Source organism: Nocardia fusca NBRC 14340, assembly GCF_001618425.1.
Lineage (GTDB): Bacteria > Actinomycetota > Actinomycetes > Mycobacteriales > Mycobacteriaceae > Nocardia > Nocardia fusca.
Genome location: NZ_BDCU01000030.1, coordinates 169385 through 225433, shown reverse-complemented (window position 1 = coordinate 225433; position 56049 = coordinate 169385). Strand labels below are relative to the sequence as shown.

Sequence of the window (56049 nt, the reverse complement as noted above, 5' to 3'; positions counted from 1 at the left end):
CGGCATCCCAGTCCGGCCGGGTGTATCTGCGGATCGGCTTCCGGCGCACCGCACTCATCGGCGGCGCCACGGCCACGGTCGGCGCCGTCGGCACTCTGTTCATCGGGCCCGCGACGTCCATCGCGCAGGTCGCGGCGACCTGTTTCGTCATCGGCCTCGGCATGGGCCTGGTGGCGAGTCCGACCTTGATCGCCGCCCAGACCAGCGCCACCTGGGGCGAACGTGGTGTGGTGACCTCGGCCAATATGTTCGCCCGGTCGATCGGCAGCGCCGTGGGTGTGGCCGTGTTCGGCGCACTGGTGAATTCGCGGGTGGGCGATACCGGCACCCCCTCGCCGGCGGCGCTGGCCGAGGGGGTGCATCTGGTGTTCGTGGCGGTGGCCGTGATGGCCGTGGCCATTGTGGTCGCCTCCGCGCTGATGCCCGGCCGCGCGGAGGCGGCCGAGCAGCAGCGAACCGTCACTCCCGGGCGGTGAGCACCTCCACCCGCTCCCCGGCGTCGAATTCGATCACCTGGTGGACCCGGGAATCGCCGACCCGCCCGAGATCGGCGACGACGACTTCGCCACGCTGAGCGATCGATTCGACCAGGGCCTCCTGGGGATTGCCGTCCGATCCGGCGATCAGTATCCGGTCCCCGACCGCGAGCGCGTCGGCGCGGACCCCGCTGTCGATCAGGCGCGGAGTGAAAACGCCGCAGTAGGTGCGGCCGGCGGAGTCGCCGAGTCCGCGCTGGGCGATCGTCCACCAGACGGGGGTGGTGCTGGCGCCCGCAGTCCGGCGATGCCAGCGCAGGACCCGATCCCGGCCCGCTTCGGCGGCGGCTCGGCTCTCGTGCACCGAGACGTGCCGCCGCACGGGCGCGCTGCGCGGTTTCACGGTGCCCGCGGCACCGTCGACCACCAGGATCCAGGTGGCGGACTGTTCCTGATCGCGTGCCGCGTTGACGCGTTTGGCCAGCGCCTGACCCGGGGTCGCGCCGAGCCGATCGGCGACCTCGGCCAGGTTCTCCGCGAGCCCGAGCGCGCGCAGGAAGGCGGCCACCTCGATTTCGGCGGTATCGAGCCGCTGGGCCAGGACCGGCATGGGTGTGCGGTCACGCCAGGCAGCGCGCGCGATGTGCTCGTGCTCGGTGAGCCAGAGCGCGGACGGGCCGTGCCGATGATGGTCCAGTACGACGGCCCACCAGTCCCATTGCGGATCGGCCGCCATCCGGTCCTGGATCCAGCCGGCCCGGTCGTTCGCGCGTACTTTCTCCTCCGGCGGAACGAAGTTGCGCAGTGCCGCCTGGACGGCCGACGGCGTCCGGCCGAGTTCCGCGGCGATCTCGGGCAACCCCTTACCCGCCCGCAGTTCCGCGGCGATGGCCCGGTATTCCGATTCGCGCCACGACGTCCCGTGCTGACGCGGCGGCAGCAATCGTTCCTGTCCGATTTCACTCATCACAGAACCCCCGGTTCCGAAGCGCCGGAGGGGTTTGCGGTGCGGCCGGTCCGCCGGCCGCATATCACCCCTCCGACTGTGTCCTACCTGCATGATTCTACGTGGGGGGTCCGACAGAAAACGGCCTCGCGGCACCTGTGCGAGCCGGGGCCGTACGGAGATTATTCGTTCCGGCGCAACGCTTTCGGCGCGCCGGAGCCGGGCGGCGAGCCGGGCACGGCCCACCGGTTCCGGTGGGCCGCAGCCGAGTTCGTCGATCAGGGTGTGGAGTAGCCGATCAGTGCGCCGACCCCCGCGCCGATCGGAATGGTGATCAGGGCGCCCACTCCGCCCAGGAAGAAGCCGAGTACGGCACCGATTCCGCCGCCGATCAGGGCACCGATCCCGGCATTGTGCAGTTTGCGCGACTCGGTGTCCGGGTCGGCCACGAGCTGGGCGACATGCTGCCCCGCCGGTGTGGACGCGTCCGGTGTCAGCGTGAGGGTCCGGCCGTCTGCCGAGATGGCCGACGCCAGCGGTGCGGTCTGCCCGGCGGCCGCGACGCCCAGCGGCAACGTGGTGAGCACGCGGCCCGCCGGATCCGACAGGGTGACGGCCGCGCCGTCGGCGGTGAGGGCGAAGCTGCCGGCGTCGAGAGTCGTGACGATCGCGGTGCCCGCCTCGTTCGGCGCCACGACATAGCCGATACCCTGCTCGGCGCCGCGTACGGCGACCTCGGTGGCCACGGGCTGCGCCTGCGCCGTACCCGCGGCGACGCCGAGGGCGCCGATCGAGATCAGCGCGGTGGCGGCGAGTTGCTTGATTCTCATGGTGTTCCCCACTTGTTCTGCCGGCGCCCCAGCGCCGACGGTCCCCAAGAAGCCGGATCTCGGCTCGGAACCCATTCTCATGGAACAAGATCGGGCCGACAATGCTTTCCGCGAATCGGCGGCGCGGTGAATTCGGCCGCGCCGCGCATTATCCGGCCGTTACCGCAGCGCGCCGTGCGAGTCCGGCGGCGGAGACGGCTTCGTTTTCCGGACGGCACGCGCGGGTGGCGCGCCGCCGCCGTGCCACCCGCGCGTCTCCCCACTACACGTCCAGGATGTGCGGGAGGCCGGCCCGGAACCGGTCCGCGTCGAGCTTTTTCGCCGCCGCGAACGCGGGCAGGGCGACCAGCGGGAACACCGGCGCGTGCGGCGCGGGATCGTCCGCGGCGTCGATGATCGCATTGGCCGCCGACCGGCCGGATTCGTTGGCGCTTTCCATGGTCGCCAGATCGATATTGCTGCGCACATGATCTCCGCCGAAGAACAGATTCGGAATGGCGCAGTGCGCGGTCGGCCGATGATCGTAGGAACCGACGGTATTGACCAGCAGCGGGGTTTCGTTATGGGTGGTGCCGTCGGACCAGCTGATCCCCGGATCGAGATGCCAGGAGTGGATATCCTCGTCGCGCAGCCAACCGGTGCTGTTGTTCAGCCACAACTTCAGCTGTGCCCAGACCTCGTTCGCGATTTCCGGCGCGCTGCACTGTTTCGCGGGCCGCTGATGGAGAATTCCCGGGGTATCCCAATCGGAGATATCCACCGAGAAGCATTCGACGACCGAACCGTCGCCGTATCGGTCGGCGAAATTCCCGACCCACATCGGCGCCTGCCGCAACGCGGTCAGGGCCCATGGCGATCCCAGTGCCGCGATATGGCCCTCGGGTATTTCGGTGGGGCGGCGCAGATAGAACTGGATACCGACCATCCAATCGGTGAGCAGTTCGCGCATACCGGCCAGCCGGGGATCGGCGGACAGAATCGGATCGTCGAGCAGCGGCACCGTCTTCTCGACCGGCATGGCACAGACGTAGTGATCGGCGACCACGGAATTCGCGATGCCACCGCCGTCGGTGACGGTGACCGACTCGATCCGGCCGTTCCCGTAGTTCAACCGGCTCGCACGCTGCCCCATGACGAACCGCACGCCACGGCTCCGCAGATAGGTCACCCACGGATCGATCCAGGCCGCATTGGTCGGGCGGTTCAGGATCCGGTCCACACCACCGGAGAATTCGGGGATCAGGCCGGTTCCCGCCAGCACCAAGGCTTCGCCGATGGTGCCGATGGTGCGCGCCGAACTGAGATGCGGTTTGGCCGCGACGGTGATCCGGGTGAGCGCGTTGACCAGATAGGAACGGTAGGCCGGGGATTTGCCGTCGGCGCGCATGATCTGTTCCCAGGTCAGATACTCCCACTGCCCGAACCGCCGTTCGGTGCTGGAGGTGAACCACATGAGCATCTGTTTGGCGAAGAAGGCCAATTCGTGTGGCGGCAGTTCCGGGATGAAGCTCAACGCGCCGATAATGCTGTTCTGCAGGCGTTCCGGGGTGAGCTGGTCGAGCGCACCGACTTCCACCGGGGCGAAGATCGGCGGTTTGTCGCGGAATCCCGCCACCGTCCCCTCGACGCGGATCAGATTGTCGAGCACACCGTTCGGATTTCCGGGGAACGGGATGCGTCGCATGGTGTCGGGAATGTTCTGGTAGCAGCCGGGAAAGAAGCGGAAGCCGTGTTCGCCGGGCAGGTCCGCCCGCCCGCCGGCTCCGGTGCCGGGGACCGGCATACTGCGTGCCTTGCCGCCGAGGAAGGCGGGTTCGTAGACGGTTACCCGGAACCCGCGCTCGGCGAGTTCGTGCGCGGCGGAGAGACCGGCCATCCCGCCGCCGAAGACGGCGACCTCTTTTCCGCCGGTGCGTAGGCCCGGGGTCCGGCGGCGGGGGGCGGCGGCGTGCGCGGTACCACTCGCCGCCGATCCCGCCGCGAGGATCGCGGCGCCGGCGAGGGCACCGCGCAGGGCGGTGCGGCGGTCGATCGAGGCTGACTTCTTCGGCAGCTGATCCGACATGGTGAACTCCTGGTCAAGCGGTGGCGGTACCGGGGGAGGACGAGGGCGCGGCGGGCGGTGCGCCGCGCAGGGTGGTGCACGAGGTGCGGAATTCCTCTGCGGCCCTGCGGAGCTCGTGTGCGATATCGGTCAGCACCGGCCTCGGGTCGCCGCGGTGGTGCCACAGCGCCCCGGCGGTGAGTCGCGCCGTGCGGGCCGGCGTGTAGAGCTCGGCGGGACGCCGGGTGCGGGAGAAGATGCCGGTGGTGATGGCTGCCAGGGCCCGGTCGCCGGTCGCGGTGCGGTACAGCTCGATTTCGAGGGGGCTCATCGCGGTGCCGCGGGCGAGCCGGTTGGTCCAGTGGTAGATCTCGCGGCATTCGCGTACCCGCCGCCGCTCCCACGCGGCGACGGCGCGGTCCAGCCGGACGGGGTCGCCGAGGACCGGTGCGACGGCTTCGGCCAGCAGGCGTCCGTAGTGCAGGGCATCGCGGATGCCCTGCGCCGTGACCGGATCCTTGAAATGACCGGAGTCACCGGGGAGCGCCCAGCCCGGACCGCTGGAGCGGCGGAAGTAGGAGGCGATATCGGTGGCCGACCGGACCCGCCCCACCTTCTCGCAGTCGCGCAGCCGCTCCCGTAGTGCCGGGATGCGGTCGAGCGCGGCGGCATAGCGTTGTTCGGCGTCGCCGGGGCGCCGGGGGCCTGCTTCGGCCGGCGGCTGGACCAGGCTCAGCAGCAGGCCGTCGTCGCAGGGGAAGGCGGTGCCGAGGTCGGCGCCCGCCCGCCACTGCGCGGCGATATCGCGCCGGTCGCCGGAAGGGTCGCGCCAGTAGGCGAAGTAGCAGTCGCGCCCGCTGGGTGTGGATTCGTAGGGGGTCAGGGCCCCGGCCAGTTTCGCCACGGTGCTGCGGCGGCCGTCGGCGCCCACCACCAGTGCGGCGCGGATCTCGACGAGCCGGCCGCCGGGATCGGTGTAGCGCACCCCGGTACACCGCCCGCCGTCCCAGACGAGGTCGGTCACCCGGCATTTCTCGCGGATCTCGGCCCCGGCCGCGCGGGCGGTACGCACCAGCGCGTGATCGAGGCCGGTGCGACGTACACACAGGGTGTAGTCGATCCCGTCGACCTGCGGGAACTCGCTGGCGACCGCATATCCCGCCGCGGCGGCGTAGGCCCGGGTGAGTCGCGGCGCGCCCAGTTCCTCGACGGCCTCGAGTGCGCCCAGCCGGGACAGTTCGGCGACTCCGGCCGGCCACAGCAGATGGGTGGACAGCGTGTCGGAGGGAAAGCGTGCGCGGTCCAGTACGACGACCCGGCGGCCGGCCCGGGCGAGGGTCGCCGCGGTGGCGGAACCCGCACATCGGGCGCCGACGACCACGGTATCGGCTTGCTCGACCGCACTGGGGGAGTCGGCCATGGGAACCGTCCTCGGTCATCGAGTCTCGGACACTATGTCCGATTGATGGTGCGGTGCGCCGTGGCGATTGTCAACCGTCCGAGCCGCACTGTCCCGCACAGTTTTCCGTTTACCGCGACGAAGCGCCTCGGCCGTCTCGGGAACCGTGTCGTGTCCCGAGGGTGCGACGGCGGGAACCGGCTCGCGGCTTCGACGGCGGGCACAATATCCCCATGGACCTTGCGAGCCGATATCCACTGCACCGCGCGATCGAGCCGGCGGGCGCCGGATGCCCTCGCTGACCCGCACCCCGCGGTCCGCTCGGAAACCGGACGAGGACCGCCGGGCCGAGTTCGAGCAGCGGGTGTTGCGGGCGGTCGAGGACCTGCTGGCCGACGGCACCCCGTTCACCGAGATCGCGGTACAGAAGATCGCCGCCACCGCGCAGATGGCGCGCTCCACCTTCTACCGGTATTTCCCCGACAAGAGCCGGCTGTTGATCCGGACCGCCGATCTGGCCACGGCCGATCTGTTCGAGGCCGCCGAGCGGTGGTGGGGCGCCGAGCACACCGACCGGGAAGCGGGGGTGCGGCGGGCGATGAGCGCGATGATCGCCGGATTCCGTCGCCACCGCTACCTGCTGTTGGCGCTGAGTGAGGTCGCGGCCTACGACCGGGATGTGGGCGCCTACTGGCGGGCCCGGGTGGCCACCTTCGTCGACCTGGTCCGCGTTCGGCTGGAAGCCGATCGTGCGGCCGGCCGGGTCGCGCCCGAACTGGAACCCGCGGCGACCGCGCTGGTGCTGGCCGCCATGGTGGAGCGCTCCATCACCACCGCGTTCGCGATGCGGACCGGGATCAGTGACACGGAGCTGGCGGCCGCGCTGGGCCGGTCCATCTGGCTGGTGGTCTACGGGGACGCTCCCGCCGGTGGTGGTCCTGCCGCGACGGTCTGATCGCGGTGGTCCGATAGTTCGGCCGGCACCCGCTCGACCAGGCGCCGTGCCGCGAGTACCACGGCCGAGCGCTGGGCGCCGATCCGCGCGGGCGGTCCGGCGTTCGCGTGCACGGCGGTGCTGCGGGCCAGTTCGGTGAGCATGCGCAGGAGCATGGGCGCCGCGATATCGGTGGTGACCAGGCCCTCCTGCTGGCCGCGGCGGATCTCGGCGAGTTTGGGATCGACGGTGCGGCGCAGCACCTGGTCGATCCGCTCGTCGGCCGGTTCCAGCTCGGCCCAGGCCTGGAGCCGGGCATTTTCCGGGTGGGCCAGGAAGTGGTCGAAGAGGCGTCCTACATAGCCGGGGAGATCGTCGGCGCGCAGCGCGGTCTCGGCCGTGGTCTGCCGGGTCCATTGTTCGGTGACCGCGGCGTAGAGCTCCGATTTGCCGGGGAAGTAGGCGTAGAGGCGGTCCTTGCTGGCGTGCGCGGCCGCGGCGATGCGATTGATCCGGGCGCCGGCCGTGCCGTATTCGGCGAATTCCGCTTTGGCGGCAGCGAGAATCCGGTCCCGGGTTGCCTGGCCTGCCGCGCGCACACCCCGAATCCTATCTTGCCGAACCAGATGGTTCGGAACTATCGTCGTTGCCGAACCGGATGGTTCGCCGAATCCAGTCGATGGGACAGATATGAGCGCGGAGAAACCACGGTGGCAGCAACTGCGGGAGCTGACCGAGGGCGTTTCGGTGGCGGAGCTCGACGATCTGTGGGGGCGGTTGCGGCCCGCCCGCGCCGAGGAGATCCTCGGCCAGTGGCGCGGTGACGCCTTCCAGACCGGTCATCCGCTGTGCCGGGCACTGCCCAAGAGCCGCTGGTACGGCAAAACCTTCCATTCGCTCGGCGACGCCAAACCGCTCATCTGCCGTGCCGAGGACGGCACTCTCTTCTCGAACGTCGAACTCGGCCAGGGCGAGGCGACGCTGTGGAACATCGAATTCCGCGGTGAGGTGACCGCCACCATGGTCTACGACGGCCGCGCCGTATTCGACCACTTCAAATGGCTCGACGACACCACGCTGATGGGCATCATGAACGGCCGCCCGGAGCTGGTGCTCGCCGACGGCCAGTTCTTCTACTTCCTGCTGGAACGGGCGTAGCGATGCGGACGACGGCGGTCCTGTCCCGCGATCCGGCGGCACCGTTCTCGGTGGAAACGGTGGATGTCGACGAGCCCCGTGACGACGAGATCCTGGTGCGTATCGTCGCCGCCGGTATCTGCCACACCGACCTGGTCAATCGGGCGCTGGGCAAACCGGACCGGCCGGTCCTGCTCGGCCACGAAGGCGCCGGGATCGTCGAATCGGTCGGGTCGTCGGTGACCTCGGTCGCGCCGGGCGACCGTGTGGTTCTCACCTTCCGGCACTGCGGCACCTGCCCGAACTGCGCGGCGGGGCGGCCGGCCTACTGCCGGGATTCCACCGCGCTCAACCATTTCGGCCGCCGGCCGGACCGCAGCCCGCGGATCACGGTCGCGGGTCTGCCGGTACGGGACGGTTTCTTCGGTCAATCCAGTTTCGCCGGGTACGCGCTGGCCACGGCGGACAATACGATTGTCGTCGACCCGGCGGTCGATCCGGCCGTCGCCGCCTCGTTCGGTTGCGGCTTCCAGACCGGCGCGGGCGCGGTGCTGAACGCGTTGCGGCCGGAGTCGGGGGCCTGGCTGGCGATCTACGGTGCCGGTGCGGTGGGATCGGCCGCGCTGCTGGCCGCCCGCACGGTGCCCGGGGTCCGGACGGTGGTGGTGGAGACGGCGGCGGCCCGCCGGGAGCTGGCCCGGGAACTGGGTGCCGACGAGGTACTGGATCCGGCCGCGGCCGATACGGTCGCCGCGATCGGGGAACTCACCGGCGGCGGTGCGACGCACGCCCTGGACACCACCGGGTCGCCGAAGGTGCTGGCCGACGCGTTCGCGGCGCTGGGCACCGGCGCCACCGTTGTCGCGGTCGGGCTGGGCGCGGGGGTCCCACAGATCGATGTGCGCGACCTGGTGTTGCGCGGCAAAACGGTTCGCGGTTGCCTCGAAGGCGACGCCGAGCCGGCCACCTTCATCCCGCATCTGCTCGATCTGCACACCCGCGGGTTGCTCCCGGTGGACCGGCTGGTGACCCGCTTCCCCTACACCGAGATCGACAGGGCCCTCGCCGCGCAGCATGCGGGGGCGGTGATCAAACCGGTGCTCACCTGGTAGTCGACGGTCCGTGTTCGGTGTCCGGACATCTCCACGACGAAACCCGTTCGGACACCGAACATCCCGATGTCGTATCCGGGGTCCATGCTGCGGAGGCCGGGCGGACGGCGCCGTTCGCCGGGCGTGCCGGTGGCGGACAGTGGAAAGGTCGATCGCGATGCCCGATACCGTGCCGATCCGGGACTATGTCGCGGAATTCCTGCACACCCATTGCGATCTGGACTTCGACGAGATCCCGCCCACGGCCACGCTGGACGATCTCGACGTGGATTCGCTGACGGTCCTGTCGATCATCGTGCTGGTCGAGAAGGAGTACGGGCTCGAGCTGCCCGAGCGGCAGGTCGCCGCCGCCCGCACCTTCGGCGATCTCATGGGATTGCTCGGCGTGCGGACGGCCGCCCCGTCCTGACCCCGATCCGGTCCGTCCGGTCGGCGCAGGACGATTCGGGCGGGCCGAAACGGTCGCGCTGCCGCTGGTGGCGGTCCTGCTGTACGTCATGCTCGGTCGCCGGCCCTGCGGAGCATTCCTGCGTCGGCGAGAGCACGCCGGACGGCGGGCGTGTCGAGGCCGTGTTGTGACAGTCCAGTGACCCGCGCGGAGCCGCCGGGTCGATCCGCGGAATCGGATGCCGATCGATTGCCGGAAACTCCAGTAGGCGCGTGTCGCGCATACGACACGCCGCCGCCTACCGGCCCGACCAGAAAAAATCGGTGAGTCTCACCCCATTGTGCTCCGATTTGCGCTTCAATAACCGTTCGGGTTCGGCTTTACGGAATCGGCATTCGCCGCCACCGCATCTACCGGCATCCGAGAGGGGCACGACCAGATGAGCACGATCCTCACCGCACTGCACGACGGCCTTCCGGTACTGCACGACCACTACGCCGTACTTGCCCAACTGGGCGATCCCAGCCCGGAAGCGCCCCCGCTGTCGGACAAGGTCGTCCAGATGACCAGGTACCTCACCTGGTTCGTCCTGTTGTCCGGGGTCACCTCGATAGTCTTCGGCGGCAGCAGGCTCGCCTGGGAGAAGTGGAACGGTGGCCCGCTGACGGCGCCCAAGCAGATCGCCGGTGCCATGGCCGGCGGTGCGGTGGCGACCAGCGCGGGGACGATCATGAACGCGATCATGGGCTAGCGCCCGCCGGGTTCCGCCGTCCGGGCGAGGGTTCGCGGGACGCATCGGCGACTCCGTCGAGTGGCGCGGTGCGGCCAGAGCGAGCGGTGGGGGCCCGCCCGGCGGCGCGGTGTTAGATTCGGGCTGTGTACTCCGGTCTCGCGGGCACGTTGGTGCGCTGGTTGCTGCCGGTCGTGCTGGCGGTGGCCGTTTCGGGTATGCACCACCTGCCTGCCCGAGCCGGCGGTGCGACGCACCATCCGATGGGCTCCCATGCGTTCGTCTCGGCATCGCCTGTCCCGGATCCGGGACAGGCGCACGTGGAGCCGGCGCGGTCCTGCTGTCCGGATCCGTCCGCCGTGCTCGCGCCGGCGCCGCGCGACAACGCCCCGGCCGGTCACGGCACGGGCCACGATCTGCTGCACCTGTGCCTGGCCGTCCTGGTGGCGGCGCTGGCCTCGGTACTGATCGTCGCCGCGCTGCGGAGGTACCTGTTCGTGAGGGGACCGATGCGCGCGGCCGCGCTCCGGCCGCGGGCGGTGGCCCGGCCGCCGCCTGTTCCGATCTCGCGGCGCCTGGCAGTCCTGGGCGTGCTGCGGCTGTGATCGACGCCCGCCGGACCCGGTTTCTCCGGGTCGCGGCGCTGCTTCGTCGCACGCAACACACCGAACTCTCAGGAGCAACAATGATCGGAAAACCACGCACCGGAATCGCGCTCGCCCTCCTCACCACCGCGGTCCTCCTGACCGGATGCGGCAACGGTGACGACAACACCGCCCCGGCGACCTCGTCGCCGGCCGTCACCGGTACGACGACCGAGCGGGTGGCCGGTGACCACAACCAGGCCGATATCCGTTTCGCCGAGGAGATGATCCCGCATCATCGCCAGGCCGTGGAGATGGCCGCGCTGGTGCCGTCCCGTTCGAGCGATCCGGCGGTGATCGATCTGGCCGCACGTATCCAGCAGGCGCAGGACCCGGAGATCACCACCATGACCGGGTGGCTGCGGGACTGGGGCGTCGCGGTACCCGAGGGCAGTGGGCACGGCGGAATGGACCACGGAAATATGCCGGGCATGATGACCCATGAGCAGATGGTGCAGCTCGAGGCGGCCCGGGGTCCGGAATTCGACCGGATGTGGCTCACCATGATGATCGCCCACCACGAGGGCGCGGTGCAGATGGCCGGTACCGAACTGGCCGAGGGTGCCGACTCCGACGCCAAGGCGCTGGCGCAGCAGATCATCGATGCCCAGCAGGCCGAGATCCAGCAGATGCAGGCACTGCTGAACGGCTGACCCCGGGCGGGTCCGGCGGGTGTGTCCACGCGCGCCGGACCCTCGGCCCCGAGGAGACCCACGGCGAGCACGCTGGGCAGGTGACCCGCGGGGTTGGTCGGGTGGTTGTTCCGGGACAGAGGCTGCCCGCGGATCAGCGGCAGGATTTCGGAGCGAGTCCGGTGAGCACGGCGATCGGCGCGGTGAGTGCGGCGGCATCCAGGGCCGCCTCGGCCGTCAGCGCGTGCAGCAGAGCACCGTCGAGGTAGATCGCGACCGCACGGGCGGCGACGGGGCCGGTATGCGGGGTGAGGATATCGACGAGGCCGTCGAACCAGACCCGCGCCAGTAGCGGTTGGCCAGCCCGGGCCAGGCGGCCGGGTGTCGCCGGTGGGGAGTTCACGCCCTCGCCCTGTCCGGACCGGAGCCGGCCGGACCACACCTATCGGCCCCGCGACCTCATGCGGGGCGGCGGCGCCGGACGAGCAGCAGGAGGAGGACCACCACCGCCGCGCCCAGGCCCAGCAGCAGTTGCCGCTCGGCGGTGACCCCGGCGGCGGCCATCAGATCGATGGGTTCGGCGGACGGGCGGGGACCGATGCGGGTGACCGGTGCGGGCCGCGGCTCCGGTGCGGCTTCTTCGGATGCCGCCGGACCGGATGCTGCGGCCCGCCCGTTGCCCGGCGCCGTGGCGGTGATCTCGGCGGCGAGATTGTCGGCGAAGGTACCGATGAGGCTGCCCGCCACATCGGCGAGGGCGCCGCGACCGAACTGGGCCGGTTTACCGGTGATCGCCAGATCGGTATCGACGAATACGTCGGTGGTCCCGTCCGATTCGACCAACCGGCAGGTGATCACGGCCTTGGCGGTGCCGTTGCCGCGGGTCTCGCGGCCACCGCCCTCGAGCACCGCGACCTTGGCGGACTCGTCCTGGGAGACCACCTTGATGATGCCGTTGTAGGTGAGCCCCACCGGACCCAGCTTGACCTTGATCTTGCCGTGGAAATCGTCGCCGTCGCGGGAGGTGAGTACGGCGCCGGGTACACAGGGTGCGATCCGCTCCAGATCCAGCAGTACGGGCCAGGCGTCCGCGGCGGGGACGGGGATCTGGAAGGTGTTCTCTAGTTTCATACGGGGTCCTTGGCGTCGGTGCCGGTTCTGGTCTGCGGGGTCGCGGGCGCTTCGGTACCGAGGGTGGTGGCGGCGTCGCGTACGGCGCGGATGATGCCCTGGTAGCCGGTGCAGCGACAGATGTTGCCGGACAGTGCTTCCCGGATCTCGTCGTCGCCGGGATCGGGTGTCTCCCGCAGGAATGCGGTCGCGGAGACGACGAAACCCGGTGTGCAGAAACCGCACTGGAGGCCGTGATGATCGCGGAAGGCCTGCTGGACGGGGGAGAGAGTGCCGTCGGGATCGGCCAGGCCCTCCACCGTGGTCACCTCGGCCCCGTCGGCCTGGACCGCGAAGACCAGGCACGCGCGCACCGCCGCCCCGTCGAGCAGTACCGAACAGGCGCCGCAGACACCGTGTTCGCAACCCAGGTGGGTGCCGGTGAGGCCGCAGGTCTCGCGGAGATAGTCGGCCAGGGTGCGGCGCGGGGGTATCCGGTCGCGGCGCTTCACCCCGTTCACGGCCACCGAGATCTCGATATCAGTCATTGCTCGCCTCCTCTACCGCGCGGTGCCAGGCCCGCGCGACCATGACCGCCCCGATCCGGCGCCGATAGTCGGCGCAGCCGTGGATATCGGCCGGTACCGAATTCAGGGCCGCGGTCACCGCGCGCCCGAGTTCGGCGGCGTCGACCGCGGCGGCGAGGCGGCCGATCAGCTCGGCCTCGGCCGCGGTGGCCCGCAGCGGGGTGGGTGCCAGGCCGATGAGTCCCAGGGCGACCTGTTCGATCCGGGAATCGGCGTCGAGCCGCACCGCGACCACCGCCCCCGCCATGGCGAAATCCCCCGCGCGGCGCGTGAACTCCTCGATCGCGAAACCGGTACGTCCCCGCCACACCGGGAAGGTGACCCCGGTGAGCAGTTCGTCGGCTTCCATGGCCGTGCTCCACATACCGGTGAAGTACTCCGCGGCCGGAATCGTGCGCTGCCCGCGCGGGGACAGGGTGTGCATCCGCGCGTCGAGAGTGAGCGCCACGGCCGGGTACTCGCCGGCGGCGTCGGCGTGCGCGATCGCCCCGCCGATAGTGCCGCGATTGCGGATCTGGAAGTGGCCGATGAGCGGAGTCGCCCGGTGCAGCAGTGGCACGTCGCGGCGGATCCCGGCGTCGCGGCCGACCGCGGCGTGGGTGGTACCCGCCCCGATCCACACCGTGTCACCGCGGGTTTCGACACCCCGTAACTGGTCCAGTTTCCGCAGGTCGACCAGATGGTCGAAGACGGCGAGCCGCAGCGCCAGCATCGGCACCAGGCTCTGGCCGCCCGCGATGATCTTGGCTTCGTCACCGAGATCGGCCAGCAGGGCCACGGCCTCGTCCGCGGTGGCGGGCGCGTGGTATTCGAAGGCGGCGGGTTTCATGCGGTGACCTCCGATGTGCCGCTCGCCTCGATCATCGAGACGATACGGGCGGGGGAGAGGGGAAGCCGGTCGATCTCGACACCGAACGGTGCCAGCGCGTCGGCAACGGCGTTGAGTACCGCGGGCGTCGAGCCGATGGCGCCACCCTCACCGACCCCCTTGAACCCGCCCGGCCCGCTGCTCGGGGTCTCGATGTGCCCGAGTTCGATCTCGGGCACATCGGTGGCGGTGGGCAGTAGGTAGTCCAGGAATGTGGTGGCCACGGGATTGCCGTCGTCGTCGTAGGCGAGGTGCTCGTAGAGTGCGCCGCCGATGCCCTGGACGGTACCGCCGTAGATCTGGCCCTCCACGACATTCGGGTTGATCATCGGCCCGACGTCCTCGCTGACCACAAAGCGCAGCAGGGTGACGTGCCCGGTCTCGATATCGACCTCGCAGGTGCACACATGGGTGGCGTTGGCCCAGATCATCAGCTGGTCGGCGCGGTGGCGGCCGGTGGCCTCCAGCCCCGGCGGTACGCCGGGCGGCAGCAATTCGGTCTGGTAGTAGGCGATCTGCGCGATTTCGGCCAGCGACAGGGACTTCTCCGTATCCGGCACACCGGCCCGGCCGTGGGCGAACTCCACCTCCTCGACGGCGACGCCGAGCTGTTTCGCCGCGATCGCGACGATCCGTTCACGCAGTACCTGCGCGGTCTGCCGGATGGCGCCCGCCGCCATCGAACCCGAGCGGCTGCCGTTGGTTCCGCCGCCCTGCGGGGCGACGGCGGTATCGCCCTGGATGGTCTGCACCTCGGCGATATCGATACCGAGCGCGTCCGCGGTGAGCTGGATCGCGGTGGTCTCCAGGCTGTTGCCGGCCGATCCGCCCGACAGGTAGACGTTCACCTTGCCGGTCGGCGCGATCCGGATGGTGGCGCCCTCGGTGCTCAGGAACGGCGGGGCACCCGTGGTGGGTTCCACATAGGTGCAGGTACCGACACCGAGGTAGCGGCCTTCGGCGCGGGCGGCGGCCTGTTCGGCCCGGAAGGCGTCGTAGTCGAGGATCTGCAGCGCCTGCTCGAAGGTCTCGCGCGGTGAGGCGTCGGAGTAGGGCATCCCGTTCGGGTTGGCCACCGGCATCTCGCTGTGGCCGAGCATGTTCCGGCGCCGCAACTCGACCGGATCCAGGCCGAGGCGGCGGGCGGCGGTGTCCAGCAGGAGTTCCCGGGAGACCGATTCGAACTGCCACGGACCGCGATAGGCCACCCGGCCCACCGTGTTCGAGTAGTAGGAGGCGGTGCTGAAACCGGCTTCCGGTACCCGGTAGGGCCCGGGGAAGAGCATGCCGACCGCGATCGAGGAGGTGAGCGGCGACGGAATCGGATAGGCCCCCACGTTCTGGACGTGTTCGATGGTGGCGGCGAGGATATGGCCCTCCTCGTCGAAGGCCATGGCGACCTCGCCGTGTTCGTGGCGGGCCATACCGGCCGCCATCAGGCTCTCCTGCCGGTCCTCGATCCATTTCACCGCGTGCCGGACGGTGCGGGCGGCCAGCATCACGCAGGTCTCCTCGCGCTGCGGCGCCACCTTCTGGCCGAAACCGCCACCGGTATCACGCACGATGACCCGGACCCGGTGCTCGTCGATCCCGAGTAGCCGGGAGCAGAAGCCGCGCACCTCGTGCGGTGACTGGGTGGAGATCCAGATCGTCATCTCCCCGGTGGGGGCGGTCCATTCCGCCACCACGCCGCGGGTTTCCAGCGGGACCGGCGCGTAGGCCTGCTGATGGATGGTCTGGCGGACCACGTGCGGGGCGGCGTCCATGACGGCGGCCAGATCGGCGGGGGCGCGCCCGGCCAGGCCCCCGGCCGAATTACCGGCATGTTCGGCGTGCACGAGTTCGCCTGCGGTGGCGGCGGTTTCGTAGTCGACCACGGGTTCGAGCGGGTCGTAGTCGACGATCACCAGTTCGGCGGCGTCCTCGGCGATGTACCGGTCGGTCGCCAGGACCAGCACCACCGGGTCGCCGACGAAGCGCACCTCGCCCTCGGCCAGCGGCGGGCGGGGCACCTCCGGGAAGCCGGGAGTGTCCAGGGCGTAGGAGATCTCGCTGACCCGCGGGTTGAGATCCGCCGCGGTGTAGACGGCGACGACCCCTTCGAGCGCGGCGGCTGCGGCGGTGTCGATCGCGGTGATCCGGGCCCGGGGCAGTGGGCTGCGGACGAAGCAGGCGTGCACCATGCCGGGACGGGTGATGTCGTCGACGAATGTTCCGGCGCCGGTCAGCAGCCGCAGGTCTTCGATCCGGGGTACCCGGGCGCCGACGGCCGTCGTTTTCTCGGTGGTGCTCATCGTCGGCTCCGTCGCGTCGGGATGTGGTGTGGGGCGCTGCGAGACAGCCTGATTCGACCCATCCGGCCGTTCCTCCGTTCGCGGGATGTCACGGGCACCGGCAACAGGGGCGCCCGGGTTTCGGCACGCCGATGCTGAGCACTTGTTTAGCATCGGCGCGCCGGCAGTGTCAATACAGGATATGCCGTCTTCAAGAATTGCAATGTCTATTTGCGGAAGTGGTATTCTCGCATGTTGTCCCTGGTTTACGGCAACGTTGCGGTGCGGAGGTGGAGCGATGCGCGACCTGGCCGCGGACCTGGTCCGATGGCACGCCGAGGGGGTCGCCTACGCGGTGGCGACCGTGGTGGCGGTCCGGGGGAGCGCGCCGCTGCCACTGGGGTCGGCGATGGCGGTCGACGGGGCGGGCGCGGTGCGCGGCAGTCTGTCGGGAGGCTGTGTCGAAGGCGCGGTGTACGAATTGTGCACGCAGGTCCTGGCCACGGGAGAGCCGGCGCGGCAGACCTTCGGCTACAGCGACTCCGACGCGTTCGCGGTCGGTCTGACCTGCGGGGGCGAACTCGATGTCTTCGTGCAGCGGATCACGCCCCCGCAGTATCCGGTCGTCGAGGCCGCGCTCGACCCGTCCCGGCCGGTGGCGCTTGTCCGCGACCTGACCACCGCGGCACTGGCGGCGGTGACCGCCGAGGCGGTGATCACCGATGGCGGGGTCTGGCCCGATCCGGTGGTGGAGCAGGCCCGCGCGCTACTCCGCAGGGGCACGAGCGACCTGCGGACGATCGGTTGCGGCCCGGCCGACCGGGAAATCTTCGTCGCCGTGTTCACCACGCCCCCGCGGATGATCATCTTCGGCGCGAATATCTTCGCGGCCGCGCTCTGCCGGGTCGGGAAACTGCTGGGCTATCACGTCACGGTCTGCGAGGGGCGGCCCGCCTTCGCTGATCGCGCCCGGCTACCGGAGGCCGACGAGGTGGTCACCGACTGGCCACACCGCTATCTTCGTGCCACCGCGGTGGATTCCCGGACCGTCCTGTGCGTGCTCACCCACGACCCGAAGTTCGATATTCCGGTGCTGGTCGAGGCGCTGGGGAACCCGGTCGCCTATATCGGCGCCATGGGCTCGCGCCGCGCCGACGCCGAACGGCGCGCCCATCTGCGCGCGGCCGGCGTCACCGAGGATCGGCTCGCACGGTTGCGGTCCCCGATCGGGCTGCACTTGGGCGGCCGGACCCCGGAGGAGACCGCCGTGGCCATCGGCGCGGAGATCGTCGCGCTACGCCACGGCGGGTCGGCGCGCTCGCTGTCGGGCACCCAGCGGCCGATCCACACCGTCCCACCGGGACCGCGGGAATCCGACTCGGTGCCCACCGACGATCACCGCGCCAGATCCTGCGGTGTGTCGACGTCGTCGGGCGAGCCGGTTCCGTCGCACGGCACCCGCTGAACCAGTTCGGAATTGGCGGCCAGGAATCTTCGCGCGCCGGTATCACCGACCGCTTCGGCCGCCACCGCCGCGAAATATTCGGCACCGAGCAGCACCGGATGTCCGGGACGACCGTCGTAGGTGGCGGTCGCCAGGCGGGCGCCGCAGGCGAGCAACCGGCGGACCGCTTCGGCGCCGAGCCACGGCATATCGACGGGGACGACCACGGCCGCCGTGTCGTGGACTGCCGCCAGGCCGGTGGTCAGCGAGGAGCCCATCCCGCTCGCCCACCGCGGATTATGCACCACCGTGGCTTCGCGCACCCGCAACTCCACCGCGCCGGACACCACGATCACCCGGGCGCAACCCCCGTCGCGCAACAGGCGCACGGCCCGGTCGACCAGCCGTTCGCCCTCGAAGAGCACCTCGGCCTTGGGCTTTCCGAAACGCCGGCCGGCGCCCGCGGCGAGTACCAGTCCCGCGGCGTCGATTCGAGCGGCTGCGTGATCCATGCCGTGATCCTCGCCGATGATCAGTTGCCGGGGGGATCGATACCCAGCAGGGCCGTCTGTACCTGGTGCAACCGGTCCACATCACCGCGCAGCCCGGTCACGTTGTCCTGGTAGAGGAATGCCTCGCCCAGGCGCACCAGCGAGTAGGCGAGCAGCGACCGTTCCAGCTGGGGTGTGTAGCCGTCCTGCTCCTCGGCCCGGGTGATGAGTTGTTCCACCGCGACGAGGATGCGCGGCTGGACCGGGCCGTCGCTCGAGGTGAGGATGCGCAGGCCCGCCAGCGGCTCGTTCTCGAAGTACTGGCGGAACGGTTCGTTGCCGGCCATCCAGCGGTTGACCCGGTCGAGCACGCTGAGGATGCGCCGGGCGCCCGATTCGCGCCGGCGGGCGTCCGCGCGTTCGATGAGGGATTCGAATTCCCCGGCCAGCACGGCGCCGAGCACGCCGTCGCGGGAACCGAACCAGCGGTAGATGGAGGCGCGGCTCAGTTTGAGCTGGGCGGCGATCGACTGGATATCGACCCGTTCCCCGGCGAGGAAAGCCTGCCGGGCCAGTGCTACTACTTCTTCGCGGGTGGCCGAGGCCGGGCGGCCGGGCGGTCTGGAAGTGCGGCTCGCGGTGGTCACCACGTTATGGTACACACATTGGTTCGTGTATCTAAAAACGGTGGACGACCTGGTCGTGGGGTTTCGAGTGTAGAGCGGGTCGGGCCGGCCGGGCCAGCGGGGACCGCGCCGACCACCGGCCGCCCTCCCGGGTGACCTGCACCGGATGATCGAACGCCACGGAAATGTTTGCGGTGGTGATGGTTTCGGCCGCCGGGCCCGCCGCGACCGTCCGCCCGTCCGCGATCAGCAGCGCATGGCCGGTCGTCGTCGGCAATTCCTCGAGATGGTGGGTCACCAGGACGGAGGCGAGTTCGGGGTAGGTCCGGTCCAGTGCGTCGATCGTGTGCAGCAACTGTTCCCGGGCGGCCACATCCAGTCCGGTGGTCGGTTCGTCGAGCAGCAGCAGGCGCGGTGCGGTGATCAGCGCGCGAGCGATGAGGGTCCGTCCACGTTCTCCTTGGGAGAGGGTGAACCAGGAACGTTCGGCTTTCGCGGCCATTCCCACCGCGTCGAGTGCCTCCGTCGCCGCCGCGATCTGGGTGGCGGTCGGTGTCCAGCGCAGCGGGGTGTCCACCGTCCCGGTGAGTCCGGTCAGCACCACATCGCGCACCGGCAGCGGTGAGCGCAGCGGATGCCGTGGGTCGACATGTCCGATCGAGCGCCGCAGCCGCTGCAGTTCTACCCGGCCGAGCTGCTCGCCGAGCACCCGGACGGCGCCGGTGGTCGGGTGGGTCACGGCGCCGCAGAAACCCAGCAGCGTGCTCTTGCCCGCACCGTTGGGGCCCAGCAGGGCCCAGTGCTCACCGGCGCGCACCGTCAGCGAGATGCCGTCGATGATCTGGTTGCCGTCGCGCCGGAAGGTGACGTCGGTCAGCTCCAGAACGGGTGTGGTCACGAGAAGGCCTCCTTGATGGCGCGCAGATGATCCCGGCTGAGTGCGGCCGCGGCGTCCGGGTCGCGGGCGGCGATGGCTGCGGCGAGCTGCTCGTGCGCCGCGTGGTCGGCGGGTGGGGAGGGCAGCGGGCGGATGTGCAGCATATCGATCATCGCGATCCGCAGCCGGGGCAGGAAGGTATCGAACAGCTGGATCAGTATGTCGTTGTGCGCGGCCACGATCACGGCGCGGTGGAAGGCCGTATCGGCATCGACGTACTCGGGGACCGAGAGGCCCGGTGCCGCGCGGCCGGTCAGGGTGCGGCGGATCGTCCGCAGATCGGCGGGGGTGCGCCGGTGGGCGGCCAGGGCGGCGGCCTCGGTCTCGATGGCCATCCGGGCTTCCACCACCGCGGCGATGGTCGCGCGCCGCACGACGATATCCCAGTCCTCGGCGATATCCAGGGCGGTGACGAAAACACCGGCGCCCTGCCGGCTGGCGAGCACCCCGCGTCCGGCGAGTTCGCGAATCGCCTCGCGCAGCGTCGAACGTCCCACTCCGAGCTGGGCCGCGAGGGTGGTCTCGCCGGGCAGCCGGTGGCCGAGCGGCCACTCGCCGGCCCGGATGCGCGCCAGCAGCAGATCGGCCGTCTGTTCGGCCAGCGGGTGCCGTCGTACCTGGGAAACCATATCGAACCTCGCTACTTGTCTGAGGAGTCGTGTACAGTCTGCCACATGTCGCACCCGGAGCTTCTCCTCGACCGCCACTGCGGGGCCTGAACGATCGGCCACCCCGCCGTGGGGTTGTCGTCGGCCGGTCACCGTCACGGAACGGCCGTACGCACAGGAAGACCGGGGAACCCCCATGACCACACAGACCCACCCCACCATCGACACCCCCGCCGGACCGGTTCCCGGCGACGCGCCGGAGTGGTACCGGCAGCGGCACTCCCAGCTGCCCTCGTATCGGTACCGCGACATCTACGACCGGGTGGACGTACCCGTCACCGAACGCCGCTGGCCGCAGGCCCGGATCGAGCGCGCGCCGCTGTGGGTCCCGGTGGACCTGCGCGACGGTAATCAGGCCTTGGCCGAGCCGATGGACCCGGAACGCAAGATGCGGTTCTTCACGATGCTCGTCGCCATGGGCTACAAGGAGATCGAGGTCGGCTATCCATCGGCCTCCAAGGCCGATTTCGATTTCGTTCGGATGCTCGCCGATACCGGCGCGGTCCCGCCGGATGTGACCCCGGTGGTGTTCACTCCCGCCCGGCGCGATCTCATCGCGCGCACCGTCGACTCGGTACGCGGGATGGACAACGAGGTGGTGATCCACCTGTACACCGCCACCGCGCCGATGTGGCGCGACACCGTGCTCGGCAAGGACGCTCGTGCCGTCCGCGAGCTGATCCTGGCCGGGGCCCGGGACGTGCTCGAATTCGCCGCCGACCTGCCCCGCGCGCGATTCCAGTTCTCCCCGGAGGTGTTCAACCAGACCGAACCCGGATATGTGCTCGAGATCTGCGACAGCGTCACCGACCTGTGGCAGGCCACCCCGCAGCGGCCGGTGACCCTGAATCTGCCGGCCACCGTGGAGATCGCGACACCCAATGTGTACGCCGACCAGATCGAGTACATGCACCGCTCGCTCGCCCGCCGCGACAGCGTGATCCTGTCGGTGCACCCGCACAACGATCGCGGTACCGGCGTCGCCTGTGCCGAACTGGCGGTGCTGGCCGGCGCGCAGCGGGTGGAAGGGTGTGTGTTCGGCAACGGTGAGCGCACCGGCAATGTCGATATCGCCACGCTCGCGTTGAATCTGCATGCCCAGGGCGTGGACCCCATGATCGATTTCTCCGATATCGACGAGATCCGCCGGACGGTCGAGTACTGCACCCGGCTGCCGGTCCACCCGCGCCACCCCTATGTGGGCGATCTGGTGCACACCGCGTTCTCCGGTACGCACCAGGACGCCATCAAGAAGGGTTTCGCCGAGCACCGGGCCCGGGCGGCCGCTACCGGACGCCCCGAACGCGAGATCGAATGGCGGGTACCGTATCTGCCCATCGATCCGGCCGATATCGGTCGCAATTACGACGCCGTGGTCCGGGTCAACTCGCAGTCCGGTAAAGGCGGTATCGCCTATCTGCTCGCCACCGAACACGGGCTGGACCTGCCGCGCCGGCTGCAGATCGATTTCGCCGGCCGGGTACAGGGCCATGCCGACGGCACCGGGGGCGAGGTGAGCGCCGCCGAGCTGCGCGCCCTGTTCGACCAGGCTTATATCGATGCCGCCGAGCCTCCGGATGTGCAACTGAAGGATCTGCGCGTGGCGGGTGCGGACGGTGCGCAGACCGTCGCGGTCGGTCTGGTGGTCGGCGGGCGGGCCCACGACAGCGAGCACGTGGGTGCCGACCGGTTGGCCGCGGTGGTCGCGGCCCTCGCGGCGGCCGGGCGGGAGGTCGAAGTATTGAGCCTGACCGGGCACCCCGTCGCCGGTCATGCGATCGCCTACCTCGAGTACCGGCGCGGCGGGCAGACCGGATGGTCCTGTGCGCACGGCGATTCGGTGGAATCGGCCGGGGTGGCGGCGGTGCTGCGCGCGGCCGGAAGCCCCGCCTGATACCGGCGCGGCTCAGTCCCCGGTACGCCCGTCGATCCGTTCGCGGAGCAGGTCCGCGCGTCCGTTGTGGCGGGCAAATTCCTCGATGAGATGCAGATACACCCAGCACAGGCTGTATTCGGTGCCGCCTGGATGGGACAGCGGTGGTCGAGCCCGAGCTCGGCCACCGCCGCGTCCGCCAGCCGTATCTCGCGCCGGTACACGGCGGCCCGTCAGAACCAGTTCTCGCGCATCTCGAGGGTGGTGGTGTCGAGGTCGGCGAGGAGGTCCAGTTGCGGGCCGGTGCGGGGCAGTTCGTGGCGGAAGAAGTAGCGGGCGGCGTGCCGTTTACCGTCGTAGAAGTCGCCGTCGCGGCCGTGCGCGGCGACCGTCTGCGCCAGCCAGATCCAGGCCACCACGTGATGGCCGAACGCCTCCAGATAGACCGAGCTGTTGGCCAGCGCGACCTCGACATCGCCGGACACGAACAGACCGCCGGTGACCGTGACCAGCCGGCTCCAGGATTTGTCGAGCCGGTCGGCGAGGTCGGCGGTCTCGCCGCCGTGTGCCCGGGCGGCCGCGAGGGTTTCCCGGATCCTGGTGTCGAGTTCGCGCAGGCTCGCGCCCGACTGCTGGGTCACCTTGCGGCCCAGCAGGTCCAGGCCCTGGATGCCGTGGGTGCCCTCGTGGATCGGGTTGAGCCGGTTGTCGCGGTAGTGCTGTTCGACGTTGTACTCGCGGGTGTAGCCGTAACCACCGAGGACCTGGATGGCGAGGTCGTTGGCGGTCAGGCACCACTGGGAGGGCCAGCTCTTGGCGATGGGGGTGAGGATGTCCAGCAGCAGGGTGAGCGCGCGGCGTTCGTCGTCGGAATCGGCGGTCCGCTGTTCGTCGATGAGCCGTGCGCAGTACAGCACCAGCGCCAGACCGCCCTCGACGTAACTCTTCTGCGCCAGCAGCATCCGTTTCACATCGGCGTGTTCGATGATCGGGCGCTGTGCGGAGGCCGGGTCGGCGGTGCCCTTGGTGCGGCCCTGGGGGCGGCCGCGGGCGTACTCGAGCGATTCGAGGTAGCCGGTGTAGCCGAGCGCCGCGGCGACCAGCCCGACTCCGCTGCGGGCCTCGTTCATCATGTGGAACATGTACTTCAGCCCCTGGTGCGGGGCACCGACCAGATAGCCGATCGCGCCAGGGGATCCGTCGGGCGTCCAGCGGCCCTCGCCGAAGTTGAGCACCGTGTTGACGGTGCCGCGGAAACCCATCTTGTGGTTGAGCCCGGCCAGCGCCACATCGTTGCGTTCGCCGCGGGAACCGTCCTCGTTCACCAGATACCGGGGCACCACGAACAGTGAGATGCCCTTCGTGCCCACCGGCCCGCCGGGGATCTTGGCGAGCACGAGGTGCACGATGTTGTCCCCGAGTTCGTGATCGCCACCGGAGATCCACATCTTGGTGCCGAAGACCCGGTAGGTGCCGTCGTCGCGCGGTTCGGCCCGGGTGACGATATCGGCGAGCGAGGACCCGGCCTGGGGTTCGGACAGGCACATGGTGCCGAAGTAGCGGCCTTCCAGCATCGGCGGGACGAACCGCCGCACCAGTTCTTCGTCGGCGTGCGCGATGAGCAGATTGGCGTTGCCGATGGTGAGCAGCGGGTAGGCGCTGGTACCGGGGTTGGCGGCGTGGAACCAGGCGAACGCCGCCTGGGCCACTGCGGCCGGAAGTTGCGCGCCGCCCAGGTCCGCGTCCATGGTGGCGCCGACCATCCCCGCGTCGGCGAACGCGCTCAGCGCGGTGCGCACCTCCGGGATGATGGTGACCGTCTCGCCGTCGAAGGTGGGTTCGTGGGCGTCGTTGAGCTTGTTGTGGGTGGCGAAGTATCGGGTGGCCAGCTGCTCGCTCAGCTCGAGGACGGCGTCGAAGGTCTGGCGCGAATGGTCGGAGAAGCGCGGCCGCCGGGTCAGGTCCTCGACCGCGAGCCATTCGTAGAGCAGGAACTCGAGGTCGCGCCGGGACAGCAGAGTAGACCGCATAACCACCCTTTCGGTACAGATTCTCGTCAGAGTATCAAATGCCGATGGAAGTCACCGTCGGCGGATCCGCGCCTCGGCAGTGCCGCCGGATGGGTCGAGGGTACTGACCCCGGCCGGAAAACGACCGGCCGAGCCGCCGGCCCGGCCGGTGCGGGGTGACGAGGTCACCCCGCACCGGGACCACCGAGTCTGCTCGACCGGATTCGAGAGCCGGGAGCGCTCGGGTTCCGCTGTGTTCCGGTAACGGATCCAGCGGCCCGACGGCCGGGTGTTCCTACATGGCGACGTGACGCGGCGGTGCGCTCAGGCGGTGCTCAGCGCGTCGCGCAGGACCGAGACGGCCTGGGCGACCGCGGCCCGGGCGGCCTGGGTCCCGTGCATAGAGTTGACCATGACGAAGTCGTGCACGATGCCGCCGTAGCGGGTCTGGATCACCGGAACCCCCGCGTCCCGGAGCTTGCCCGCGAAGGCCTCGCCCTCGTCGCGCAGGACATCGGCCTCGGCGGTGATCACCAGGGCGGGCGGCAATCCGGTGAGCTGCTCGCGGGTGGCGCGCAACGGGGAGGCGGTGATCCGGTCCCGGTCGGCCTCGCTGGTGGTGTACTGGTCCCAGAACCACTTCATACCCTCGCGGGTGAGGAAGTAGCCCTCGGCGAACTGCCGGTAGGAACCGGTATCGAACGCGGCATCGGTGACGGGATAGAACAGCACCTGCTGGACGAAGGAGATATCCCCGCGTTCCTTGGCCATCAGGGTCAGTGCGATGGCCATGTTGCCGCCGACCGAATCGCCCGCGATCGCGATCCGCGCGGGGTCGAGGCCCTTCTCCGCGCCCTGTGTGCTCACCCACTGGGCGACTCGGTAGGACTGCTCGTTGGCGACCGGATAGCGCACATCGGGGGAGCGGTCGTATTCGGGGAAGACGACGGCCGCGCCCACCCCGACGGCGAGATCGCGGACGAGACGGTCGTGGGTGTGGGCGTCGCCGAAGACCCACCCGGCGCCGTGCGTGTAGACGATCACGGGCAGCGGGCCGGTCGAACCGGGCGGGGTGACGATCCGGGCGCGCACCGAACCGGTCGGCCCGCCCTCGACGGTGATCCACTCCTCGTCGACCTCGGGTTTGTCGATCGGTGAATCCTGTACCGAATCGACGGCCTTACGTCCCTCCTCCGGCGGCAACTGGTAGAGGAACGGCGGCTCCGAGGTCGCATCGACGAACTCCTGTGCGGCCTGTTCGAGGGAGATGTTCAGCGGGTTTCCGGCCATGGTGGGCATATCTTTCGATCGATGGAGCGGTGCGGGAATCAGGACAGTTCGGCGAGCGCGCCGGTGAGGACGGCGGCCACCTCGGCGGGATGGGTGTGCATCACCAGATGCGGTGCGTCGATCTCCACGACCGAGCGCAGCGCGGCGCGGCGGTAACCGAATCGTTCGACCTCGGGATTGATGGTGTGGTCGGCCGCGGAGACGATGCCCCAGCCCGGTCTGGTCTTCCAGGCCGCGACGGTGGCCGGCTCGCCGAACGCGGCCGCCGACAGCGGACGCTGGGAAACCGCCAGCGCCTGCGCGGTGCGTGGGTCCACACCTGCCGCGAAGATCTCCGGGAAGGTGGCGGGATCGACCCACACATCGGTGCCCGGTTCGGTGCCGGGCTCGGCGGGGGCGGGGGTGTAGAGGAGATGGGCGGCCAGCGCGGAATCCGGGAAGCCGCCCTGCAACTGCCCGAGGCTCTCCCCTTCCTCGAGGGCGTACCCGGACACATAGACCAGGCCGATGACGTTGTCGGCCGTCCCCGCGACCGTGATGACGGCGCCTCCGTAGGAATGCCCGGCCAGCAGGACCGGTCCGTCGATCCGTTCGACGAAGCCGCGAACCGCGTCGGCGTCGGCGGTCAGGCTGCGTCCGGCCACCGGAGGGGCGGCGACCCGGTGACCGTCGGCGAGTAATCGCTCGATGACCGGGTGCCAGCTGGACGCGTCGGCGAAGGCGCCGTGCACGAGGACGATGGTCGGTGCGAGGGTCATCGGGGGTTCTCTCTGTCGCGGTGAGGGCGCCGGGTGTGCGCCGTATCGAGCTTCGACCGGACGACCCGGTTCGTGCCCCTCGCTACCGGCCGGGAAACCCCCCGATCAGGACGCGGCCGCGGTGAGTTCGGGCGCGGCGGGCGCGATCGCGCCCGTGGACCGGAACTGCTGCTGGTATTTGCGCGGCGAGATGCCGAGGCGGGCGATGAACGCGCGGCGCAGGGCCTCGCTGCTGCCGTAGCCCGCCGCCATGGCGGCCTCGGTGACCGTGTGACCGGCGTGCAACATATCGCGCGCCACCCCGAACCGGATGAAGGCCACGTATTCGGCGGGGGAGTGCGCGAGTTCGGCACGGAAGAGCCGGGTCAGGTGGCGGACGCTGACCCGGGCGTGGTCGGCCAGGGTGCGGACGGTGTGCGGGAAGGCGGGGTCCGCGCAGATCAGGTCGACGACGGTGCGCACCAGCGGACTCCGGGGCAGCGGCCCGCTGAGTGAGGCCGAGAACTGCGATTGCCCGCCCGCGCGCTGCATCGGTACCACCATGAGTTGCGCGATCCGGCGGGCGATATCGGCGCCGTGGTCCTCCTCCACGATCGCCAGCGCCAGATCGATACCCGCCGCGACACCGGCCGAGCTGTACATATTTCCGTCACGGACGAAGATCGCGTCCGGTTCCACCGTGGCCGCGGGATAACGCCGGGCCAGATCGGCCGCGTACTTCCAGTGGGTGGTGGCCCGGCGGCCGTCGAGGACCCCGAGTTCGGCCAGCACGAAGGCGCCGCTGCAGATGGAGGCGAGGCGCCGGGTGTGCCAGGACAGCCGGCGGGCCGCCGCGAGCACCTCGGGCGTGACGAATCTCGACGGCGGCAGTTCGCTACCGGGGATGACCACGGTGTCGAAGCGGCCGGCGTCGGCGGCCGCGGCGCTCACCTCGATCCGCGCGCCCAGCGAGGTCTGCACGCTCTTGCCGTCCGGGGAGACCAGCACCACCTCGTACCCGGGCACGGCCTGGTTGGCTTCGACGAACACCTCCGCCGGACCCACGAAGTCGAGGGCTTTCACCCCGTCGAAGACCAGGATGCACATACGCCTCCGAGAGGAGTCCGCCGCGTCAGAAACCATGGACGTGAGTGTTCTGGAGCCACGCCTCCAGAACAAGGGATGTGGGCGATATCGCAGCACGATTGGTACGGTGAGCGCATGGGACGGCCGCGACAGTTCGACGAGCCGCGCCTCCTGGAAGCGGCCACGGAACTGTTCTGGTCGCGGGGGTTCGACGACACCTCGGTGGGCGACGTCTCGGCGGCGACCGGCGTCGGCAACGGGAGCATCTACGCGGCCTACGGCAGCAAACGCGGGCTGTTCCTCGCGGCGTTCGAGCAGTACTGCGACCGGCGGGCCCGATTCGTCCGCGACTCGATCGTCGCCGCCCCCGGTTCCGCCCGCGACGCGGTCCGCGCGCTGCTGCGCGCGGTGATCGACGACTGCGCCGGGCAGCCGGACCGGCGCGGTTGCCTGATGCTCAACAGCATCGCGCAATTGGGCCGGCGGATGCCGGAGGTCGTCGCCATCGGCACTCGCACGACCGCGGCCATGGAGGCCGGCGTCGCCGAAGGGCTCGCTACTCGTCCGGGGGCCGAAATCGACGCGGCGGCCCTGTCCGCGCACTGCGCCGGTGTGGTGGTGATGGCCCAGGGGCTGATCCAGCTCAGCCGGTTGGGTACTCCCGTGGAACGGCTCCGGGAGATCGTCGATATCGCGGGCCCGACGCTGCTGGTAGCCGTGCCGGTCGAATGATCGGGCCTGACGGCCGCGGGTGCCGTCGGCCGGCGGACCTGATCCGGCTGCGGCCGCCGGCGGTATACGTCAGGCGCTCTCCTCCCGGGCGAGCAGCGCCAGGATCGCGGCGGCCATCGCGGCCGGATCGCCGTCCTCCGGGCGCAGCACCAGTGCCGGCGTGGTCGGCGCCTCGTAGGGATCGTCGATACCGGTGAAACCACGAACCTCTCCGGCCCGGGCCTTCGCGTAGAGGCCCTTGGGGTCGCGGGCCTCGCACACCTCCAGCGGGGTGTCCACGAAGACCTCGACGAAGGGGATACCGGCCGTGTCGTGGGTCGCGTGGGCACGGTCGCGATCGGCCCGGTAGGGGCTGATGAGCGAGACGATGGCGATGGTCCCGGATTCGGCGAACAGCCGGGCGACCTCGCCCACCCGGCGGATGTTCTCGGTGCGATCGGCCGCGCCGAAACCCAGATCGGAGTTCAGGCCGTGGCGGAGATTGTCGCCGTCGAGAAGGAACGCCGGACGCCCCGCGGCCACCAGGCGGCGCTCGAGCTCCACCGCCACCGACGATTTCCCGGACCCGGACAGTCCGGTGAGCCAGACGGTCAGTCCCCGGGTCGCGCGCTCGGACCGCTCCACCGCGCTCGCATGCCACACCACCCGGGACGAGGGCAGGCTCGGCCCGGTGATCATCCCGGCGCCCACGGTATCGCCGGTGGTGTCGTCGACCAGCAGGAAACTTCCCGTGGTGCGGTTGCGGCGGTACGGGTCGAACTGCAGCGGCTGCCGGGTGCGCAACTGGACCCGGCCGATCTCGTTGAGCGACAGCGCGGTGGCGTCCTCGTCCCGGTGCAGCGTGTTCACATCGAGGCGGTAGTCCAGCGAGCGGATCTGCACGGGCACGCTGCGGGTGGTGTGGCGGACGGTATAGGAGGAGCCGGGGCGCAACTGGGCCTCGTCGCTGAACCAGCACACCATGGTGTCCAGATCACGGCCGACCTGCGGGCGGTTGGCGGGACGGCAGAGCATATCGCCGCGGCCGATATCGAGCTGGTCGGCGAGGGCGACCGTGACCGCCTGCGGGGGGAACGCCTGCTCGAGCGGTACCCCGCCCGGACCCCAAATCCCGGTAACCGTGGTCGTGAGACCCGAGGGCAGCACGGTGATCTCGTCGCCGGCCGACCAGACGCCGCTGGCGACGGTGCCCGCGTACCCGCGGAAATCCGGAGTGTGGCTGCGGATCACATACTGCACCGGTAGCCGCGCGTCGATGAGATTGCGGTCCGAGGCGATATGCACCTCTTCGAGGTGGTGCAGCAGCGGGGTGCCCTCGTACCAGTCCATGGTGGCGCTGCGGTGCACGATATTGTCGCCGTGCAGCGCCGACATCGGGATGAAGGTCAGGTCCGCGATCTGCAGCCGGGAGGCGAAACCGGCGAATTCCTCGCGGATCTCGGCGAATCGCTGCGCCGAGTAGTCCACCAGGTCCATCTTGTTCACGCACAGCACCAGGTGCGGGACGCCCAGCAGCGAGGCCAGGAACGCGTGCCGCCGGGTCTGTTCGACCACCCCGTGCCGGGCGTCGACCAGGATGAGCGCGAGGTCGGCGGTGGAGGCGCCGGTGACCATGTTGCGGGTGTACTGCACATGCCCGGGGGTGTCGGCGATGATGAATTTGCGCCGCGGGGTCGCGAAATATCGGTGCGCGACATCGATGGTGATGCCCTGTTCGCGTTCGGCGCGCAGTCCGTCGGTGAGCAGCGCGAGGTCGGGGTAGTCCTGGCCGCGTTCCCGGCTGGTGCGTTCCACCGCGTCGAGCTGGTCGGTGAACAGGGTCTTGGAATCGAAGAGGAGCCGTCCGATCAGCGTGGACTTACCGTCGTCGACGCTGCCCGCGGTGGCCAGGCGCAGCAGGGTGCTCATCAGAAGTAGCCCTCTCGTTTACGGTCTTCCATCCCGGCCTCGGAGATCCGGTCATCGGCGCGGGTCGCGCCGCGTTCGGTGACCCGCGCGGTCGCCACTTCCTCGACGACCTCGGCGGGGGTGGCGGCGGTCGATTCCACGCAGCCGGTGCAGGTGGCATCGCCCACGGTGCGGAAGCGCACCAGCGCCTCCTGGGGTTCCTCGCCGTCGAGCAGGGTCAGGAACCTGGTGTGCGCCAGCAGCATGCCGTCGCGCTGCACCACCGGGCGGCGGTGCGCGTAATACAGCGACGGCAGTTCGATATCTTCGCTCGCGATATAGGTCCAGATATCGAGTTCGGTCCAGTTGGACAGCGGGAACACCCGGATGTGTTCGCCGGGGCGGTGTTTGCCGTTGTAGAGGTTCCACAGTTCGGGGCGCTGCCGGCGTGGGTCCCACTGGCCGTACTCGTCGCGGAAACTGAAGACCCGTTCCTTGGCGCGCGCCTTCTCCTCGTCGCGCCGCGCGCCGCCGAAGACCGCGTCGAACCTGCCTTCGCGCAGGGTGCGCAGCAGGGTGGCGGTCTGCAACCGGTTGCGACTGGACCGGGGCCCGGTGTCCTCGGTGACCCGTCCGGCGTCGATATCGTCCTGGACCCGGCCGACGAGCAGGCGTAACCCGTATTTCGTGACGGCCGCGTCGCGGTAGGCGATCACCTCGTCGAAATTGTGCCCGGTGTCGATATGCAGGATCGGGAACGGGACCGGGGCCGGCCAGAACGCCTTGGTGGCCAGATGCAGCATCACCACCGAATCCTTGCCGCCGGAGAACAGCAGGACGGGACGTTCGAAGGTGGCGGCCACCTCCCGGAGGATATGGACCGATTCGGCCTCGAGTGCGGCCTGATGCGAGAGCTCGTACGTACTCGCCGCCGACTTCGTGTGCTGGCTCACGCCTAAAAACTAGAACACGTTTCTATGCGCGGTCAACGGTTTGCCGGATGTCGCCCACCCGCCGCGGCGGTGACCGCGTCGGCGGCGGCCACGAGAGCGGCGCCCCGGCGGGCGATCTCCGCCCCGGTGATCGGTTTTCCGACGTACATGGTGAGCACCAGTTGCTGGCGGCCGTCCGCGTCGTAGGTCGGCGCGGCGAGCAGACTCACCGGATGTTCTTTGCGCGGCCGTAGGTCGGAGCCCAGGTAGACCCGCTCGCCGAGGGTGCTGACCAGCTCGGCGACCGCGGTGCGCAGTTCCTCGGGCAGATCGTGCCCGGCCACCCCCGCGAGCAGCGAGTACAGGCGGCGGCCCGCGCCGGTCATGCTCTCCACCAGGTAGCCGCGCTTGCGGCATTCGGCCACGATATGGCGCAGCAGGGTCTCGTCCTGGTGCAGCGGGACGGTCGGCGCGGTGCTGCGCCAGGCGTCGAAAGCGGCCTCGGTGTCCCAGAGCACATACATGAGCCCGACCGGCGGGGCGAACCGGTAGGTGGCCCCCACCTGCACCATTGCCGGGCCGGCGCTGTCCAGGACGCTGATCCGCTCGCCCACGACCGCGGAGGCGGTGCAGGTGGTGCCGTAGGCCGCGCTCAGTCGTTCCAGTTCGGGGTGGGCGAGCGCGGCGATGGAGAAACTCTGCTGGGCCACCCGCCCCGCGGCGATCAGGGCCGGGCCCGGGCCGTATTCGCGGGTGCGTGGATCGCGGATGAGGTAGCCGGCCGCGGTGAGCTCGGTGAGGATGCCCAGGCAGGTGGGTTTGGCCAGGCCCAGGTCGCGTGCCATTTCGGAGAGTCCGGTCCGGCGACCGCGCCGGGCGACGACATAGTCGATCACCTGGACCACGCGCTGAGTGGGGGCGGAGCGCCTGCCGACTTCGCGAACCTCCGATATTCCTGCTGACATTGACCGCTCCTAGAACAGGTTCTAATCTTCTCGGTATCGCAATGTACCAGGGCGGTACATATATGGAACACCGGGAGTATCGTGCTGACCCAGCCGTTCGCGGAATCGATCGCCGCCGCCGAGGAAATCATCAAGAATGCCCCGCATATCCGCACCGCACAGGATCTCGCCGAGGGCTACGACTACCTCGCGGGCAGTATCCGCGCCGCGATCCAGATGTCGTGGGCCTTCGAACGGGACTTTCCCTTCTTCGTCCAATCCACCGGGCCCTACACCAAGATGGGCCTGGACAACCCCGATACCCTCTACTGGCACGCCAACCTGCGGCCCGACGCCGAGTACGTGGTCACCGGCACCCGCGGTACCACCCGTGACCTGAGCTTCCAGGTACTCAACGGCAACTACTCACCGACCGAGGTCCCCGGTGGGGAGACCGCCTTCGACGACCGCTCCATCGATATCGCCGCCGACGGCAGCTACGAACTGACCCTGGGCCCCGGCGCGGGCGGCCGCAACCACATCCGGCTGGCCGCGGATTCGACCATGCTCGCGGTCCGCGAGGTCTATGGCGACTGGGCGAGCGAGAAGGCAGGCACCGTCCGCATCAGCCGGGTCGACACCGTCGGTTCCGCCCCGCCGGCCCTCACCTCCGACCTGATGGCCAAACGCTACGAGGTCGCGGGCAAGATGCTGGTGTCACGGCTGAAGACCTTCCTGGCCTTCCCCGAATGGTTCTATCTGAACCTGCCGGTCAACACCATGACCGAACCGCGGCGCACCCCGGGCGGGCTGTCCACCCAGTTCTCCTCGGTCGGTCACTACGACCTCACCGACGACCAGGTGATGATCCTGACCGTGCCGAAATCCGACGCGCCCTACCAGGGCTTCCAGCTCGGCAGTATGTGGTACCTGTCGCTGGACTACATCAACCACCAGACCAGCCTCAACGCCGACCAGGCCAATGTCGACCCGGACGGGATGATCCGGCTGGTGATCAGTGAACGCGATCCGGGCCTGATCAACTGGATCGAACGCACCGGCCACGATCGCGCCTATCTGCAGTTCCGCTGGCAGCGGCTGTCCCGGGACATGACACCCGAGGACGGGCCGACCGTGGAACTGGTGTCCTTCGACGAACTGCCCGACCGGCTGCCCTATTACAAGGAATCGCGCATCACCCCGCAGGACTGGAAGATCCGGATCGCCGGTCGGCAGGCCGCGGTGGCGGAGAGGATGCTCGGCTGATGCTGTTGCAGGACAAGGTCGTCGTCGTCTCCGGGATCGGCCCGGGGCTGGGGCAGGCGATCGCGCTGCAGAGCGCGAAGGCAGGTGCCGATGTGGTGCTGGTATCGCGCACCGAGAAGCGGCTGCGCAAGGTCGCGGCCCAGGTCGAGGAACTCGGCCGGCGCGCGCTGGTGGTGCCCACCGATATCACCGACGACGCCGCCGCACAGAATCTGGTCGGTGCCGTCCACGCGGAGTTCGGCCGGGTCGACGCGCTGGTGAACAATGCCTTCGCCATGCCGCCGATGGTCGACCTCGCCGAGGTGGCCTTCGACGATCTGCGGACCAACCTGGAAACCAACGTCTTCGCCGCGCTGCGGTTGACCCGCCTGTTCGCCCCCGCCCTCGCCGAGAGCAAGGGCTCGGTGGTGATGATCAATTCGGCGGTGCTGCGGCACTCCCGGCAGCCCTACGGCCCCTACAAGATGGCCAAGACCACGCTGCTGGCGCTCGCGCAGAGCCTGGCCACCGAACTGGGACCGCGCGGTATCCGGGTCAATTCCGTGGCACCGGGCTGGATCTGGGCCGACACGCTGAAATGGTATTTCGACTACCTGGCCCAGGAACGCGGGGTCGGCGCGGACGATATCTACACCGAGACCGCCGCCGATATCGACCTGCGGCGGCTGCCCGAACCCGATGAGATCGCCGACGCGGTCGTCTTCTTCGCCTCCGCGATGTCGCGGGCGATCACCGGAACCTGTCTCGACGTGAACTGCGGCGAATTCCACCACTGAGGAGTAAGTAGAAATGATCGGCAGGGACGACGTCGGGACCATCGACGATCTGCACGCCTCCGCCACCAAGGTGGTCGGACTCGACGATTTCGGCGACGACGACTACCGCACCGGCCTGTCGGTGCTGCTGGAATCCTATGAGCACGACGCCGAACTCACCCCGTTCGGCAACAAGGTCAATCGCGCGCTGCTGCGCGGCGCCCTGATCGCCCGGGCCCTGAGCGAAGCCGGTTGGAAGCAATACCCGCAGCATGCCGAGATCGCGATCGAACGGCCGATCTTCGTGACCGGGCTACCGCGCTCGGGTACCACGGCGGTGCACCGACTGCTCACCGCCGACCCCGGCCACCAGGGCCTGGAGATGTGGCTGACCGAGATGCCGCAGCCCCGCCCGCCGCGAGAGACCTGGGAACAGAACCCGGTGTTCGCGCGTCTGCAGGCCGGTTACGAGAAGCATCATGTGGAGCATCCCGAATTCATGGGTGTGCACCATATCTCCGCCGACCAGGTGGAGGAATGCTGGCAGTTGCTGCGGCAGTCGGCGATGTCGGTCTCCTACGAGTGTCTGGGCTATCTACCCCGCTACTCGGAATGGCTGCGCGAACAGGACTGGACACCGGCCTACGCCCGGCATCGGCGGAATCTGCAACTGATCGGCCTCAACGACCCCGGCCGGCGGTGGGTGCTGAAGAATCCGAGCCATCTGTTCGCCCTCGACGCGCTGCTCGCCGTCTATCCGGACGCGCTGGTGATCCAGATGCACCGGGTGCCGCGCACCATCGTCGCCTCGGTGTGCAGCCTGAACGAACAGGCGACGGCGGGCTGGTCGGAGAAGTTCCGCGGACCCGTGGTGGGCGCCGCGCAGTTGGAACTGTGGTCGCGGGGTGCGAAAACCTTCCTCGAGGACCGGAAGAAGCATCCGGCGGCGCAGTTCTGCGATGTGTACTACGAGGATTTCGTGACCGATCCGATCGGCACCGTCGAGAAGATCTACACGCGGTTCGGGATCGAGTTCACCGACGCCGCCCGGGAGCAGATGACTGCTCTGCACGGTGAATCCACCTCGGGGGCGGCCCGGCCCGTCCACAAGTACTCGCTGGACGATTTCGGACTGACACCGGAGGAAGTGGACGCCGCGTTCGCGCCCTACCTCGACGTGCACTATCCGGGTGGCCATCGGGTCTGAGCGGCACCCGGCGGGCGGTGGACCGGGGAATCGCCGGCGCCGCCCGCCCGGTTCACCGTGCTCGGCGCGGCATCCGGACGGCCACCACCGGTTTTCCGCGGTGGTGGCCGTCCGGGGTCAGGGCTGGCCGGGCTTCAATACGATGAACAGGCCGTGGGCCTCGGCACAGAGCCGGTCACCGTCGTGCAGGGTGGCCTTGATCCAGACCTTGCGGCCCTCTTGGCGTTCGGCCCAGGCGTGCAGTGCCAGTTCCTTGTTCAACGGTGTGATCGACCGGTAGTCCACCGTGAGCGATGCCGTCCGGGTCACCGACCCGGAATGCGCGGATCCGGCCAACCCCATCAGATCGTCGAAGCCCAGCGAGATGTACCCGCCATGGGCGGCGGCATTACCGCCGAGGTGGAAGGTGCGATAGGTGATCCGGGCCTGGACACCGTCGCGGTTCACCCGATCCACCTGGTACGGCGGCAGGGTCACGTTTCCGCGGGAGGGCAGATCGAACCGGGTCCAGCCCGGCGCGTCCCATTCCTCGCCGACATAGGCGCCCAGCCGGTCGTTCAGCTTCTCCAGGATGCCGGCCGCTTCCTGCACCAGATCGTCCGGCGGCACCGCCAGCCGGGCACGGTCCATGAGCGTGCGCACCTGTTCCACGAAGTCGCCGTAGTGCGGGCCGCCGCGGCTGGTGTCGACAGTGCGGACCGCCTCCATCAACTCCGACATCGGCCGGAATCCGCCCTCGTGATGCTCGGCATCGGGCAGGACGTTCCCGGCCTCGTTTTCGCTCATGAGAACACGTTATCGTCACAGGTGCGGCCGGGTGGCGCCCGGGGCCGCCGCATGAGGTGCGCGACCGGGCCGCGCGGCACCGCCCCGGCCGCGTAGGCTGCCGGATATCGGCGGTCGGGGAGTGCGCCTTTCCTCCCGGCTGCCGGGGCCCGTTCGTATGCGGATTCCGGACGGGGCCAGTACGCACGCGGGGCGGTCCGGGGTCGGGCCGCAGGAGGACGACCATGCCGACGACGCCATTGACGCAGCAGAGTTTCCAGACGGTGGTGTCCACCAATCACATAGTGCTGGTGGACTTCTGGGCGACGTGGTGTGGTTGGTGTACCCGGTTCGCACCGGTTTTCGAGGAGTCCTCGGAGTTACACCGCGATATCGTGCACGCCACTGTGGAAGCCGAGGCCGAACCCGCGCTCGCGGCCGCCGGACAGGTGGATCGGTACCCGTGGCTCATGGCCTTCCGTGAGGGCACGCTGGTGTACTCGAAGGCCGGATTCCTGCCCGGTGACCAGCTCGAGGAACTCGTCCAGCAGGTGCGCTGGATGGACATCGACGAGTTCCGCCGCGAGAACAACATCCCGCAGCCCTCGGCCGCCGCGCCCTCGGCGCCGGCGCAGGCGCCGGCCACGGCCGGCCGGGCGGGTCCCGCGCCCGGACCGCAGGCGTACGGCTGGCCCGGTCTGCGCACCGCGTGAAGAGCGGTCTCGAACCGGGCCAGATCTTCGCCGGTTACCGGATCGACCGCCTGCTGGGCGCCGGGGGAATGGGCGAGGTCTATCTCGCCCGCGACCGTGACCTGCCGCGGCCCGTGGCCCTGAAGTTGCTGACCCCCATCGCCGGTGACGACCGCGACGTCCGGGCCCGCTTCCTGCGGGAGGCCGATATCGCGGCGCGGCTGTCCCATCCCAATATCGTCGCCGTGTACGCCCGCGGCGAGGAACAGGGCCGGCTGTGGATGGCGATCCAGTACATCGAGGGCACCGATGTGGCGGCGGTACTGCGGCGCGGGCCCGTGCGGCCCGAGCACGCGGTGCGGATCACCGAGGAGACCGCGCGCGCCCTCGATCACGCCCACGCGGCGGGTGTACTGCACCGGGACGTGAAACCCGCGAACATTCTGCTGGCCTGGGGTGAACAGCAGCAGGTGTACCTCTCCGATTTCGGCATCGCCAAAGCGCTGGACCGTACCGACGGCCTCACGCGCACCGGCGAGTTGTACGCGAGTTTCCACTACGCGGCGCCCGAACAGTTCGAGATGCGCCCCGATATCGACCGCCGTGCCGATGTGTACTCGCTCGGCTGCACCCTCTACTACCTGTTGACCGGGCGCCTGCCGTATCCGGCCGCGACCACCGGGGCACTGGTCAACGCTCATCTCAATGCTCCGGTGCCGCGGCCCTCGGCGGTGGATCCGCGGCTGCCGTCCGGATTCGACGGTGTCATCGCCCGTGCCATGGCCAAGAACCGGGACGAACGGTTCTCCGGCTGCGGTGAATTGGCGCTGGCCGCGCGTCGCGCACTCACCGAACCGGCGGTGACCGTGCCGGCCGTACTCACCGTGCCGGTTCCGTCGCCCGCCGCGGGCGGGCCGGCCGGGCCGCGGTCGCCGCGGCGCCGCCTGCTCACGGTGCTCGCGGTGCTCGTCGTGGTTGCGGTGTTCGGTGCGACCGCCTGGTTCACCGGCCTCGTGCGCGGTGGGGATCATCCGGCCGCGCCACCTCCCGCCGATGCGAAAACCGCCGCCGAACAGGCGGCCTGCGCGTACACCGCGCTCGTCGCGAGCTACGACTACGACGACCCGGCGGGCTGGGAGCAGAAGGTACAGGCCGGCGCCACCGGCCAGTGGAAGAGCCAGGCCGCGACCGTGCTGCCGATGGCCCGGGTACTGGTCTCCGCGGACCCGGAGCGTTCCCGGGCGGGGAACACCAGCTGTACGGCGACCATGACCGACGGCGACACCCGTGCCGACGTCCAGGTGCAGATCACCACTGTCAATCAGGTTGCCGGCGAGGCGGAGACGACGCGGGAGCTGTCGGTGTCCACGGTGATGGAGCTGGTGGACGGACGGTGGCTGTGCAGTGTTTTCAACGCGCCCTTCCTGCCGAGCTGAGCGGCCTGTGATGGTTCGCACAGGTACCGAAAGGGACATCGTCGGTACCGTGCGGTTCGCTGCGCATATGCTGGCCGGGCTGCACGATGGAGGTAAGTCATGACGGTCGAGGTGCTGGCCGACCCGGAGCCGGGCGGGTCGTGGCGGGGTGCGCAATCCCCGGCCCGGCCCGCGCCCCCGGTGTCGATGATCGAGCGGATGACATCGATCCTGGACGCTTTCGAGCCGGCGACGCCCGTGCTCACGCTGCAGGATCTGGTGGAACGCACCGGGTTACCGCGGTCCACGGTCCACCGCATCCTGGACCAGATGATCCGGTTGCGCTGGCTGGCGCACTATCCGGGTGGTTACCGGCTGGGCCTGCGCACCCTGGAACTGGGTGGGCTGGCCGCGGGCCACAACGAATTACGGGCCGTGATCGGCCCCCTGCTGCACGAGCTGTGCCAGCGCACCCTGTCGGTCGGGCATCTGGGGGTGCTCGACGGCCGCGATGTCGTCTATCTGGACAAGACCGGCGGCCGGCAGAGCGCGGCCGTCCCGACCCGGGTCGGCGGTAGATTACCGGCGCACAGCACCGCGCTGGGCAAGGCGCTGCTGGCGAGCCTGGATCCCGGTGTGGTGGAAACCTCACTGCGCGAACAGCTTCCCCGGCTGACCCCGCGCACCATCGGCGATCGGCTGGAACTGCACCGGGAGCTGGCGCGGATTCGCAGCAGGCAGGGTATCGCCGTCGACAACGAGGAAGCGGTCACCGGTATCGGCTGTGTGGCGGTACCGGTACGCCGCCGCGGGGTCACGGTGGCGGCATTGTCGCTGGCCACCCGGATCGGTTCCGGTCGCCCGGCGATCGATACCGGACGGCAGGCCCGGCAGCTGTCGGCACTGGCCGCCGAGGCGGGACGGCTGCTCTCGCAGGACTAGACGGGCCCGGCCGTGGCAGACCGGGCCGTCCGTTCAGGCGCGGTTCAGTGCGGTGGCGAGTGCGCGTCCGGCGGTCCGGCCGGAGAAGATGCAGCCGCCCAGGAACGTACCTTCCAGGGCGTTGTATCCGTGCACGCCGCCGCCGCCGAAGCCGGCGACCTCACCGGCGGCGTAGAGGCCGGGCAGCGGAGTGCCGTCGGGTCGCATCACCCGGGAATGGAGATCGGTCTGCAGTCCGCCGAGGGTTTTGCGGGTCAGGATGTTGAGCCGGACCGCGATGAGCGGGCCGGCGGCCGGATCGAGGATCCGATGCGGTTTGGCCACCCGGGCGGTGCGGTCCCCGAAGAACGTGCGCGCGTTGTGGATCGCCGTCACCTGGGCGTCCTTGCTGAACTTGTTGGTGATCTCGCGATCGCGGGCCACGATCTGCCGTTCCATTGCGGCGTAGTCCAGTTGCGGGCCGCGGGCGAGGCCGTTCATACCGTCGACGAGTTCGCGCAGCGTATCGGCCACCACGAAATCGACCCCGTGTTCCTTGAACGCCTCCACCGGTTGCGGGGCACCCTTGGTGAAGCGGCTGCGGACCGTGGTGAGCCGGTCCTTGCTGGTGATATCCGGGTTCTGCTCGGACCCGGAGAGCGCGAACTCTTTCTCGATGATCGACTGGGTCAGCACGAACCACGAATAGTCGTAGCCGGTCGCCAGAATCGCCTTCATGGTCGAATTGGTATCGAAACCAGGGAAGCACGGCGCCGGCAGCCGTTTGCCGTTCGCGTCGAACCACAGCGACGACGGGCCGGGAATGATCCGGATGGCGTGATCGGGCCAGATCGGGTCCCAGTTGTTGATGCCCTCGGTGTAGTGCCACATCCGGTCCCGGTTCACCAGGGCGGCGCCGGCCGATTCGGAGATACCGAGCATCCGCCCGTCCACATGGGCGGGCACACCCGAGATCATGGTGCGCGGTGCGGGGCCCAGCCGGTCCGCCGGCCAGTTCTGCCGGATGAGGTCGTGATTGTGGCCGATACCGCCGGAGGTGACCAGCACGGCCCGGGCGTGGAATTCGAAATCGCCCACCACCGTGCGCGAGGACGCGACACCGCGGGCGAGTTCGGTCGGTTCGAGCACGCTGCCGCGCACCCCGGTGACCGCGCCGTCGTGGACGAGCAGTTCGTCGACCCGGTGGCGGAACGCGAAGCGCACCAGGCCCTTGCGCTCGGCTTCCAGCACGGGATTCAGGAACACCTCGAGCACGCCCGGCCCGGTGCCCCAGGAGATATGGAATCGCGGAACCGAGTTCCCGTGCCCGTCGGCGAGGGCGCCGCCGCGTTCGGCCCAGCCGACCAGCGGGGTCACCCGCAGGCCGAGGTCGTAGAGATAGCCGCGCTTCTCGGTGGCGGCGAACCGGACGTAGGCCTCGGCCCACTGCCGGGCCCAATGGTCCTCGTCGTCGCGGTCGAACCCGGCCGAACCCAGCCAGTCCTGCAGCGCCAGCTCGTAGGAGTCCTTGATACCGAGTCGCCGCTGCTCCGGGCTGTCCACGAAGAACAGGCCGCCCAGCGACCAGAACGCCTGACCGCCCAGGTTGTTGCGGTTCTCCTGATCGAGTACGAGCACCCGGTGTCCGGCCTTGGTCAGTTCATAGGTGGCGACGAGACCGGCCAGCCCGGCCCCGACGACGATCACGGGGTACTCGTCGGCCGGTACCGGGTCGGCGGCAGAGGTTTCGGACACGGTTCACCCTTCGCTCACGGTGGCTACGGGCCGGAATGTATCAGATGACCAGGTCGGCCGGTCGGCGATCAGGAAGGGCGCCGGGCCGGGAATTCGGCGGCCAGTTCGGTGAACACCGCGCGGTTGAGTACGAAGGCGCGTTTGCCCTCGTCGAGGATGCGGCGCTGCTCGAGCTCGTCCACGCCGATCCGGTCGAGCAGTGCCCGATACTCGCGTTTGAAGGCCGCGGGATTCCCGATCTGCTCGAAGACGTAGAACCGCACCCCGTCGCCCCGGCGGGGTAGGTCCCACAGTTTCTCCGCATTGCCGCGGATCACCTGGCCGCCGGAGAGATCACCGAGGTAGCGGGTGTAATGGTGGGCGATATAGCCACCCGGCCACGTCCGGGCGCATTCCTCGATCCGCGCGGCATAGGTTGCCGTGGCGGGCAGCGGCGTGAGCTCTTCACGCCAATCCGGGCCGGCGAGATGGGTCAGGTCCCGTTCCAGCTCGGCGGTGCGGGCCAGTTCCGGTTTGATGAACGGGCCGGCCACCGGGTCGGTGGCGAGCGCGTCGGCATGCGACTCCAGGGCCCGGTAGATGAACCAGAGCTGACCGGTGTAGCGGCGATACGACTCGATCCCCAGTGACCCGTCCAGCATCTCGGTGATGAAGGTCGAGTTCTCCGCCTCCTCGTGTTCGCGGGCGGTGGCCTCCCGGATCCGGGTGGAGAACGAGGACACGGCCGGTTCGGCGGTCTCGGGGGCGTCCGGCATCGAGTGCACCTTCCTGCGAATGCGGTGCGGGCACCTCGCCCGCACCGATTGCGCCGGTCGCGCGGTGTGCCGGGCACACCGCGCGACCGGGCGGTCGACACCCCGACGATACCGGCTCCGGCGCCCGGTCAGGGTTCCTCCGTCAGCGGCCGTCGGGGCGCAGCGCGGCGGGGAGCGGTTCGGTCGGTGCGAGCCGCGCGTCCGCCGCGCCGACACCCACCGGCTCGCCCACGCCCACTCCCACCGGTTCCGCGAGACCGGCCGGTTCGGCGGGCACGAGGATCGGCATCGCTTCGGTGGGCAGGATGTCCTCGGTGGCACCCAGTGGTCCGCCCGGCAGGCCCACCAGAGCCGCCGGCAGTGCCGGCATTTCCAGCATCTCGGTGGGCAGTGCCGACGGTGCCACATCGGGCCGTACCCCCGGCGCCGGGTCCAGATCGTGCGTCCAAGCCCCACGATCGAACTCCGGTACCGGCGCCGTCCCGCGCCCCGTCGGTTCCGGAACCTGCGGAGCAGGGGTCCGGGGGACCGGTGCTGCGGCGGGCGTGGACGCCTGCGGTACCGCGAGTTTCGGCACCTGCGGTAGCTGCCCTGCCGCGGGGAAACCGGCAGGCAGATCCACCGAGGTCTCCGCGTGGGTCGAATGCTGCACCGGAACGCGGACGGGGTGGCGGCCCGGCGGCGTGGCCCGCCGCTTGCCGAGGTTCACTGTCGGACGCCGTTTGCCCAGGTTCACGGTGGGCCGCTTCCTGCGCTTGACCACCGGGCGGCGCAGGTTGCCGAACTTGCGCAGGATCGGCGGGCGGCGCACCGTCCGGTCGAACCATTCACCGAGCGTCACACCGCCGGCCAGGGCGCAGCCGATACCGAACGCCGCCAGCAGTTGGTTCGCGCCGCGCGCGAGTTCATCGTTGAGCAGGCCGTACAGTCCCCGGTAGATGCTCAGGCCCGGCAGCAGCGGGGTGATCCCCGCGAGCGCCACGACCAGTGGCGGAGTCAGCGCGCGCCGGGCGAACAGACCACCGACGAGGCCGATCACGATGGCGGCCGCACCCGCGGCGACGACCGGGCCGAATCCGGCGGTGATCACCATCAGGTAGCAGATGGTGCCCATAGCTCCGCTGCCCGCGGCCGCGGCCAACGCCCGTCGCTCCGCGTAGCAGGCCAGCGCGAACGCCAGCGCCGCGGCGGCACCGGCCACGACCTGCACGGGCAGGTTCGACAGTCCGTGCCCGGGGCTGAGGTCCAACGGCACCGTCGCGTCGAACATTTCGCCGATGCGCAGGGTCAGTGCGATACCGGCGATGATGCCACCGGTCATCATCAGCAGTTCGAGCATGCGGGCGGCCGCGGTGATCGGCGCGCCGGTGATCGCGTCCTGCACCGAACCCACCAGGCTCAAACCGCTGAGCAATACCGTGATCCCGGCCGCGATGATCAGCGTGGGGCTCACCGAGATACCCAGTGGCCCGGCGAAGGCGGCCAGGACGACCGCGGGGACTGCCGCGATCGCGCCACCCACCAGATGCTGGAAGAAGAACGGCAGACCGTGCCGGTTGAGCGCGCGGTTGGTCCGGTCGATCACCGCCGTGGTGGCGAAGCTCAGCGCCGCGACCAGGAACCCGCCGCCGAGCAGCAGCGAGATCGCGGCGGCCATGAGCGACCAGCCGAAGGTGGCCGTCCACCGCTTGTACGGGTGGGGTGCGGTGGTGATGGCGTCCAAGGCCCGGCGCGCTTCGTCGGGCGGCACGACATCGCGGCGGATCCGGCGGGTGAGCCGGTCCACCGCGGCGAGCCGGGTGAAGTCGAGCGAGCGGTACTGCACGACGCGCATGGAGCTCGCCGAGGGCAGCCGCGCGCCGCGATGCGCGTAGATGCGGATGGAGTTGTAGGTGACCTCGACGTCACAGGCCGACAGACCGTACGTGGCGGCGATGAACCGCACGGTGGTCTCGGTATCGGTGACGGCCGAACCCGAAGCCAGCACGACCTCACCCATGCGCACCGCCAGATCCAGCACCTCGGCGACCGCGGCGTCATCGGAGAGATCGATGGGCTGCAACGGCGCCGGCGCGGACACGATCGTGTCGGCGGTGGCGGGACGATCGGCGACCAGCTTGCCGATCGCGCCGGTGAGAACGGGCAGGCGCAACGGGTTACGCCGAGGGTCGGCGTAACCGGTGGGGTCCGGGGAGATCGGTGGTTGGGAGGTCGCTCCTTCCAAGATTCCTTGCGCAGCCATAGCCGCGAAGGTAGTGGCCGAAGCCCCCTCTTGCCCACCACAAACCGGCTCTCGAAAATGTGACGTTTGTTACGTACCGGTTTATTTGACATGACGAATGGAGAAAACGGTCCGATCACCCTGCTGACCTGGGCCGTTCTCACCCGCGCCATACCCGCTTCCGAGGGCGTTACACCCTGCGTGTTCTGCGTTACACCGCCGCGTGTGCGTACCTCCGCCTTCGCTCCGGCCATGCGCGGTTTGTGACGAGCCGCGCCGGCCGGGCCCGCTAGGGTCGGAAATATGAGCACCGGCAGCACTTCGACAGCGCAACGTTTACGTCAGGCACTGGACGGGCCGTGGGGCGAGGTCCGGGAACAGGCCCGCACTCAGCTCGCGGGCCCCGAGTACACCGGCGATCCCGACCTGGATCTGCCCGAGGCACGGGCCCGGGTGCTGGAGCAGATGCGGTCGCTGGCGAAACTCGATTACGCCGAACGAGGTTTCCGGCGGGAGAACGGCGGCACCGGGGAGCCCGGCGCGGCCGTCGTCGGCCTCGAGATGCTCGCCTACGCCGATCTGTCGCTGTGGGTGAAGTCGGGTGTGCAGTGGGGGCTGTTCGGGGGCGCGGTGGAGAACCTGGGCACCGAACGGCATCGCGAACACATCCGGCGGCTGATCTCGCTGGATCTGCTCGGCTGTTTCGCGATGACCGAATCCGGGCACGGGAGCGATGTCGCGAATCTGGAGACCACCGCGACCTACGACCCGGCCACCGAGGAATTCGTCATCCACACGCCCACCCCCTCGGCGCGTAAGGACTACATCGGCGGCGCCGCCGAACACGCGCGGATGGCCGCCGTTTTCGCGCAGCTGCGGACCCCGGCGGGCGAGCACGGGGTGCACTGTCTGCTGGTCCCGATCCGGGACGAGCAGGGTAACGATCTGCCCGGTGTCACCACTTCCGACTGCGGGCGCAAGGGCGGGCTGCCCGGTGTGGACAACGGCCGCATCGTCTTCGACCAGGTGCGGATCCCGCGGGAGAACCTGCTCAACCGCTATGCGGATGTGGAACCGGACGGTACCTACCGCTCCGAGATCGACAACCCCAGCCGGCGCTTTTTCACCACCCTCGGCACTTTGGTCCGCGGGCGGGTCAGCGTCGGTGGCGCCGCGGCGGCCGGTGCCCGGGTCGCGCTGAGCATCGCGTTGCGGTACGCGCTGAAGCGCCGCCAGTTCGGCGATCCGGACAACGGCAACGAGACCCTGCTGCTGGACTACCGGATGCATCAGCGCCGGTTGCTGCCGCTGCTCGCGCGTTCCTACGCGCTGGCGTTCGCGCAGAACGATCTCGTCCGCCGGATGCACCTGGTGCAGACCGGTCAGGATCTGGCGCCCGGGGCGCAGCGGGCACTGGAGAAGCGGGCCGCCGGCCTGAAGGTGGCGCAGACCCGCCACGCCACCCGCGCCATCCAGGAATGCCGCGAGGCATGCGGCGGCGCCGGCTACCTGACGGAGAACCGGCTGGTCACCCTGAAGGCCGATACCGATGTGTTCACCACCTTCGAGGGTGACAATGTGGTGCTCACCCAGCTGGTCGCCAAGGAGATCCTGACCGCCTACGCCGACGAGATCCGCGATCTGGACGCGCTGGGCTGGGTCCGGTTCGCCGCGACCATGGCCGGCGATGTGGTGCGGAAACGGTCCGGGGTGCGTCAGCTCATCCAGACCCTGCGCGACCGCGGCGGCGAGACGGTCGACGAGGGCGATCTGGGGCGCCGCGATACGCAACTGGCGTTGTTCGCCGACCGTGAGGACTATCTGACCCGCACGGCCGCGCACCGGCTGCGGGCGCGCGCCGAGGAGACCGAGCCCTTCGAGGCCTTCAACAACGCCCAGGACCATATTCTGGCCGCGGGCGCCGCCCATATCGACCGGTTGATCCTCGAGGCCTTCATCGAGGGCATCGCCGATATCGAGGAGGAGGAGCCTCGCCGGCTGGCCGAAACCGTCTGCGATCTGTACGTGTACTCGATCCTCGAGGAGCACTCGGCCTGGTACATCATGCACCGTTTCATCTCGGTGGAACGGGCCAAGGCGATCCGGCGCGGGGTGAACGAACTCGTCGACCGGCTCCGCCCGGACGCGCTCACGCTCGTCGAGGCGCTGGGTGTGCCGGAGTCCATGCTGGGTGCCGCGATGCTGGACGACGCGAGCGTGCACCAGCGGCAGTAGCGGGCAGCCGGGGGCGGGCCCCGGTCTAACCGGACCGGGCCCCCGCCGGGCGGGCAAGGTATACAGCCACCCAGTAGAGGCCGATGGCCAGCGCGATACCGGCCGCGGCGCCGCCGAGGACATCGGTGGCGAGATGGTAGTCCAGCGCCACCATCCCGATGCCCGCCCCGAACCAGGCGGCGGCCGTGAGCGCGACGATCACCGCGCGGGCGCGCACCGAGCGCAGCAGCAGGACCAGGGTGGTAACCACCGCGACCAGGTGCACGGTATGGCCACTGGGATAGGCGAGATAGTCGTGCAGGGGGCGTGACCAGAACGGTTTCAACGCCCAGGCGTTGATCGCGACAGCAGTCTCCGGCACCAGCACCATGGTCGCGGTCTCCCACCATTTGCGCTGCCAGGCGAACCATGCGGCACCACCGCACAGGACGGCGAGGACCACCCCGGTATTGGTCGCGAGGGTGAGTACCTCGGCGATCCAGGGCCGCGGATCCAGTCGGGGATCGACCCGCTCGTTCACCGCGAGATCGAACGTGGTCTCTCCGCCGCCCGGGGGGAACGACCACGGGAGGGCGGCCGCGACGGTTGCTCCGGCGGCCGCGGTCGCCGCGGTGGCGAGCGGGTTCGCGGTACTGCCGGGACCGCGGACCCGGCGGGGTTCGGCGGTATCTGCCGCTTCGTCGGTGCCGACGTGGGACGGGTGCGCGTCGGCGGCGTCCGGTGTTCCCGGACGGTCTGCGCCCGTGCGCCGGATACGGCCGGTGGGCCGGTCCGCGCCGAACGGATCCGGCGCCGCGGATGCTGTGCTCACGGTCCGACCCTAGTGGGCGCAGCCGGTCGAAGCCCATCCGCGATTCGCGTACGGTCGCAGCACGGAGGTACGCAGGACGCGCACGGCCGGAGCGAGCGCCCGGGGCACGGACGCACATTGCCGCAGCGGAGACGGGGGTACGTATGGCGCCCACGGCCGGAGCGGGCACGGTCAGGCAAGGCGCGCAGGGCTGGAGCGAAGGCGGAGGTATGCCCAGGGCACGCAGGGCCGGAGCGAAGGCGTGGACACGCCTGGGAGCGCCACCGTCCGGCCCGTGATGTTCTTCTGCTGCCTCACCCGGGGCCGTAGGTGAGGAACGCGGTGATCAGGAACCACAGCATCCAGGCGATCGCGATGAACATTCCGAGCGCGAAGCCCGCGCGCATGGCGGCGCGGCCGAAATCGATATCACCGACCTCGCGCGGATACAGCCGCCACGGGCTGTACCAGGGGGAGCGGAATCGTCGGGCCCCGGCCGCGCGTTCGTACTCGGCGAGATCCTCGGCGTACTGTTCGGCCTCCGCCTGGGCCGGGCCGCCGTGCCACAGGGTGACATCGATGGGGCCGAGGAATCCCTCTTCGAGCAGGCGCTGCGGTGCCGGGAGGTACGGCAGCATCCCCATCCCGCGGAACGACAGGGCCACATCGTTGGCGGTCCAGCGGTGCGATTCACGTTGGGCGAGCACGCCGAAATAGTGCCGCAGCCCGTTCCCGTCGTCACCGACGATCACATCGAAGCTCGGGTCGTGCACCTTCTGCTCGATCTGCACGGGCACGTTCTGCAGGGGCACGACCAGCGCGACACCGTGTACCGCGCGCTGTCCCAGCCCGCGGGCGGCCAGCCAGGTCTGCAGGGCGAAGGTGTGTTCGCGGGAACGGTCCAGCGGGGAACGGTTGTCGCTGGTCTCGAGTTCGGCGCGGACGCCGTTGAGGGTCCAGTCGCCGGTCAGCGGGGCCTGCAGGGTGCCACCGTGCGGCGAGTGCAATCCCGCGACATCGATGACCACACAGCTGGTGGGCGTCCACACCACGGCGTCGAAATGGTAGGACTCGCCCTGATGGACGAGGCCGCAGTTCACCGTCGCGACCCCCTGCGGGCTCCCCGCGCCGTCCCAGCCGCTGAGCCAATCCACCAGAGCCCGTTCGGCAACGCTGTCGGTGCTGTTCTGTACCTGCACGAGCATGGTGACCGCCCTTCGCGTCCGAGCCGAGGCAATGGTGTCCGAGCCGAGGCTGTGGTGGCGCCGGCTGTGCGGCGCCCTCTTCGAAACTACCGGTCCGGCTCCTGCGCGGGAAGTTTACCGGCGCGAACCGCCGCGACGAGTTCGGCGTGATCGGCCTCGGCGCGGTCGGCGTAACGCACCGCGAACTCGGCGATCGCGGTGTCGAAATCCTCGTCGTCGCCCAGATAACCGCTGATCATACGTGGATCCAGCGAGCGGGCGTGGGCGCGGGCGAGCAGCGCTCCGGCCAGCCTGCCGTAGTCGTCGAGGTCGTGCGGTTCGAGTTCCTCGGGAGCGATCCCGCCCTTGAGATTGCGGAACTGGCGGACGATGAACGGCAGCTCGCGGGTGCCGTCGGCGGTGGGTACGGACATGGTGGTCCAGCCGAGGAGGATATCGGTCTCGGTCTGAACCAGCCTGGCGCCCTGCACGATTCGCTTGCCCTCGTGTTTCGGTGCGGCGCTGCCGAGTACGGGTGCCAGCGCCGAGGGCGCCGCCTGTTTGAGTTGCAGGACCAGTACCTCGCCCGAATTGCCGTGCAGCAGTGCGACGTAGCTGTGCAACCCGACGCTACCCGTACCGACGATGCGGAACGCGATATCGGCCACCGCGAACCGGCCCAGCAGCTCCTGCCGTGATTCCCGCAGCGACGTACCGTAGCGTTCGAGGGCATCGATGGCCGCGTCCTCGACCTCCTGGGGGACGGTGGTGAGGAGCGGGGGGTCGGCGACGAAACGGTGCCTGTCGATACCGGTTTCGTGGTCGTCGATATGGGTCCACTTCCGCACGACCTTGTCGCTGTTGTTCTTCCGGGCCTTCTTGGCGGCCTTCTTGAAGTTGTCCAGCAGATCCTGGGCCTCGACGCGGTCGAGGACCGATTCGTCGGCGAGCGCGGACCAGGTGGTGAGGAACGGTCGTTCGGCGAGGACGGCCGCGACGCGCCGATAGCTGCGTGCGGCGTCCGCGGCAGCGGTACGGCATTCCTCCTCGCCGGCGCCGCCGACCCGCCCCGCCAGGACCAGGCTGGCCGCGAGCCGCTCCAGGTCCCATTCCCACGGACCCGGCACGGTGTCGTCGAAATCGTTGATATCCATGACGATCTCGCCGCGGGAGGTGCCGTAGAGGCCGAAGTTGCCGGCGTGGGCGTCCCCGCAGAGCTGGGCGGTGAAGCCGGTATCGGGGCTGCCCGCCAGATCGGTGGCCATCAGCCCGGCCGAGCCCCGGTAGAACGCGAAGGGAGAGGCGATCATCCGGCCGATGCGCAGCGGGATCAGCTCCTCGATACGACCGGAGTTGCTCGCCTCGACGAATTCCACCACCGACGGCCGCCCGCCGGTGGGCACGGCACGGTCCCGGGCCGTGGGCGGCACCCGGTCGCGGACGGCCCGGCCGCGAGCGAGTACGTCCTCGGCGGGGGTGTAGGAGCGTAGCGGGATACGACCGGTGGACACGCGGTAACGGTACCGACCCGGCGGTTCGTCCCGGCTCCGGGTGCTCGCGTGGACGCGAGGGGCCGGAGCCGGTTCGGCTCAGCCGGCCCGCAGTGGTGTGAGGGGCAGGCGCAGTGCCCCGGGTGCCGCCGCGGGAACCGCCGGCCGCACCGGTGCCACGGGAGCGATCCGCTGATACGGGGTGCCCAGCCCCGGCCGGGTGTCCTCCTGATCCTTGTTCGGCCAGAAGGCCATCGCGCGTTCGGCCTGCGCGGTGATGGTCAGCGACGGGTTCACCCCGAGGTTGGCGGTGACCGCGGACCCATCGGCGATATGTAGGCCGGGATGCCCGTAGACCCGCTGATAGGGGTCCACCACGCCCGTCTCGGGCCGGTTGCCGATCACACAGCCGCCGATGTAGTGCGCGGTCGCCGGGATATCGAGGACGTCGGTGTAGAGCCCGTGGGTGTCCCCGTCGATCTTGGCCGCGAACCGCCGGCCGACCTCGTGCGCCAGCGGGATCCAGGTCGGGTTCGGCTTACCCGTGCCCTGTTTCGTCGTCAATCCGCCGCGCCGCAGGAACGAGGTGAGCGAATTGTCCAGCGACTGCATGACCAGCAGGATGACCGATCGCTCCGAGGCGTGCCGGGCGTTGAAACTGCGCAGGAACACCACCGGGTGGGCGACCGCGGCGAGCAGGAAGCGCAGGAACCGGAACGCCCCGCCGTCGATCACCGGGGCCGAGAGGGGGAACAGCGCGTTCTGGCCTTTGCCGTAGTGGCACACCTCGATATGGGTGTTCGCCTCGGGATGTATCGAGGAGGTGATGGCGACACCGGCGGCGAAGTCGCGGCGTGACCGGCTCACCACCGCCAGGATCGCCTCGGAATTGCTGCGGGTGAGTTCACCCAGGCGCGGGGAGAGCCGCGGCAGTACGCCCCGATCCCGCATCCGGTGCAGCAGCCGCTGGGTGCCCAGCGCCGCGCCCGCGAACACCACCTGCTCGGCGGTGAAGGTCCGTGTGCGCTTGCGGATCCACCGGTCGGGCCGGGAGGTATCGACGGCGTAGCCGCCGCCGGGCAGCGGTCGCACCGCGGTGGCGGCGGTGAGCGGGTGCACGGTGGCACCGGCCTGCTCGGCCAGGAACAGGTAGTTGGTGGTGGTCGTGTTCTTGGCGTTGTGCGGGCAGCCGGTCAGGCAGCGGGCGCAGTGCACACAGCCGCGGCGGCGCGGGCCGGCACCGCCGAAATAGGGATCGTCGACCTCGGTGCCGGGGTCGTCCTCGTTGAAGAACACCCCGACGTCGGTGGGGTGGAAGGTCTCGCCCACACCCATATCCGCGGCGACCTCGCGGATGACCTCGTCGGCCGGGGTCGTCCGCGGGTTGGTCGTCACGCCGAGCATGCGGCGCGCCTGGTCGTAGTAGGGCGCGAGTTCGGCCTGCCAGTCGGTGATGTGCGCCCACTGCCGATCGGTGAAGAAATCGGTGAGCGGTTCGTAGAGTGTGTTGCCGTAAATGAGGGAGCCGCCGCCCACTCCGGCGCCGGAGAACACGGCGCATTTGCCGAGCAGGCTGATCCGCTGGGGTCCGGTGAACCCGAGTTTCGGTGCCCAGATGGATTTGCGGAGGTTCCAGTTGCTGCGCGGCAGCGTCTCGGCGTCCCAGCGCCGCCCGGCTTCGAGGACCCCGACCCGGTAGCCTTTCTCCGTGAGTCGCAGGGCGCTCACGCTCCCGCCGAACCCCGATCCGATGACCACGACGTCGTAGTCGAACTCTGACATGATCTTCCTCTCACCCGACTCGATGGTGAGATGGTTTCATACTCATTCTTTCATCGAATGACGCGGCGGGGTGTGCTGGCGCGGGTGGGCGCCATACGGTAAGCACACCCATGTGATGAGCGATTCGGGAACCGGCGGATCAGAGACCGCGGGCCGGGATCCCGGTGGTGCGCTCGCCGCGGTCCTGTCCGACCGGCTGCTCACCGTCCCCAACGTGCTCAGCGTGCTGCGGTTGATCGGTGTCCCGCTGTTCCTGTGGCTGCTCCTGGTGGAGTACGCCGACGGTTGGGCGTTCGTCCTGCTCATCCTGAGCGGGCTCACCGATTTCCTCGACGGCAAACTCGCCCGGCTGCTGGACCAGTCCTCGCGGCTCGGCGCCCTGCTGGATCCCTTCGTCGATCGGCTCTATCTGGTGACCACACTGGTCGCCTTCGTCGTCCGCGGGCTGATCCCCTGGTGGGTGGCCGCCCTGCTGATCGGACGCGACGCGGTGCTGACCCTGACCCTGTCGGTCTACCGCCGGCGTGACCTGGACCCGCCCGAGGTCATCTATCTGGGCAAGGCGGCCACCTTCGCGCTCATGTCGGCGCTGCCGTGGCTGCTGGCCGGGCAGATGGACTGGGCCGGCGATGGTTTCGGCGCCGCGTTCGGCGGGGCACTTCTGATCTGGGGTACGGCCGTCTATGTGTGGACCGGTCTGCTCTACCTGGGCCGCGCCGTCGCCGTGGCGCGCCGGATTCCGCCGGCGCCCGCCGGGGGCCGTGCCACACGCGGCGGGGATACCGGCGCGGCAGAGGGCGGCGGGCTCGCATAGAGTTGCGGGCATCGTGCACGACGACACGAGGAGAGGACATCACGTGAGCCGGGTTCCGGAGGATCTGCGTTACACCGCGGAACATGAATGGGTGCGTCGGACCGAGCCCACCCGTGTTCTGGTGGGGATCACCGATTACGCCCAGTCGCAACTCGGTGACGTCGTGTTCGTGCAGTTGCCCGAATCCGGCGCCGACGTTGCCGCCGGGGACAGCATCGCCGAGGTCGAATCGACCAAGAGCGTTTCCGATATCTACGCTCCACTGAGCGCGAAAGTCGTTGCGGTAAACCAGGAACTGGAGGCGAAACCGGAAACGCTGAATACCGATCCCTACGGTGACGGGTGGTTGTTCGAACTCGAGGTGGCCGATGCGGCCGCATTGGACTCGAGCCTCGGTGAACTGCTCGATGCCGCGGGTTATCAAGGAGTTATCGGGGGCTGATCCAGCCTTCCCGGTTCTACCTGCACGGGTACGGCCCGGCAGGGTACGGTCAATGCCAACGGATGTGCCGCCCGGAGTCGGGGCCGCCCAGCCACGTCTTATCGCGGCATCTGCCTGCATGGTTTATGAGGTTCGAGGAGGAGAGAAACGGTGAGCGAGAACAAAGACCCGGGTTACGGGGAGACCGCGGCCGAGACGACGTCGGTCTTCCGCGCGGATTTCCTGAACGAGGTCGACGCATCGCGCTCCGGCGAGCCGACCGGTGAACAGCCGGTGCAGGGTGTCGAGGGTCTTCCGGTCGGGGCGGCGCTGCTCGTCGTCAAACGTGGCCCGAACGCGGGTTCGCGTTTTCTGCTGGACCAGCCCACCACCTCGGCCGGCCGGCATCCCGACAGCGATATCTTTCTCGACGATGTCACCGTCAGTCGTCGTCATGCCGAGTTCCGGCAGGACGAGGATTCCTTCCAGGTCGTCGATGTGGGCAGCCTGAACGGCACCTACGTCAATCGCGAGCCGGTGGATTCGTCGGAGCTGCAGAACGGTGACGAGGTACAGATCGGTAAGTTCCGGCTGGTTTTCCTCACAGGTCCGCGGACCCAGGAGGCCGGTTCTGCGGCCGGTGCGGGGAGTCTGTGAACAGCTGACGATCGGTGCGCCGGTCCGGGTGATCGGCGCCTCGGCATGAAAGACTCGAGATCATGACAGGCGCGGCGCAGCAGTGGGCGCACGGAGGGATGTCGATCGGCTCCGTGCTCGATCTGCTGCGACCGGATTTTCCGGATATCACCATTTCCAAGATCCGCTTCCTGGAAGCGGAGGGCCTGATCCGGCCGGAGCGGACGCCGTCCGGCTACCGCCGGTTCTCGGTCGCGGACTGCGAACGGTTGCGTTTCGTCCTGACGGCGCAGCGCGACCAGTACCTGCCGTTGAAGGTGATCAAGGAACAACTCGAGGCGATCGACAGCGGTGCCGCGACGCTCGGGGTGCGGGAAGCCCGCGCCCGGGCGCGGACCGCCCGGCCGGATACGGGGCGTGCGGAGCCGTACGACGGCACCGAGGTGCTGCCGCGTCCGCCGCGACGGCTGGGTGTACCACCGGGTCGCGTCACGCCGGACGATTTCGAGTTCGATCATCAGATCCGGGTGACCCGGGCGGATCTGCTGGACCGGGCCGGGATCGATGAGACGTTCCTCAACGATCTGATCCGGGCGAATTTGATCACCCCGGGCCCGGCCGGGTTCTTCGACGCCGATGCGGTCACACTGGCGGCGACCGCCAAGGCGATGGCCGAATTCGGTTTGGAGGCGCGGCATCTGCGGGCGTTCAAACTCGCCGCGGACCGGGAGGCGGCGCTGGTGGCGCAGATCGCGGCACCGATCGCCAAGAGCCGCGACGCCGGCGCCCGGGCGCGGGCCGAGGAGACGGTCCGCGAACTTGCCGCGCTGTCGCTGACACTGCACGCGAGCCTGGTGAAGGCGTCGGTGCGCAACTCACTCGGCGGATGAGCCGAGTGTCCGATTCCCGCCGTCATCGGCGGAATCCGGTCTGACCTGCGGCCGAGTGGCCGGGGGCTACGCTGGTGGCAACACACTGATTCCGGTGCCCGTCAGCGATCGCGGCGCCGCGCCGAATTCGCCTAGACTCGTGGTACGGCGAGCCCTGCATCGGCGAGGGCGGGCAGCCGGGGAGTATGGGAGGCAGTGCGATGAGCGAAATGCGCGTGATCGGCATCCGGGTCGAGCAGCCACAGAACCAGCCCGTCCTGCTGCTGCGGGAGGCGGAGGGTGAGCGGTATCTGCCGATCTGGATAGGACAGGCGGAGGCCACGGCCATTGTGCTCGAACAGGAGGGCGTCACACCGATCCGGCCGCTCACCCACGATCTGATCAAGGTCTTGATCGCGGATCTCGGGCATACCCTCGAGGAGGTTCATATCGTGGACCTGAAAGAAGGGACGTTCTACGCCGATCTCGTCTTCGAGAACGAGGTGCGGATCTCGGCCCGACCGTCGGATTCGGTGGCGATCGCCCTGCGCGTCGGCTGCCCGATCTACGCTGCGGAATCAGTGCTCGAGGAAGCCGGTCTGGTGATGCCCGACGAACGCGAGGACGAGGTCGAAAAGTTCAAGGAGTTCCTGGAGTCGGTCTCGCCGGACGATTTCAAAGCGACCGACAGTTGAGTATCCGCGCTATTTTCTAGACCTCAACTACAGGTCGAGACTGTTACCGCGCGTCGCGTTTGGTTCGGCACTGCTGCGGCCGAGAGAATGGGAAGAGTAGCCTCATAGTCGACGCCGGGCCGTCGGCTATAGGCACTGATCGGCGGAGCAAGGGAGTAGTTCAGTGGCAGAGAATATGCGGGATATGCGATCGGAAGTGGGCCCGCCTCGGCGCTACGAAATACAACCCGGATTGTTCCCCGACGATTCGGTTCCCGACGACCTGGTCGGATACCGGGTGCCGACAGCCTGTCAGGTTGCCGGTATCAGTTACCGGCAACTGGACTACTGGGCGCGGACCGCGCTGGTGGTGCCCTCCATTCGCGGGGCGGCGGGCTCGGGCAGCCAGCGGCTGTATTCGTTCAAGGACATCCTGGTCCTGAAAATCGTCAAGCGGCTCCTCGATGCCGGTATTTCGCTGCAGAACATCCGTATCGCCGTCGACCATCTGCGTAGTCGCGGAGTGGAGGATCTGGCGAATATCACCCTTTTCTCCGACGGAACCTCGGTATACGAGTGCACCTCACCGGAAGAAGTCGTCGATTTACTGCAGGGCGGCCAAGGGGTATTCGGTATCGCGGTGAACAGTGCCATGCGGGAACTCACCGGTGCCATCGCCGCATTCCCCGCCGAACGCGCCTCGGAGACCACCGAGCGTCCCGAGGACGAATTGTCCTATCGCCGCAAGGCGCGCCTGACCCGTAAAACCGGCTGATCGCTCGCCGGCGACCACGGGGCCGCCGAATGAGGGAAACGACACATACCGGCGGGTGGCTCCCGGACGTCGCTGCTCACCGGGCTAGACTTGGCGGGCGCCGTAGCCGTGCGGGAGAGTCCCGGATCCTCGCCGGATCCGGGCGCCGAAGGAGCAGCACCTCCCCGTCAATCTCTCAGGCCCCAGGACCGTGCGGGAACCGGCGCCTCTGGAAAGTGGTGGCTGCGGGCCACCCGCCCAAGGTGAAAGGTGGACCGGAGCGAGATCCGGCCGCCGAAGCTCTCAGGCGCCGCGACAGAGGGGGAGGGCCCCGAGCCGACCGTGCCGGTCGGCCGCCCCACCCAGGGAGCCGCGGTGAGCCAGACCTTCGCAGATCGTCATATCGGACCGGATGACCACGAGTTCGCGCGGATTCTCGCCGCGATCGGCCTCGGCTCGGCCGACGAGCTGGCGGCCGCCGCGCTGCCAGCCGGGATCCGCGATGACGATCCGCTGGCCGGGCTGCCCGCGCCGGGCACCGAACACGAGGTGCTCGCCGAGCTCGCGGCGCTCGCCGAATCCGATCATGTCGCCACTTCCATGATCGGCCTGGGCTACTACGACACTCTGACCCCGCCGGTGCTGGTGCGCAATCTGCTGGAGAATCCCGCCTGGTACACCGCGTATACGCCCTATCAGCCGGAGATCAGCCAGGGCCGGCTCGAGGCGCTGCTCAATTTCCAAACCATGGTGACCGATCTGACCGGCACCGATGTGGCCAATGCGTCCATGCTCGACGAGGCCACGGCGGCCGCGGAGGCGATGACCCTGTTGCGCCGGGTCAATCGCCGGGGCCCCGGCCGGTTGGTGATCGACCGCGAC

Annotated in this window: 54 protein-coding genes, 1 pseudogene and 2 riboswitches (2 of these 57 only partly in view); of the genes and pseudogenes, 25 read left to right on the top strand and 30 right to left on the bottom strand. The window is 69.4% G+C overall.

What is annotated here, in order from left to right:
• Positions 1-476, top strand: the end of a protein-coding gene (locus tag NF4_RS19985; protein WP_063128860.1) for an MFS transporter. 964 nt of this gene lie to the left of the window's left edge; the window shows 476 of its 1440 coding nt (coding positions 965-1440); the start codon falls outside the window, past its left edge; its stop codon occupies positions 474-476.
• On the opposite strand, the gene NF4_RS19980 is transcribed toward NF4_RS19985, so the two are convergent.
• The 4 genes from NF4_RS19980 to NF4_RS19960 form a co-directional block, all read right to left on the bottom strand.
• Positions 460-1443: a hypothetical protein gene (locus tag NF4_RS19980; protein WP_157120462.1), complete on the bottom strand. Its 984-nt coding sequence runs from the start codon at positions 1441-1443 to the stop codon at positions 460-462. The genes NF4_RS19985 and NF4_RS19980 overlap by 17 nt on opposite strands.
• 257 nt (positions 1444-1700) lie before the next feature.
• On the bottom strand, positions 1701-2252 hold the full coding sequence (locus NF4_RS19970) for a DUF8020 domain-containing protein (protein WP_063128959.1): 552 nt from the start codon (positions 2250-2252) through the stop codon (positions 1701-1703).
• Positions 2253-2514: 262 nt separating this feature from the next.
• Positions 2515-4317 carry a hydroxysqualene dehydroxylase gene (locus NF4_RS19965; RefSeq protein ID WP_063128857.1) on the bottom strand — a complete coding sequence of 601 codons (1803 nt, stop codon included), beginning with the start codon at positions 4315-4317 and terminating at the stop codon, positions 2515-2517.
• 13 nt (positions 4318-4330) lie between these two features.
• Entirely contained in the window at positions 4331-5716 is a 1386-nt protein-coding gene (locus tag NF4_RS19960; RefSeq protein WP_063128856.1) for an NAD(P)/FAD-dependent oxidoreductase, read from the bottom strand.
• Between the two features lie 268 nt (positions 5717-5984).
• On the opposite strand from NF4_RS19960, the gene NF4_RS19955 reads away from it, so the two are divergent.
• The gene (locus tag NF4_RS19955) at positions 5985-6650 is read left to right on the top strand and encodes a TetR/AcrR family transcriptional regulator (protein WP_063128855.1); all 666 of its coding nucleotides are present in this window, start codon (positions 5985-5987) and stop codon (positions 6648-6650) included.
• Here the strand turns inward: NF4_RS19955 and NF4_RS19950 are convergent.
• Positions 6605-7228 (bottom strand): TetR/AcrR family transcriptional regulator, encoded by a 624-nt coding sequence (locus tag NF4_RS19950; RefSeq protein WP_063128854.1) that lies wholly within the window; start codon positions 7226-7228, stop codon positions 6605-6607. The genes NF4_RS19955 and NF4_RS19950 overlap by 46 nt on opposite strands.
• Positions 7229-7319: 91 nt before the next feature.
• Here NF4_RS19950 and NF4_RS19945 point away from each other — a divergent pair, with 91 nt between their 5' ends.
• From NF4_RS19945 to NF4_RS19920, 6 genes are all read left to right on the top strand, one after another.
• Positions 7320-7787, top strand: a complete 468-nt coding sequence (locus NF4_RS19945; protein ID WP_063128853.1) for a DUF4334 domain-containing protein — start codon at positions 7320-7322, stop codon at positions 7785-7787.
• A gap of 2 nt (positions 7788-7789) precedes the next feature.
• Positions 7790-8878 carry an NAD(P)-dependent alcohol dehydrogenase gene (locus NF4_RS19940; RefSeq protein ID WP_063128852.1) on the top strand — a complete coding sequence of 363 codons (1089 nt, stop codon included), beginning with the start codon at positions 7790-7792 and terminating at the stop codon, positions 8876-8878.
• Between the two features lie 157 nt (positions 8879-9035).
• Positions 9036-9287 carry an acyl carrier protein gene (locus NF4_RS19935; protein ID WP_063128851.1) on the top strand — a complete coding sequence of 84 codons (252 nt, stop codon included), beginning with the start codon at positions 9036-9038 and terminating at the stop codon, positions 9285-9287.
• A 418-nt stretch (positions 9288-9705) separates the two neighbouring features.
• On the top strand, positions 9706-10017 hold the full coding sequence (locus NF4_RS19930; RefSeq protein WP_063128850.1) for a hypothetical protein: 312 nt from the start codon (positions 9706-9708) through the stop codon (positions 10015-10017).
• Between the two features lie 125 nt (positions 10018-10142).
• On the top strand, positions 10143-10601 hold the full coding sequence (locus tag NF4_RS19925; protein ID WP_063128849.1) for a hypothetical protein: 459 nt from the start codon (positions 10143-10145) through the stop codon (positions 10599-10601).
• 80 nt (positions 10602-10681) lie between these two features.
• Positions 10682-11293 (top strand): DUF305 domain-containing protein, encoded by a 612-nt coding sequence (locus NF4_RS19920; protein WP_063128848.1) that lies wholly within the window; start codon positions 10682-10684, stop codon positions 11291-11293.
• 133 nt (positions 11294-11426) lie between these two features.
• On the opposite strand, the gene NF4_RS19915 is transcribed toward NF4_RS19920, so the two are convergent.
• From NF4_RS19915 to NF4_RS19895, 5 genes are read right to left on the bottom strand one after another with little or no spacing between them, the layout of a single operon-like run.
• Positions 11427-11675, bottom strand: a complete 249-nt coding sequence (locus NF4_RS19915) for a hypothetical protein (protein ID WP_157120461.1) — start codon at positions 11673-11675, stop codon at positions 11427-11429.
• A gap of 56 nt (positions 11676-11731) precedes the next feature.
• The gene (locus tag NF4_RS19910; RefSeq protein WP_063128846.1) at positions 11732-12403 is read right to left on the bottom strand and encodes an SRPBCC family protein; all 672 of its coding nucleotides are present in this window, start codon (positions 12401-12403) and stop codon (positions 11732-11734) included.
• Positions 12400-12930 (bottom strand): (2Fe-2S)-binding protein, encoded by a 531-nt coding sequence (locus NF4_RS19905; RefSeq protein ID WP_063128845.1) that lies wholly within the window; start codon positions 12928-12930, stop codon positions 12400-12402. Before NF4_RS19905 ends, NF4_RS19910 begins: the two co-directional genes overlap by 4 nt.
• The gene (locus NF4_RS19900) at positions 12923-13798 is read right to left on the bottom strand and encodes an FAD binding domain-containing protein (protein WP_063128844.1); all 876 of its coding nucleotides are present in this window, start codon (positions 13796-13798) and stop codon (positions 12923-12925) included. Before NF4_RS19900 ends, NF4_RS19905 begins: the two co-directional genes overlap by 8 nt.
• Positions 13795-16131 (bottom strand): xanthine dehydrogenase family protein molybdopterin-binding subunit, encoded by a 2337-nt coding sequence (locus tag NF4_RS19895; RefSeq protein ID WP_063128843.1) that lies wholly within the window; start codon positions 16129-16131, stop codon positions 13795-13797. Before NF4_RS19895 ends, NF4_RS19900 begins: the two co-directional genes overlap by 4 nt.
• 277 nt (positions 16132-16408) lie before the next feature.
• Here NF4_RS19895 and NF4_RS19890 point away from each other — a divergent pair, with 277 nt between their 5' ends.
• Entirely contained in the window at positions 16409-17575 is a 1167-nt protein-coding gene (locus NF4_RS19890; RefSeq protein WP_063814646.1) for an XdhC family protein, read from the top strand.
• Here the strand turns inward: NF4_RS19890 and NF4_RS19885 are convergent.
• From NF4_RS19885 to NF4_RS19870, 4 genes are read right to left on the bottom strand one after another with little or no spacing between them, the layout of a single operon-like run.
• Positions 17506-18066 carry a nucleotidyltransferase family protein gene (locus NF4_RS19885; RefSeq protein WP_063128842.1) on the bottom strand — a complete coding sequence of 187 codons (561 nt, stop codon included), beginning with the start codon at positions 18064-18066 and terminating at the stop codon, positions 17506-17508. The two genes, NF4_RS19890 and NF4_RS19885, sit on opposite strands and share 70 nt — an antisense overlap.
• 20 nt (positions 18067-18086) lie before the next feature.
• Complete coding sequence (locus NF4_RS19880; protein ID WP_232330565.1) at positions 18087-18692, bottom strand: QsdR family transcriptional regulator; 606 nt, start codon at positions 18690-18692, stop codon at positions 18087-18089.
• Positions 18693-18723: 31 nt separating this feature from the next.
• A complete protein-coding gene (locus tag NF4_RS19875) occupies positions 18724-19569 on the bottom strand; it encodes an ABC transporter ATP-binding protein (RefSeq protein ID WP_063128840.1) in 846 nt (281 codons plus the stop codon).
• Positions 19566-20237, bottom strand: coding sequence for a FadR/GntR family transcriptional regulator (locus NF4_RS19870; protein WP_063128839.1), 672 nt, complete (start codon positions 20235-20237; stop codon positions 19566-19568). The genes NF4_RS19875 and NF4_RS19870 overlap by 4 nt, the downstream gene beginning before the upstream one ends.
• Positions 20238-20412: 175 nt before the next feature.
• Between NF4_RS19870 and NF4_RS19865 the strand changes: the two genes are divergently transcribed.
• Positions 20413-22170 (top strand): 2-isopropylmalate synthase, encoded by a 1758-nt coding sequence (locus NF4_RS19865; RefSeq protein ID WP_063128838.1) that lies wholly within the window; start codon positions 20413-20415, stop codon positions 22168-22170.
• Between the two features lie 12 nt (positions 22171-22182).
• Here NF4_RS19865 and NF4_RS39355 read toward each other — a convergent pair whose 3' ends face one another.
• The 5 genes from NF4_RS39355 to NF4_RS19845 form a co-directional block, all read right to left on the bottom strand.
• Positions 22183-22272 (bottom strand): mycothiol transferase, encoded by a 90-nt coding sequence (locus tag NF4_RS39355; protein WP_439956763.1) that lies wholly within the window; start codon positions 22270-22272, stop codon positions 22183-22185.
• Between the two features lie 110 nt (positions 22273-22382).
• A complete protein-coding gene (locus NF4_RS19860; protein ID WP_063128837.1) occupies positions 22383-24179 on the bottom strand; it encodes an acyl-CoA dehydrogenase in 1797 nt (598 codons plus the stop codon).
• 303 nt (positions 24180-24482) lie between these two features.
• Positions 24483-25448, bottom strand: a complete 966-nt coding sequence (locus NF4_RS19855) for an alpha/beta hydrolase (protein WP_063128958.1) — start codon at positions 25446-25448, stop codon at positions 24483-24485.
• A 38-nt stretch (positions 25449-25486) separates the two neighbouring features.
• Entirely contained in the window at positions 25487-26206 is a 720-nt protein-coding gene (locus tag NF4_RS19850) for an alpha/beta fold hydrolase (RefSeq protein WP_063128836.1), read from the bottom strand.
• 105 nt (positions 26207-26311) lie between these two features.
• Positions 26312-27328: a GlxA family transcriptional regulator gene (locus NF4_RS19845; RefSeq protein WP_063128835.1), complete on the bottom strand. Its 1017-nt coding sequence runs from the start codon at positions 27326-27328 to the stop codon at positions 26312-26314.
• Positions 27329-27406: 78 nt separating this feature from the next.
• On the opposite strand from NF4_RS19845, the gene NF4_RS19840 reads away from it, so the two are divergent.
• Positions 27407-28003, top strand: a complete 597-nt coding sequence (locus tag NF4_RS19840; protein ID WP_063128834.1) for a TetR/AcrR family transcriptional regulator — start codon at positions 27407-27409, stop codon at positions 28001-28003.
• Between the two features lie 69 nt (positions 28004-28072).
• On the opposite strand, the gene cysC is transcribed toward NF4_RS19840, so the two are convergent.
• The 3 genes from cysC to NF4_RS19825 are packed head-to-tail and all read right to left on the bottom strand — an operon-like array spanning position 28073 to position 31787.
• A complete protein-coding gene (gene cysC / locus NF4_RS19835; protein WP_063128833.1) occupies positions 28073-29911 on the bottom strand; it encodes an adenylyl-sulfate kinase in 1839 nt (612 codons plus the stop codon).
• Entirely contained in the window at positions 29911-30843 is a 933-nt protein-coding gene (gene cysD, locus NF4_RS19830) for a sulfate adenylyltransferase subunit CysD (protein ID WP_063128832.1), read from the bottom strand. The genes cysC and cysD overlap by 1 nt, the downstream gene beginning before the upstream one ends.
• Positions 30844-30875: 32 nt before the next feature.
• Positions 30876-31787: a helix-turn-helix domain-containing protein gene (locus NF4_RS19825; RefSeq protein WP_063128831.1), complete on the bottom strand. Its 912-nt coding sequence runs from the start codon at positions 31785-31787 to the stop codon at positions 30876-30878.
• Between the two features lie 81 nt (positions 31788-31868).
• Between NF4_RS19825 and NF4_RS19820 the strand changes: the two genes are divergently transcribed.
• Genes NF4_RS19820 through NF4_RS19810 form a run of 3 tightly spaced genes read left to right on the top strand, consistent with a single transcriptional unit; the run spans position 31869 to position 34994 of the window.
• Positions 31869-33032: a hypothetical protein gene (locus tag NF4_RS19820; RefSeq protein ID WP_063128830.1), complete on the top strand. Its 1164-nt coding sequence runs from the start codon at positions 31869-31871 to the stop codon at positions 33030-33032.
• Entirely contained in the window at positions 33032-33808 is a 777-nt protein-coding gene (locus tag NF4_RS19815; protein ID WP_063128829.1) for an SDR family oxidoreductase, read from the top strand. Before NF4_RS19820 ends, NF4_RS19815 begins: the two co-directional genes overlap by 1 nt.
• Positions 33809-33821: 13 nt before the next feature.
• Entirely contained in the window at positions 33822-34994 is a 1173-nt protein-coding gene (locus NF4_RS19810) for a sulfotransferase family protein (protein ID WP_063128828.1), read from the top strand.
• A gap of 117 nt (positions 34995-35111) precedes the next feature.
• Here NF4_RS19810 and NF4_RS19805 read toward each other — a convergent pair whose 3' ends face one another.
• Positions 35112-35780 (bottom strand): PaaI family thioesterase, encoded by a 669-nt coding sequence (locus NF4_RS19805; RefSeq protein ID WP_063128827.1) that lies wholly within the window; start codon positions 35778-35780, stop codon positions 35112-35114.
• Between the two features lie 224 nt (positions 35781-36004).
• Here NF4_RS19805 and NF4_RS19800 point away from each other — a divergent pair, with 224 nt between their 5' ends.
• From NF4_RS19800 to NF4_RS19790, 3 genes are all read left to right on the top strand, one after another.
• Positions 36005-36472, top strand: a complete 468-nt coding sequence (locus NF4_RS19800; RefSeq protein WP_063128826.1) for a thioredoxin family protein — start codon at positions 36005-36007, stop codon at positions 36470-36472.
• Positions 36469-37887 carry a serine/threonine-protein kinase gene (locus NF4_RS19795; RefSeq protein ID WP_063128825.1) on the top strand — a complete coding sequence of 473 codons (1419 nt, stop codon included), beginning with the start codon at positions 36469-36471 and terminating at the stop codon, positions 37885-37887. The genes NF4_RS19800 and NF4_RS19795 overlap by 4 nt, the downstream gene beginning before the upstream one ends.
• A 99-nt stretch (positions 37888-37986) precedes the next feature.
• A complete protein-coding gene (locus NF4_RS19790; protein WP_063128824.1) occupies positions 37987-38808 on the top strand; it encodes an IclR family transcriptional regulator in 822 nt (273 codons plus the stop codon).
• A 33-nt stretch (positions 38809-38841) separates the two neighbouring features.
• Here the strand turns inward: NF4_RS19790 and NF4_RS19785 are convergent, their stop codons facing one another.
• The 3 genes and pseudogenes from NF4_RS19785 to NF4_RS19775 form a co-directional block, all read right to left on the bottom strand.
• Entirely contained in the window at positions 38842-40542 is a 1701-nt protein-coding gene (locus NF4_RS19785; protein WP_232330564.1) for an FAD-binding dehydrogenase, read from the bottom strand.
• Positions 40543-40610: 68 nt separating this feature from the next.
• Positions 40611-41297, bottom strand: coding sequence for a biliverdin-producing heme oxygenase (locus NF4_RS19780; RefSeq protein ID WP_063128956.1), 687 nt, complete (start codon positions 41295-41297; stop codon positions 40611-40613).
• Positions 41298-42039: 742 nt separating this feature from the next.
• Positions 42040-43443 (bottom strand): annotated as a pseudogene (locus tag NF4_RS19775) (threonine/serine exporter family protein); the annotation flags it as partial.
• Positions 43444-43821: 378 nt separating this feature from the next.
• Here NF4_RS19775 and NF4_RS19770 point away from each other — a divergent pair.
• Positions 43822-45753 carry an acyl-CoA dehydrogenase family protein gene (locus NF4_RS19770; protein ID WP_063128823.1) on the top strand — a complete coding sequence of 644 codons (1932 nt, stop codon included), beginning with the start codon at positions 43822-43824 and terminating at the stop codon, positions 45751-45753.
• Between the two features lie 25 nt (positions 45754-45778).
• Here the strand turns inward: NF4_RS19770 and NF4_RS19765 are convergent, their stop codons facing one another.
• The 4 genes from NF4_RS19765 to NF4_RS19750 all read right to left on the bottom strand — a co-directional run bounded on the left by NF4_RS19765 (position 45779) and on the right by NF4_RS19750 (position 50999).
• Entirely contained in the window at positions 45779-46564 is a 786-nt protein-coding gene (locus NF4_RS19765; protein WP_232330563.1) for a phosphatase PAP2 family protein, read from the bottom strand.
• A gap of 293 nt (positions 46565-46857) precedes the next feature.
• Positions 46858-47748, bottom strand: coding sequence for a hypothetical protein (locus NF4_RS19760; protein ID WP_063128822.1), 891 nt, complete (start codon positions 47746-47748; stop codon positions 46858-46860).
• A gap of 86 nt (positions 47749-47834) precedes the next feature.
• Positions 47835-49238, bottom strand: coding sequence for a DUF2252 domain-containing protein (locus NF4_RS19755; protein WP_063128821.1), 1404 nt, complete (start codon positions 49236-49238; stop codon positions 47835-47837).
• A 78-nt stretch (positions 49239-49316) separates the two neighbouring features.
• On the bottom strand, positions 49317-50999 hold the full coding sequence (locus NF4_RS19750) for a GMC oxidoreductase (RefSeq protein ID WP_063128820.1): 1683 nt from the start codon (positions 50997-50999) through the stop codon (positions 49317-49319).
• A gap of 112 nt (positions 51000-51111) precedes the next feature.
• Between NF4_RS19750 and NF4_RS19745 the strand changes: the two genes are divergently transcribed.
• From NF4_RS19745 to gcvP, 7 genes are all read left to right on the top strand, one after another.
• On the top strand, positions 51112-51813 hold the full coding sequence (locus tag NF4_RS19745; RefSeq protein ID WP_232330562.1) for a CDP-alcohol phosphatidyltransferase family protein: 702 nt from the start codon (positions 51112-51114) through the stop codon (positions 51811-51813).
• Positions 51814-51856: 43 nt separating this feature from the next.
• Positions 51857-52255, top strand: a complete 399-nt coding sequence (gcvH, locus tag NF4_RS19740) for a glycine cleavage system protein GcvH (RefSeq protein WP_063128819.1) — start codon at positions 51857-51859, stop codon at positions 52253-52255.
• Between the two features lie 150 nt (positions 52256-52405).
• Positions 52406-52891: an oxoglutarate dehydrogenase inhibitor Odhl gene (gene odhI, locus NF4_RS19735; protein WP_030520553.1), complete on the top strand. Its 486-nt coding sequence runs from the start codon at positions 52406-52408 to the stop codon at positions 52889-52891.
• A 62-nt stretch (positions 52892-52953) separates the two neighbouring features.
• Positions 52954-53760, top strand: a complete 807-nt coding sequence (ftsR, locus tag NF4_RS19730; RefSeq protein WP_063128818.1) for a transcriptional regulator FtsR — start codon at positions 52954-52956, stop codon at positions 53758-53760.
• Between the two features lie 200 nt (positions 53761-53960).
• Positions 53961-54434: a bifunctional nuclease family protein gene (locus tag NF4_RS19725; protein WP_030520551.1), complete on the top strand. Its 474-nt coding sequence runs from the start codon at positions 53961-53963 to the stop codon at positions 54432-54434.
• 175 nt (positions 54435-54609) lie between these two features.
• Positions 54610-55188 (top strand): MerR family transcriptional regulator, encoded by a 579-nt coding sequence (locus NF4_RS19720; protein WP_063128817.1) that lies wholly within the window; start codon positions 54610-54612, stop codon positions 55186-55188.
• A gap of 101 nt (positions 55189-55289) precedes the next feature.
• A riboswitch (glycine riboswitch) is annotated at positions 55290-55389 on the top strand.
• Position 55390: 1 nt separating this feature from the next.
• Positions 55391-55496: riboswitch (glycine riboswitch) on the top strand.
• 46 nt (positions 55497-55542) lie between these two features.
• Positions 55543-56049: the start of an aminomethyl-transferring glycine dehydrogenase gene (gcvP, locus tag NF4_RS19715; protein WP_063128954.1), read on the top strand. 2289 nt of this gene lie beyond the right edge of the window; only the first 507 of its 2796 coding nucleotides appear in the window; it begins with the start codon at positions 55543-55545; its stop codon lies off the right edge, out of view.

Coding starts and splice junctions, on each gene's coding strand:
- NF4_RS19980 (WP_157120462.1), bottom strand. CDS start 1,443: ATGAGTGAAATCGGACAGGAACGATTGCTGCCGCCGCGTCAGCACGGG.
- NF4_RS19970 (WP_063128959.1), bottom strand. CDS start 2,252: ATGAGAATCAAGCAACTCGCCGCCACCGCGCTGATCTCGATCGGCGCC.
- NF4_RS19965 (WP_063128857.1), bottom strand. CDS start 4,317: ATGTCGGATCAGCTGCCGAAGAAGTCAGCCTCGATCGACCGCCGCACC.
- NF4_RS19960 (WP_063128856.1), bottom strand. CDS start 5,716: ATGGCCGACTCCCCCAGTGCGGTCGAGCAAGCCGATACCGTGGTCGTC.
- NF4_RS19955 (WP_063128855.1), top strand. CDS start 5,985: ATGCCCTCGCTGACCCGCACCCCGCGGTCCGCTCGGAAACCGGACGAG.
- NF4_RS19945 (WP_063128853.1), top strand. CDS start 7,320: ATGAGCGCGGAGAAACCACGGTGGCAGCAACTGCGGGAGCTGACCGAG.
- NF4_RS19940 (WP_063128852.1), top strand. CDS start 7,790: ATGCGGACGACGGCGGTCCTGTCCCGCGATCCGGCGGCACCGTTCTCG.
- NF4_RS19935 (WP_063128851.1), top strand. CDS start 9,036: ATGCCCGATACCGTGCCGATCCGGGACTATGTCGCGGAATTCCTGCAC.
- NF4_RS19930 (WP_063128850.1), top strand. CDS start 9,706: ATGAGCACGATCCTCACCGCACTGCACGACGGCCTTCCGGTACTGCAC.
- NF4_RS19920 (WP_063128848.1), top strand. CDS start 10,682: ATGATCGGAAAACCACGCACCGGAATCGCGCTCGCCCTCCTCACCACC.
- NF4_RS19910 (WP_063128846.1), bottom strand. CDS start 12,403: ATGAAACTAGAGAACACCTTCCAGATCCCCGTCCCCGCCGCGGACGCC.
- NF4_RS19905 (WP_063128845.1), bottom strand. CDS start 12,930: ATGACTGATATCGAGATCTCGGTGGCCGTGAACGGGGTGAAGCGCCGC.
- NF4_RS19900 (WP_063128844.1), bottom strand. CDS start 13,798: ATGAAACCCGCCGCCTTCGAATACCACGCGCCCGCCACCGCGGACGAG.
- NF4_RS19895 (WP_063128843.1), bottom strand. CDS start 16,131: ATGAGCACCACCGAGAAAACGACGGCCGTCGGCGCCCGGGTACCCCGG.
- NF4_RS19890 (WP_063814646.1), top strand. CDS start 16,409: ATGCGCGACCTGGCCGCGGACCTGGTCCGATGGCACGCCGAGGGGGTC.
- NF4_RS19885 (WP_063128842.1), bottom strand. CDS start 18,066: ATGGATCACGCAGCCGCTCGAATCGACGCCGCGGGACTGGTACTCGCC.
- NF4_RS19870 (WP_063128839.1), bottom strand. CDS start 20,237: ATGGTTTCCCAGGTACGACGGCACCCGCTGGCCGAACAGACGGCCGAT.
- NF4_RS19865 (WP_063128838.1), top strand. CDS start 20,413: ATGACCACACAGACCCACCCCACCATCGACACCCCCGCCGGACCGGTT.
- NF4_RS19860 (WP_063128837.1), bottom strand. CDS start 24,179: ATGCGGTCTACTCTGCTGTCCCGGCGCGACCTCGAGTTCCTGCTCTAC.
- NF4_RS19855 (WP_063128958.1), bottom strand. CDS start 25,448: ATGGCCGGAAACCCGCTGAACATCTCCCTCGAACAGGCCGCACAGGAG.
- NF4_RS19850 (WP_063128836.1), bottom strand. CDS start 26,206: ATGACCCTCGCACCGACCATCGTCCTCGTGCACGGCGCCTTCGCCGAC.
- NF4_RS19845 (WP_063128835.1), bottom strand. CDS start 27,328: ATGGTTTCTGACGCGGCGGACTCCTCTCGGAGGCGTATGTGCATCCTG.
- NF4_RS19840 (WP_063128834.1), top strand. CDS start 27,407: ATGGGACGGCCGCGACAGTTCGACGAGCCGCGCCTCCTGGAAGCGGCC.
- cysC (WP_063128833.1), bottom strand. CDS start 29,911: ATGAGCACCCTGCTGCGCCTGGCCACCGCGGGCAGCGTCGACGACGGT.
- NF4_RS19825 (WP_063128831.1), bottom strand. CDS start 31,787: ATGTCAGCAGGAATATCGGAGGTTCGCGAAGTCGGCAGGCGCTCCGCC.
- NF4_RS19815 (WP_063128829.1), top strand. CDS start 33,032: ATGCTGTTGCAGGACAAGGTCGTCGTCGTCTCCGGGATCGGCCCGGGG.
- NF4_RS19810 (WP_063128828.1), top strand. CDS start 33,822: ATGATCGGCAGGGACGACGTCGGGACCATCGACGATCTGCACGCCTCC.
- NF4_RS19805 (WP_063128827.1), bottom strand. CDS start 35,780: ATGAGCGAAAACGAGGCCGGGAACGTCCTGCCCGATGCCGAGCATCAC.
- NF4_RS19800 (WP_063128826.1), top strand. CDS start 36,005: ATGCCGACGACGCCATTGACGCAGCAGAGTTTCCAGACGGTGGTGTCC.
- NF4_RS19790 (WP_063128824.1), top strand. CDS start 37,987: ATGACGGTCGAGGTGCTGGCCGACCCGGAGCCGGGCGGGTCGTGGCGG.
- NF4_RS19780 (WP_063128956.1), bottom strand. CDS start 41,297: ATGCCGGACGCCCCCGAGACCGCCGAACCGGCCGTGTCCTCGTTCTCC.
- NF4_RS19770 (WP_063128823.1), top strand. CDS start 43,822: ATGAGCACCGGCAGCACTTCGACAGCGCAACGTTTACGTCAGGCACTG.
- NF4_RS19760 (WP_063128822.1), bottom strand. CDS start 47,748: ATGCTCGTGCAGGTACAGAACAGCACCGACAGCGTTGCCGAACGGGCT.
- NF4_RS19750 (WP_063128820.1), bottom strand. CDS start 50,999: ATGTCAGAGTTCGACTACGACGTCGTGGTCATCGGATCGGGGTTCGGC.
- ftsR (WP_063128818.1), top strand. CDS start 52,954: ATGACAGGCGCGGCGCAGCAGTGGGCGCACGGAGGGATGTCGATCGGC.
- NF4_RS19725 (WP_030520551.1), top strand. CDS start 53,961: ATGAGCGAAATGCGCGTGATCGGCATCCGGGTCGAGCAGCCACAGAAC.
- NF4_RS19720 (WP_063128817.1), top strand. CDS start 54,610: ATGCGGGATATGCGATCGGAAGTGGGCCCGCCTCGGCGCTACGAAATA.